Source organism: Pseudoalteromonas sp. SR44-5, from assembly GCF_014163675.1.
Lineage (GTDB): Bacteria > Pseudomonadota > Gammaproteobacteria > Enterobacterales > Alteromonadaceae > Pseudoalteromonas > Pseudoalteromonas rhizosphaerae.
Genome location: NZ_JACJDT010000020.1, coordinates 1 through 57,671 on the forward strand (window position 1 = coordinate 1; position 57,671 = coordinate 57,671).

General features: G+C 41.0%; 48 protein-coding genes (1 of these 48 running past the window's edge). 23 read left to right on the top strand and 25 right to left on the bottom strand.

The genetic code is table 11. The annotated features are described in order from the left end of the window. Positions 1–157: 157 nt before the first annotated feature. The 10 genes from rraB to H5154_RS12260 form a co-directional block, all read right to left on the bottom strand. Positions 158–493: a ribonuclease E inhibitor RraB gene (gene rraB / locus H5154_RS12215; RefSeq protein WP_182718447.1), complete on the bottom strand. Its 336-nt coding sequence runs from the start codon at positions 491–493 to the stop codon at positions 158–160. Then, positions 493–1,206, bottom strand: coding sequence for a 1-acylglycerol-3-phosphate O-acyltransferase (locus H5154_RS12220; RefSeq protein WP_149981260.1), 714 nt, complete (start codon positions 1,204–1,206; stop codon positions 493–495). The genes rraB and H5154_RS12220 overlap by 1 nt, the downstream gene beginning before the upstream one ends. A gap of 158 nt (positions 1,207–1,364) precedes the next feature. Then, entirely contained in the window at positions 1,365–3,656 is a 2,292-nt protein-coding gene (gene parC / locus H5154_RS12225; protein WP_182718448.1) for a DNA topoisomerase IV subunit A, read from the bottom strand. A gap of 10 nt (positions 3,657–3,666) precedes the next feature. Then, positions 3,667–4,761, bottom strand: coding sequence for a sorbosone dehydrogenase family protein (locus H5154_RS12230; RefSeq protein ID WP_182718449.1), 1,095 nt, complete (start codon positions 4,759–4,761; stop codon positions 3,667–3,669). Next, positions 4,754–6,682: a GGDEF domain-containing protein gene (locus H5154_RS12235; protein WP_182718450.1), complete on the bottom strand. Its 1,929-nt coding sequence runs from the start codon at positions 6,680–6,682 to the stop codon at positions 4,754–4,756. The genes H5154_RS12230 and H5154_RS12235 overlap by 8 nt, the downstream gene beginning before the upstream one ends. A 20-nt stretch (positions 6,683–6,702) precedes the next feature. Then, a complete protein-coding gene (gene parE / locus H5154_RS12240; protein ID WP_182718451.1) occupies positions 6,703–8,592 on the bottom strand; it encodes a DNA topoisomerase IV subunit B in 1,890 nt (629 codons plus the stop codon). A gap of 31 nt (positions 8,593–8,623) precedes the next feature. After that, positions 8,624–9,184, bottom strand: a complete 561-nt coding sequence (locus tag H5154_RS12245; protein ID WP_182718452.1) for a YqiA/YcfP family alpha/beta fold hydrolase — start codon at positions 9,182–9,184, stop codon at positions 8,624–8,626. After that, positions 9,169–9,960, bottom strand: coding sequence for a metallophosphoesterase (locus H5154_RS12250; RefSeq protein ID WP_182718489.1), 792 nt, complete (start codon positions 9,958–9,960; stop codon positions 9,169–9,171). Before H5154_RS12250 ends, H5154_RS12245 begins: the two co-directional genes overlap by 16 nt. After that, positions 9,947–10,405 carry a DUF1249 domain-containing protein gene (locus H5154_RS12255; protein ID WP_182718453.1) on the bottom strand — a complete coding sequence of 153 codons (459 nt, stop codon included), beginning with the start codon at positions 10,403–10,405 and terminating at the stop codon, positions 9,947–9,949. The genes H5154_RS12250 and H5154_RS12255 overlap by 14 nt, the downstream gene beginning before the upstream one ends. 44 nt (positions 10,406–10,449) lie before the next feature. Next, entirely contained in the window at positions 10,450–11,076 is a 627-nt protein-coding gene (locus tag H5154_RS12260) for an NUDIX domain-containing protein (RefSeq protein ID WP_149981265.1), read from the bottom strand. Between the two features lie 440 nt (positions 11,077–11,516). On the opposite strand from H5154_RS12260, the gene tolC reads away from it, so the two are divergent. The 3 genes from tolC (at position 11,517) to H5154_RS12275 (ending at position 14,519) form a co-directional block, all read left to right on the top strand. Then, the gene (tolC, locus tag H5154_RS12265; RefSeq protein ID WP_149981266.1) at positions 11,517–12,860 is read left to right on the top strand and encodes an outer membrane channel protein TolC; all 1,344 of its coding nucleotides are present in this window, start codon (positions 11,517–11,519) and stop codon (positions 12,858–12,860) included. A gap of 105 nt (positions 12,861–12,965) precedes the next feature. After that, positions 12,966–13,892: an LpxL/LpxP family Kdo(2)-lipid IV(A) lauroyl/palmitoleoyl acyltransferase gene (lpxL, locus tag H5154_RS12270; RefSeq protein ID WP_182718454.1), complete on the top strand. Its 927-nt coding sequence runs from the start codon at positions 12,966–12,968 to the stop codon at positions 13,890–13,892. 54 nt (positions 13,893–13,946) lie between these two features. Further along, entirely contained in the window at positions 13,947–14,519 is a 573-nt protein-coding gene (locus H5154_RS12275) for a TcpQ domain-containing protein (RefSeq protein WP_182718455.1), read from the top strand. Here the strand turns inward: H5154_RS12275 and glnE are convergent. After that, entirely contained in the window at positions 14,516–17,314 is a 2,799-nt protein-coding gene (gene glnE, locus H5154_RS12280; protein WP_182718456.1) for a bifunctional [glutamate--ammonia ligase]-adenylyl-L-tyrosine phosphorylase/[glutamate--ammonia-ligase] adenylyltransferase, read from the bottom strand. The two genes, H5154_RS12275 and glnE, sit on opposite strands and share 4 nt — an antisense overlap. Positions 17,315–17,387: 73 nt before the next feature. Between glnE and H5154_RS12285 the strand changes: the two genes are divergently transcribed. The 6 genes from H5154_RS12285 (at position 17,388) to ruvX (ending at position 21,701) form a co-directional block, all read left to right on the top strand. Continuing rightward, complete coding sequence (locus tag H5154_RS12285) at positions 17,388–18,281, top strand: hypothetical protein (protein ID WP_145234948.1); 894 nt, start codon at positions 17,388–17,390, stop codon at positions 18,279–18,281. Between the two features lie 30 nt (positions 18,282–18,311). Continuing rightward, a complete protein-coding gene (locus H5154_RS12290; protein WP_145234946.1) occupies positions 18,312–18,785 on the top strand; it encodes a hypothetical protein in 474 nt (157 codons plus the stop codon). Positions 18,786–18,890: 105 nt separating this feature from the next. Next, positions 18,891–19,625 (top strand): 16S rRNA (uracil(1498)-N(3))-methyltransferase, encoded by a 735-nt coding sequence (gene rsmE, locus H5154_RS12295; RefSeq protein ID WP_182718457.1) that lies wholly within the window; start codon positions 18,891–18,893, stop codon positions 19,623–19,625. 54 nt (positions 19,626–19,679) lie between these two features. Then, positions 19,680–20,633: a glutathione synthase gene (gene gshB, locus H5154_RS12300; RefSeq protein WP_145234942.1), complete on the top strand. Its 954-nt coding sequence runs from the start codon at positions 19,680–19,682 to the stop codon at positions 20,631–20,633. Positions 20,634–20,660: 27 nt separating this feature from the next. Then, positions 20,661–21,218 (top strand): YqgE/AlgH family protein, encoded by a 558-nt coding sequence (locus H5154_RS12305; RefSeq protein ID WP_145234940.1) that lies wholly within the window; start codon positions 20,661–20,663, stop codon positions 21,216–21,218. 36 nt (positions 21,219–21,254) lie between these two features. Then, positions 21,255–21,701 carry a Holliday junction resolvase RuvX gene (ruvX, locus tag H5154_RS12310; RefSeq protein WP_145234938.1) on the top strand — a complete coding sequence of 149 codons (447 nt, stop codon included), beginning with the start codon at positions 21,255–21,257 and terminating at the stop codon, positions 21,699–21,701. 128 nt (positions 21,702–21,829) lie between these two features. On the opposite strand, the gene H5154_RS12315 is transcribed toward ruvX, so the two are convergent. Together H5154_RS12315 and H5154_RS12320 are read right to left on the bottom strand one after the other, a co-directional pair. Then, positions 21,830–22,960 (bottom strand): PilT/PilU family type 4a pilus ATPase, encoded by a 1,131-nt coding sequence (locus H5154_RS12315; protein ID WP_182718458.1) that lies wholly within the window; start codon positions 22,958–22,960, stop codon positions 21,830–21,832. A gap of 19 nt (positions 22,961–22,979) precedes the next feature. Beyond that, complete coding sequence (locus H5154_RS12320; protein WP_145234931.1) at positions 22,980–24,020, bottom strand: type IV pilus twitching motility protein PilT; 1,041 nt, start codon at positions 24,018–24,020, stop codon at positions 22,980–22,982. 2 nt (positions 24,021–24,022) lie between these two features. On the opposite strand from H5154_RS12320, the gene H5154_RS12325 reads away from it, so the two are divergent. The 8 genes from H5154_RS12325 to H5154_RS12360 all read left to right on the top strand — a co-directional run bounded on the left by H5154_RS12325 (position 24,023) and on the right by H5154_RS12360 (position 31,146). After that, positions 24,023–24,736, top strand: coding sequence for a YggS family pyridoxal phosphate-dependent enzyme (locus H5154_RS12325; protein WP_310736240.1), 714 nt, complete (start codon positions 24,023–24,025; stop codon positions 24,734–24,736). A gap of 15 nt (positions 24,737–24,751) precedes the next feature. Beyond that, positions 24,752–25,573 carry a pyrroline-5-carboxylate reductase gene (gene proC, locus H5154_RS12330; RefSeq protein ID WP_182718460.1) on the top strand — a complete coding sequence of 274 codons (822 nt, stop codon included), beginning with the start codon at positions 24,752–24,754 and terminating at the stop codon, positions 25,571–25,573. A 57-nt stretch (positions 25,574–25,630) separates the two neighbouring features. After that, entirely contained in the window at positions 25,631–26,164 is a 534-nt protein-coding gene (locus H5154_RS12335) for a YggT family protein (RefSeq protein ID WP_182718461.1), read from the top strand. 51 nt (positions 26,165–26,215) lie between these two features. Then, positions 26,216–26,659, top strand: coding sequence for a DUF4426 domain-containing protein (locus tag H5154_RS12340; RefSeq protein ID WP_145234922.1), 444 nt, complete (start codon positions 26,216–26,218; stop codon positions 26,657–26,659). A 3-nt stretch (positions 26,660–26,662) separates the two neighbouring features. Continuing rightward, positions 26,663–27,262 carry an XTP/dITP diphosphatase gene (locus H5154_RS12345; RefSeq protein ID WP_182718462.1) on the top strand — a complete coding sequence of 200 codons (600 nt, stop codon included), beginning with the start codon at positions 26,663–26,665 and terminating at the stop codon, positions 27,260–27,262. Continuing rightward, on the top strand, positions 27,259–28,395 hold the full coding sequence (gene hemW / locus H5154_RS12350) for a radical SAM family heme chaperone HemW (RefSeq protein ID WP_182718463.1): 1,137 nt from the start codon (positions 27,259–27,261) through the stop codon (positions 28,393–28,395). Before H5154_RS12345 ends, hemW begins: the two co-directional genes overlap by 4 nt. 81 nt (positions 28,396–28,476) lie before the next feature. Continuing rightward, positions 28,477–30,309, top strand: a complete 1,833-nt coding sequence (locus tag H5154_RS12355) for a DUF885 family protein (protein ID WP_182718464.1) — start codon at positions 28,477–28,479, stop codon at positions 30,307–30,309. 138 nt (positions 30,310–30,447) lie between these two features. Beyond that, positions 30,448–31,146, top strand: a complete 699-nt coding sequence (locus H5154_RS12360) for a hypothetical protein (RefSeq protein WP_182718465.1) — start codon at positions 30,448–30,450, stop codon at positions 31,144–31,146. 2 nt (positions 31,147–31,148) lie between these two features. On the opposite strand, the gene H5154_RS12365 is transcribed toward H5154_RS12360, so the two are convergent. After that, a complete protein-coding gene (locus H5154_RS12365; RefSeq protein ID WP_182718466.1) occupies positions 31,149–31,865 on the bottom strand; it encodes an SIMPL domain-containing protein in 717 nt (238 codons plus the stop codon). Between the two features lie 170 nt (positions 31,866–32,035). On the opposite strand from H5154_RS12365, the gene H5154_RS12370 reads away from it, so the two are divergent. After that, positions 32,036–34,711 carry a bifunctional acetate--CoA ligase family protein/GNAT family N-acetyltransferase gene (locus tag H5154_RS12370; RefSeq protein ID WP_182718467.1) on the top strand — a complete coding sequence of 892 codons (2,676 nt, stop codon included), beginning with the start codon at positions 32,036–32,038 and terminating at the stop codon, positions 34,709–34,711. 4 nt (positions 34,712–34,715) lie between these two features. Further along, on the top strand, positions 34,716–35,675 hold the full coding sequence (locus H5154_RS12375) for an ion transporter (protein ID WP_182718468.1): 960 nt from the start codon (positions 34,716–34,718) through the stop codon (positions 35,673–35,675). A gap of 451 nt (positions 35,676–36,126) precedes the next feature. Here the strand turns inward: H5154_RS12375 and H5154_RS12380 are convergent, their stop codons facing one another. The 3 genes from H5154_RS12380 to H5154_RS12390 are packed head-to-tail and all read right to left on the bottom strand — an operon-like array spanning position 36,127 to position 41,281. Then, positions 36,127–40,635, bottom strand: a complete 4,509-nt coding sequence (locus tag H5154_RS12380) for an EAL domain-containing protein (RefSeq protein ID WP_182718469.1) — start codon at positions 40,633–40,635, stop codon at positions 36,127–36,129. Positions 40,636–40,673: 38 nt separating this feature from the next. Continuing rightward, positions 40,674–41,078 carry a GNAT family N-acetyltransferase gene (locus H5154_RS12385; protein WP_182718470.1) on the bottom strand — a complete coding sequence of 135 codons (405 nt, stop codon included), beginning with the start codon at positions 41,076–41,078 and terminating at the stop codon, positions 40,674–40,676. Further along, a complete protein-coding gene (locus H5154_RS12390; RefSeq protein WP_064667173.1) occupies positions 41,078–41,281 on the bottom strand; it encodes a DUF3283 family protein in 204 nt (67 codons plus the stop codon). Before H5154_RS12390 ends, H5154_RS12385 begins: the two co-directional genes overlap by 1 nt. A gap of 214 nt (positions 41,282–41,495) precedes the next feature. Between H5154_RS12390 and H5154_RS12395 the strand changes: the two genes are divergently transcribed. Continuing rightward, on the top strand, positions 41,496–42,113 hold the full coding sequence (locus tag H5154_RS12395) for a transporter substrate-binding domain-containing protein (RefSeq protein ID WP_149981285.1): 618 nt from the start codon (positions 41,496–41,498) through the stop codon (positions 42,111–42,113). Here H5154_RS12395 and H5154_RS12400 read toward each other — a convergent pair. The 4 genes from H5154_RS12400 to zntR form a co-directional block, all read right to left on the bottom strand. Then, positions 42,110–42,355 (bottom strand): DUF1289 domain-containing protein, encoded by a 246-nt coding sequence (locus H5154_RS12400; RefSeq protein ID WP_149981286.1) that lies wholly within the window; start codon positions 42,353–42,355, stop codon positions 42,110–42,112. The two genes, H5154_RS12395 and H5154_RS12400, sit on opposite strands and share 4 nt — an antisense overlap. A 100-nt stretch (positions 42,356–42,455) precedes the next feature. Continuing rightward, complete coding sequence (locus tag H5154_RS12405; RefSeq protein WP_182718471.1) at positions 42,456–43,589, bottom strand: 1-acyl-sn-glycerol-3-phosphate acyltransferase; 1,134 nt, start codon at positions 43,587–43,589, stop codon at positions 42,456–42,458. A 158-nt stretch (positions 43,590–43,747) separates the two neighbouring features. Beyond that, entirely contained in the window at positions 43,748–44,986 is a 1,239-nt protein-coding gene (locus H5154_RS12410) for an SO_0444 family Cu/Zn efflux transporter (protein ID WP_182718472.1), read from the bottom strand. Beyond that, positions 44,970–45,383, bottom strand: a complete 414-nt coding sequence (zntR, locus tag H5154_RS12415; RefSeq protein ID WP_149981289.1) for a Zn(2+)-responsive transcriptional regulator — start codon at positions 45,381–45,383, stop codon at positions 44,970–44,972. Before zntR ends, H5154_RS12410 begins: the two co-directional genes overlap by 17 nt. A gap of 102 nt (positions 45,384–45,485) precedes the next feature. Between zntR and H5154_RS12420 the strand changes: the two genes are divergently transcribed. Then, positions 45,486–46,430, top strand: a complete 945-nt coding sequence (locus H5154_RS12420; protein ID WP_182718473.1) for a D-2-hydroxyacid dehydrogenase — start codon at positions 45,486–45,488, stop codon at positions 46,428–46,430. A gap of 162 nt (positions 46,431–46,592) precedes the next feature. Continuing rightward, positions 46,593–46,973, top strand: coding sequence for a DUF3192 domain-containing protein (locus H5154_RS12425; protein WP_149981291.1), 381 nt, complete (start codon positions 46,593–46,595; stop codon positions 46,971–46,973). Positions 46,974–47,039: 66 nt separating this feature from the next. Here the strand turns inward: H5154_RS12425 and H5154_RS12430 are convergent, their stop codons facing one another. The 3 genes from H5154_RS12430 to H5154_RS12440 form a co-directional block, all read right to left on the bottom strand. After that, a complete protein-coding gene (locus tag H5154_RS12430; RefSeq protein ID WP_182718474.1) occupies positions 47,040–47,954 on the bottom strand; it encodes a diguanylate cyclase in 915 nt (304 codons plus the stop codon). Then, positions 47,923–51,708: a PAS domain-containing hybrid sensor histidine kinase/response regulator gene (locus H5154_RS12435; protein WP_182718475.1), complete on the bottom strand. Its 3,786-nt coding sequence runs from the start codon at positions 51,706–51,708 to the stop codon at positions 47,923–47,925. Before H5154_RS12435 ends, H5154_RS12430 begins: the two co-directional genes overlap by 32 nt. A 66-nt stretch (positions 51,709–51,774) precedes the next feature. Beyond that, on the bottom strand, positions 51,775–53,172 hold the full coding sequence (locus H5154_RS12440; RefSeq protein ID WP_182718476.1) for a PhoH family protein: 1,398 nt from the start codon (positions 53,170–53,172) through the stop codon (positions 51,775–51,777). 295 nt (positions 53,173–53,467) lie between these two features. Between H5154_RS12440 and rapA the strand changes: the two genes are divergently transcribed. Beyond that, a complete protein-coding gene (rapA, locus tag H5154_RS12445; RefSeq protein WP_182718477.1) occupies positions 53,468–56,362 on the top strand; it encodes an RNA polymerase-associated protein RapA in 2,895 nt (964 codons plus the stop codon). 960 nt (positions 56,363–57,322) lie between these two features. On the opposite strand, the gene H5154_RS12450 is transcribed toward rapA, so the two are convergent. Further along, positions 57,323–57,671, bottom strand: partial view of an REP-associated tyrosine transposase gene (locus tag H5154_RS12450; protein WP_182718478.1) — the 3' portion only. Its footprint extends 98 nt past the window's final position; only the last 349 of its 447 coding nucleotides appear in the window; its start codon lies off the right edge, out of view — the gene reads right to left on this strand; it ends in the stop codon at positions 57,323–57,325.

The window sequence follows — 57,671 nt, forward strand, 5'->3', positions numbered from 1 at the left end:
GAATGGCGCCGAAATAAAGAAGGCGCCAGTATAAATTGGATGTTTAATGTTGATTCAGCACGTGAAAAACTAGAGAGAGCTTACGGTGCTCTCAACTAGTCAAAATTTGTGTGACGAAGTACTAGGTCCTAGTGGTTAGGACCTAGTGGCTAACACATTACTCTTGGAAGTAAGTGCCCCAGCCGTCGTATTCTACGTCGGTGTCGATCGCAAGTTGTGCTAGTTTATCAACATCTTCCATTATTACCTCAACATCTAACTCAGCTTCAACAACGATGTCAAAGCCCCAAATCTTACTGCCGTCTTCAAGCTCAAGCTCTGCAGGCTCTTCAACGTCATAGCCTAGTTTAAACGCAGCGAGTGCAGCTTGCTCAAGCTTGACAAAGTCTTCGCAAACAAAGTGATGTTCTACTTCGTATAAGATCTCAGGATCAGAACCATCTTCTAATAACGAAGTTACAATGTCTTCACTAATTTCACGCCAATTTTCCATTACTTTTCTCTCACTTGAGCATCTAATTCAGTTATTCTAGCAGCCATTTTGCTATGAATACGCTTTGCGTGTTCACGTGCTCCAATCGTTTTATCAAGTGGTTCTGGCGCTAACATGTCTATGTAGATTATACCATTGTCCCAGCGATTTAGCTTAATGGTTTTATATGTTGTGCTCATACATACAGGTACTACAGGTACATCCGCATTTAAAGCCGTGTGAAATGCACCTGTTTTAAATGGTAATAAGCCACGTCCGTAACTGCGGGTTCCCTCTGGGAAAATCCACACTGACAGGCCTTTTTGTTTGATTTTATCGGCCGATTTAGTGATCGTGCCAGCCGCTTTAGAGCGATTACCCCGATCAATTAGAATATTGCCCGAAAGCCAATATAGCTGTCCAAAAAATGGGATCCACTTAAGACTTTTTTTACCTAAACTGACACAGTTTTTTGGTACCGCCGCCGGTAAAGTGAAAATATCGTAATTATTTTGATGGTTTGCAACATATACTGCAGGGCCACAACTTTGCGCGTCAGGATGGCGTGTAATAACCACGTTTACACCAAGCATTTTAGCCACTGTACCAAACCAACTTGAAATAATATGTACATTATTTATATGAAAAGGTTTTACTAAACAAAGGAGTAAACCAAATACACAGCTTAATAAAATAAACAATGCCATAATAACAATACGAATAATAGCTAACAAAGAAAACGCTCCAAAAATAATAACGTCGGCATTATAGCGTTATTTTTACCGCTAAACGAGTGTTTAGCGAACACATGTAAGCTTAAAATAATTTTCTGCTTTAAAAACAAACGACCTGCAATAGCAGGCCGTTTTATTCATAGATATAAAAAAAATACTTACTCAGTTTCTGTCGGCTCAATGTCATCATCAATCGCCGTCAACTCTACAACCGCTTCATCGACACGCTGTAAACCACGCGGTAATTTATTACCTCGACGACCACGCTCACCATGATAATGCTCTAAATCACTGGGTTTAAGAGTCAGCTTACGCTTACCTGCATGCAGGGTAACACTGGTACCTTCAGGCACCACTGCCAGCACTTTAACAAACTCTTCACGCGCTTGTACTTTGGCACTTGGGATAGAGATTATCTTGTTACCCTTACCTTTACCTAGTTTTGGTAAATCACGTAATGGGAATAACAACATCCGGCCTTCATTCGATATCGCCATACAGTAATCGTTAGCAACATCATTAACCCTAATTGGCGCTAATAATTGCCCACCTTTAGGCACACTAACCAAGGCTTTACCGTTTTTGTTTTTACTTACTAGATCTACAAAATCAGTAATAAAACCATAACCTGCATCTGATGCCATTAACAGTACTTGTTTGTCTTCGCCCATCACTACATGCTCAAAATTAGCACCTGCAGTGAGGTTAAACCGCCCTGTCATTGGTTCACCTTGGCTTCGTGCCGACGGTAACCCATGCGCATCAGTGGCAAATGCACGCCCAGCAGAATCTAAGAACACCGCAGGTTGATTACTCTTACCACGCGCAGAGGCTTTATATGCATCGCCAGCTCGATAACTGAGCCCTTCAACATCTAAATCATGGCCTTTACCAACACGCGCCCAACCTTTTTCAGACAACACAACGGTTACTGATTCTGATGGGATTAAATCTTTTTCGCTTAATGCTTTCGCTTCAAGACGTTCGACAATCGGTGAACGGCGATCGTCACCATACAGCTCTGCTGCTTCTTGAATCTCTTTTTTTAGTAACGTCGACATACGACGTTCAGAGCCTAAAGTCAGCTGTAATTTATCGCGCTCTTTGGCAAGCTCATCTTGCTCCCCACGAATTTTAAACTCTTCAAGTTTCGCTAAATGACGTAGTTTTAATTCAAGGATTGCTTCGGCTTGGATGTCTGTAATACCAAAGCGTTCCATTAACACAGGCTTTGGCTTGTCTTCGCTACGAATAATCTCAATAACTTCATCAATATTTAAAAAGGCTGCAAGTAAACCTTCTAAAATATGTAAACGAGCCAATACTTTATCTAAACGATATTGCAGGCGACGGCGCACTGTTTCACGACGGAACACCAGCCACTCAGTTAAAATGGTTCGTAAATCTTTTACCTGCGGACGGCCATCAAGACCAAGCATATTGATATTAACGCGGTAATTTTTTTCCAAGTCTGTAGTGGCAAATAAATGAGCCATTAACGGCTCCACTTTAATGCGATTAGAACGCGGAATGATGACAATCCGGGTTGGATTTTCGTGATCAGACTCATCACGTAAATCAGCCACCATAGGCAGCTTTTTGGCATTCATTTGCGCTGCGATTTGCTCAAGTACTTTACCACCAGAACATTGATGTGGCAGTGCAGTAATGACAATATCGCCGTGCTCCTCTGTATAAATAGCGCGCATTTTTATCGAACCACGGCCGGTTTGATAAATTTTACGAATATCCGCTTTTGAAGTAATTATTTCAGCTTCAGTTGGGTAATCGGGAGCTTGTACATGCTCAAGCAATTGATCTAGTTCAGCTTTAGGGTTATCCAATAGCAAACAACAGGCACTGGCTACTTCGCGTACGTTATGTGGCGGAATGTCAGTTGCCATACCCACTGCAATACCCGTAATACCATTGAGTAAAATATGTGGTAAGCGTGATGGTAATACTTGTGGCTCGTCCATTGTGCCATCAAAGTTTGGCGTCCAATCAACAGTCCCTTGGCCAAGTTCTTTTAACAGTACTTCTGAGAACTTAGATAAACGCGCTTCGGTATAACGCATTGCCGCAAATGACTTTGGATCATCTGCAGCACCCCAGTTCCCTTGCCCATCAACTAATGGGTAACGATAAGAAAACGGTTGTGCCATTAACACCATCGCTTCATAACAAGCGCTATCACCATGAGGATGGTACTTACCAAGTACATCACCAACGGTACGGGCTGACTTTTTATATTTAGCCGTTGCCGATAACCCCAGTTCGCTCATAGCGTAAATAATACGACGTTGTACTGGTTTTAGACCATCGCCAATATGTGGCAATGCCCTATCCATGATCACATACATGGAATAATTCAAATAGGCGTCTTCGGTAAAACGCCCCATTGTTTGTTGCTCAATTCCTTGCAATAGCAAGGTATCTGTATCACTCATCAAAGCCTACCTAATTTTTTTTATAGCTTACACGGTAGATCACATTGGCATAATCATCGGAGATCAATAAGCTGCCATCGGCAAGTTCTGCAAAAGCAACCGGACGACCCAATGTTTCTTCGTTTTTCATAAAGCCCGTAATAAACGGCGTGTATTTTATCACACGTCCTTGCTCAATAGTGGCAACTGCCACTTTATATCCAGATTTTTTACTGCGGTTCCAAGAGCCGTGTTCAGCAATAAATAATTGCTGCTTATAAGTAGCAGGAAATTGTTTACCTTGATAAAAATGAATCCCTAATGGAGCAACATGCGCACCCAAGGCTAAAGCTGGGGCACTGTAATCGGCAATATTTTTACCTTTACCAAATTCAGGATCTAAGATGGCACCTGCATGCACATACGGAAAACCAAAATGTTCACCTTCGGTTGTTAAGCGGTTTAGTTCATCCGGTGGAAGATCATCACCCATCATGTCTCTGCCATTATCACTAAACCACATAGCTTGGGTGCTAGGATGAAAGTCAAAGCCAACAGAGTTACGCACACCTTGTGCTAACGTGGTCATTTGTTTGGTGTTTACATCCAATGAAAATATTCGCCCATAGCGCTCATCTTCAGCGCAAATATTACAAGGTACGCCCACAGGAATGATCAGCTCGCCGGTTGGTGAGAAGCGTAAAAACTTCCAACCGTGATGACGTTCTGTCGGTAATGCGTCGTAAACCACTTCATATTTAGGTGCTTTCAATTGTGTATCAATATTTTTGAAGCGAATAATACGTTGCACTTCAGCAACATATAAGTCGCCATCTTTGATCGCTAAACCTGAAGGCATAGTTAAACCACTGGCCACCAAAATTTGTTTATCGGCAACCCCATCACTATTGTGATCAATCAGTGCATATACATTGCCCGCGTTTCGCGAGCCAACATACACAATACCTTTTTTAGATACTGCTAATTGCCGTGCATTTTCCACATCACTGGCAAATATGTTTACAGTAAAGCCATCAGGAACACTGAGTTCTTTAAGGATTTCTTTTGCTGCTAAGGGAGTACTTAGCAAGCCTAATGTTAATACAGAAACTAGTAATTTATTCATCGATTTCTACCCTATTACGGCCATGATCTTTTGCGGCATATAACGCTTTGTCTGCTTTTTTAAATAAATCTTTAAATGAGCCTAGTTGCGCTTGCTTTTGCGCCACACCAAAACTTGCAGTGACTTTGATCTCATTTCCATCACTGATTATACGTTCTTTTTCAATCTCAGTTTTAATTCGATAAGCAATTTCAGTGGCTTCAGCTAAAGTGGTATTGTTGAGTACCACTAAAAACTCTTCGCCACCAATGCGCCCTAGAATATCATTCTCTCTGATCGCTCGCAGAGATGTATTCGTGATCGCTTGTAACACTAAATCCCCTGCCGGGTGGCCAAAATCATCATTAATGTTTTTAAAGTGGTCTAAATCAAAAGCAATCAAACAAAAATTGTGATCATCTTTTTTTAACTGTTGCCACTGTAACTGAGCAAACTCTATTATTTTACGTCGATTAGCCACACCAGTTAAAACGTCCGTATTGGCTAGCACACTAAATTTGCGCTTTAAACGATATTGTCGCCATGAAAAGATTAACAGCAATAAAAATAATAATAGTACGCTTAGCATAATGGTTTTTTGTAATGCTTGCTGTTGCTTAATTTCTTGTAATGCAAATTCGCTAAGTTCTTTATCTTTTTCAAGCAGCTGTCGTTCAATTTCTACTTGTTTAGTATCAAACTGAACTTGATAGCGAGAACGGGATAACTCGCGCACTTTATTATAATGTTGAGCATTTAAAGCGATAAGATCTTGCTGATGTAAGTACGCCTGCTGATAATCTTGTTGCTGCACCGCAAGCTGAGTAAGCAAGCGGGTTAACTTCAATAGTGATGTGATACTGTTTTCTATCGGAATTTGCTTCGACAACTGCTGCGCTTTAGTTAAGGTTATCGTGGCTTGCTCAGGCAAATTCAGTGCTAACTCAATACCTGCTTGAGTATAGAAGTGGTTAGCAATGGTAACTACATCTTCAAGCCTGTCAAAATATTGATTACTCAATGACAAATAATGGCTAGCTTGAGCCATATCTTGTTCTAATAAATATGCTTCCGCTAAGATAATATAACCGTAGTACACTAATTTTTCATTGGCTAACTTTTTGCTCAACGTCAGTAATTTCTGACTACTTGCAATCGCCTCTTGGCTGCGCCCCATCTTTAAATAAACTTTAGCTAAATGAAAATACGACACTAAACTGTCAAACGCTAAGTCATGTTTTAAAAAATAATCTAATGCCTTAGTTTGCACTTCAATTGCTTTGTTGTAATCAAACAAATATTCGTACGATTTTGCCATTGTTGATTCTATGTAGGCTAAATCAAGTAAACTTCCACTACGCTTAATAATTACATAACTTTTATAGAAGTAATCTAATGCCCGAATATCATCATGGTTATACACATAAAAATTAGCTAAAGCGCCATATACATCACTTTTTAGCTTATCATTATCAAGTTGTTCAACTAGCTCTTTAGCTGTCATTAAAACTGCTAATGATTTTTCAGTTTGCCCAGTAAAATTGTAAATATCCGATTTTACTAAGTAGTAGCTTATCAGCGCATCACTACTTAGTGAGTTTAGCTGCTTCGCTATTTGCTGTTCCAATTCAATGGATTTAGTTATTTCACCATTTAATAAGTAATTTTCAGCTAAATTGAGTTGTAACCTTGTGCGTTGTAACACTGTTAAGCGACTCGTATGCTCTACTAATAATAGCGCTACAAACTCAATGGCTTGGCCTGGATCCTGAATGCTTTTTTCGTGGGCGGTATGCAGTTGTGTTGTTAACCATTGCTCATCAAAAGCGGTTTTTTGCTGTGCTTTTAAAGGTGCGCAGTACAAGTACAAACAAGTAACAAGAATCGTTAATAAAACTAAACTGTTTAAATGTTTAAAACAACTCCCTTGCTGTACTTGCATGGCATTACACCCTTGAAAAATCACACTTGAGCACGATTACCGTGGTCTTCTAACCATTGACGACGATCTGATGAGCGCTTTTTCGCCAGCAACATATCCATCATTTCCATGGTTTCAACTTCATCTTCTAAGGTTAGCTGAACTAAGCGACGAGTATTAGGATCCATGGTCGTTTCGCGTAGTTGCAGTGGGTTCATTTCCCCCAAGCCTTTGAAACGCTGAACATTTACTTTACCGCGTTTTTTCTCTGCTTCAATACGCGCTAGGATGCCGGATTTTTCATCTTCATCAAGGGCATAATAAACATCTTTACCAATGTCGATTCTAAACAACGGTGGCATAGCTACATATACGTGACCCGTTTTCACCAACGTTGGGAAATGACGAACAAATAGTGCACACAACAAAGTCGCAATATGCAGTCCATCGGAGTCAGCATCCGCTAAGATACAAATTTTATTATAGCGCAACGAAGAGATATCAGTTGAGTCAGGGTCGATACCCAGCGCCACAGAAATATCATGCACCTCTTGTGACGCTAAAATTTGCCCAGACTCAATTTCCCACGTATTCAAAATTTTACCACGTAGTGGCATTATTGCCTGAAACTCACGATCACGTGCTTGTTTAGCTGAGCCACCAGCTGAGTCACCTTCTACTAAAAATAGCTCTGTACGGTCGTTATCTGCAGCGCTACAGTCGGTTAATTTGCCCGGTAATGCGGGACCTGCGGTAACACGCTTACGCACCACTTTTTTGGCTGCGCGAAGACGTTTCTGTGCATTAGAAATACATAACTCTGACAGTAACTCAGCAGTATCGGTGTGCTCATTTAACCATAAACTGAATGCATCTTTTACCACCCCAGATACAAATGCCGAGCACGAACGAGAAGATAATTTCTCTTTGGTTTGACCGGCAAATTGTGGATCTTGCATTTTCACTGATAAAACGTAGCTACACCGTTCCCAAATGTCATCGGGGGTGAGCTTAACGCCACGCGGCAGTAAGTTTCTAAATTCACAAAACTCACGCATAGCCTCAAGTAAACCTTGTCGCAAACCATTTACGTGAGTACCGCCTTGCGCAGTTGGTATTAAGTTAACGTAACTTTCAGCTATCGATTCACCGCCTTCAGGTAACCAAACAACCGCCCAATCAGCACCTTCCGTTGAACTTGAAAACTCACCGGTAAATGGGTCTTTTGGCAGTACTTCGTAACCTTTAACAGCTTCGTTTAAGTAGTCTTTAAGGCCTGTTTCGTAATACCACTCTTGGGTTTCTTTGGTTTGTTTATTAACAAACTTAATACGTAAACCTGGGCAAAGTACGGCTTTAGCTTTTAATAAATGATGTAATTTAGTCAACGAGAAATTAGCTGAGTCAAAGTAGCTTACATCAGGCCAAAAACGTACAGTTGTACCTGTATTACGTTTACCTACGGTGCCTATAACATGAAGATCTTCAACTTTATCACCGCTTTCAAACGCCATCATGTATTGTTGTGCATCGCGGCGCACAACCACTTCAACGCGCGTTGATAATGCATTAACCACGGAGATCCCTACCCCGTGCAAACCACCTGAAAATTGGTAGTTTTTATTAGAGAACTTGCCACCAGCATGCAGCTTGGTAAAAATCAATTCGACCCCAGGAATACCTTCTTCTGGGTGAATATCGATAGGCATACCACGGCCATCATCGCTAACTTCTAGCGAATTATCTTCATGCAAAATGACATCAATTCTAGTGGCATGTCCGGCCATGGCTTCATCGACACTGTTATCAATAACCTCTTGTCCTAAGTGATTAGGACGGGTGGTGTCGGTGTACATACCAGGGCGGCGTTTAACAGGTTCTAACCCATTTAATACTTCAATGGCTTCGGCGTTATAATTTTGCTGACTCATAGTTTTTATCTTTTATGCGCTTAGCTATGTTTTACGTGATTTTAAGAAAATCTACAATACTAGCAATGGAGTCATCAAAGCCAACAAAGCTATGATCACCACCAAATTCTATCTGTTGCTTGCATTGTGAATAATATTTAACGGCCTGCTGATAATCCAGTACTTCATCACCCGTTTGCTGTAATAAGTACAGTAATGATGGGCGCTCTAAGCTAGGTATCGACAGTGATTTTAACGCGTTAATATGACTATTGTTGAGCTCGTAATGGCTATCCTGATAGGGATTATAGTTCGGCCCTAACAAAGAACTCAACAATAAATAAGGCTTAACCGCAGGGTTTATAACCACTGCTGGTAACTGATATTTTTGCGATAAATAAGTGGCGTAAAAACCACCTAAAGAACTGCCAAGTAATACAGTATTTGGCGTTAATAATTGTTCAATTTGAATTATCGCATGAAACGGTTCATGGCTTAGCCGTGGCACACAATAATCAACGTCATAGTGTGCCATATACTCAGCAAAGCGGACAGCTTTAAATGAATGTTCGCTGCTATTAAAACCATGAATATAAATTACTCGTTGGGCCACATCAGTTCCGAGTTAATTAATAGATTTGCACTGTTTGTTGGCTTTGATATTGTCAACAATCGATAACCAGGCCCCGCATTGTGTTGCTGCCAGTCATCGGTGTGTTTAGTAAACTGCACTGAGCTTGCTGGCGTGGCAAAAATCTCAATACTTCTGAATTTAAATTGATAGTCATTGTGAACATGACCATGAAATAACTGCCTTACTAGCGCGCTATTATGCAATACATTAAGTAGTTGCGGGCCATTTTCGAGCATATGCTTGTCTAGGTAACCATTAATAGGTAATGGATTATGGTGGCAAAAAGCCACGCTCGGCGACTGTGAAGTCGCTAATAAATCAGCGAGTTCATTTAAATCGGCTTCGCTTACCCAACCTGCTGGTGTTGGCCCTTTAGAGCTAATTAACAACACTTCAAAGCCATCGGCAATTAATCGTTTTGCGCTATTGATTTGACCACCAGAAATACGCTGCATCGCACTGATATCATCATGATTACCAGGCAGCCAAAAAACAGGGCAAGTAAGCGCAGAATCGGCAATCAACTGAGCAAACAACAAATATGATGCAAAACTGTGATCTTGGGTTAAATCGCCACCAAAGATCACAGCGTCTAATGACTGGTGTGCCATATCAGCAAGCGCGCGAGAAAAGTGCTCAGCGGTATTGACCGCAAAATACTCCCCTTGTGGGTCTGCAAATAAGTGACAATCGGTAATATGCGCTAAGCGCAGCTGAGTATTATTGAACTGCGCCGACTCATCAAACCAGGCCATCATTTATATCCCAGTTAAGTACCGCTCGACCACTTTCAACACACGCCACTAACCAATCATACAAAAACGCATTAAGTTGATATTTTTCATCTTTTTGATGCATTTGCGGATTAGGGTAACCATATGAAGGTTTGATCCTTTGATGGTAATCATGGTGAATTATTTCAGCAACTTTTGCATCGTGATATAAACGCACAGTTAAAAACAGCGGATTAACCCCTTTTAACATACCGGTTAATTGGGTTATTGAAATATCCATCGTGTATTTAGCACAGCCATCCACCTTAATTACAAACTGGTTATTACCCAATTGTACTTGACGTGTATTGCCTTCTTTGCGCTCATTGGGCAGCAATTTTAAAGCACGTAAGTAGTTATGCTCACATAACGTCAAGTATTTAGGAAGACTCTGAATATATCGTTGTTTCACTGCAAGTGCTGTCACATTACCGCCATAAAGTTAGAGGTTAAGGGTAGTCTATTACTATTTTAGCTGCGCTGATTAATTATACGTTCGCGATTAAGCGCTAACCACTGCAATGAAATTACCGAGGCAGCATTATCTATCTCACCGGTTGCTAAACGCGCCATTGCATCATCAAAACTGAGAATATGCGTTTTAATATCTTCACCTTCAGTTGCAAGTCCATACACGTCACTTTGTAGCTGACTTAAATCAGTTTTTGCAAGATAAAGATGTAACCGCTCAGTAGTCCCTCCTGGGCTTGACAGGTACGATAGCATAAATTCCAATTCGCTCAGTACTAAGCCCGCTTCTTCAAATGCTTCGCGCCTAGCGACATCTTCATAATTAGTACTGCCATCGGTCATGCCTGCTATACATTCTAATAACCAAGGTGACTGTTTAGTTCTTATCGCGCCAATACGTATTTGTTCTATCAATAAAATACTATCTGCTATGGGATCATACGGTAAAACTGCAACCGCGTCACCGCGTTCGAGTATCTCACGACGGATAGTCTCTGATTGACCCCCCGCAAATAATGCATGTTCAAACTGATATAAGTTAATATTAAAAAAGCCGCTATAAAGTACTTCTATAGGAGCAATTTTAACGTCTTGTTTGGTAAATTTTGTGAGCTTTTCATCAGCCATGAAGTTTCCTATTACACATGCTATTACTTGAATTTAAACCTAGATACTTACTATCATGTCCGGGGATTATACCCAAACCACCTCAAGATGCAGAATCCAGCGTTTCACAGGGGCTTAATATCAAGGCGTTACTTTGCAACAATGGCAGTCCCTTTTAAGAAGTAACAACGATGAGAGTAAGTTCCTGTGAAACGCCCAGGGGGTTGGTTTAAAAGCGATTTATACTGCGTTATTGATTTTAATAATAGAACCACTATAACTTACAATCAATGCCTTGCCTAAATCGCTTTTAATTCCAACTGAAACTGACATATTGAGGTGGTTTGGGTATATATTCTGTTACACTTGTTTACGCTGTTTTACGCAAATTTTTTTTTGTTCTTAAGTAAAACAGGTTACCATGCTTTTAGAACGTAAATTGTCTAAGGACTGAACGAATAATGAAAAAAAACATTCTTGCTGCGCTGATTGGTATATCTTGCGCATTAACTGCCACAGCGTCAAATGCTGAAGACTTATTACAAGTTTATGAAATCGCCACAGCTAACGATCCTACTGTTTTAAAAGCAAAAGCCCAAGCAAACGCACAAGCTTATAACAGTGACCGTGCAATGAGCGCATTATTGCCACAAATCGGTTTTTCTATGGGGTATGATAAAACCGATAGCACATCATTTAATGGTACTGATGCGGCAGGTTACACCAAGGTCGATAGCGATTCAGATACATTCAGCCGTGGTCTTAAACTAAGCCAGACACTGTTTGATTTAGGTGCATGGAATTCACTCGGTATTGCAGACAAACAAGCGTTGCAAGCAGCTGCTCAATATGACTTTGCCAAGCAAGATCTCATTGTTCGTGTTGCTGATGGCTATTTCAACGTATTAAGTTCGATTGATAACTTAGAATTTGTACAATCTGAAAAACGCGCTATTGAACGTCAACTTGAGCAAACCAAACAGCGTTATGCAGTAGGCTTAACGGCAATTACCGATGTGCATGAAGCGCAAGCACAATTCGATAACTCGGTTGCCCGCGAAATCGTTGCCAGAAACGGCGTTGAAACTGCCCGTGAGCAGCTTCGCGAAATCACCGGTAAATATCACGCTAAGCTGGATATGTTAAACACTGAGACTTTCTCTACAGTTCAACCAGCAAAAAAATCACCCGATTATATTAAGCTTGCAGAACAAAATAATTTAACTCTGCAGGTCTCTAAAGTAACGGTTGATATCGCTAAAGATCAAATTGATTTAGCACAAGCGGGTCATTACCCTAAGCTGACTTTAGATGCCAGCTACGGTGATACACTAACTGATAGCAATAGCAACACTGCCCGTCCACGTGGTGATAGTACAAATATTGGCATTAACTTTAGTGTGCCAATATATTCAGGCGGTGCTACTACTGCAGCGACTGAGCAGGCACGTGCTTTTTATGTTGCTGCAAGTGAAGATCTTGAAGCTAGTCTACGTGGCGTAACCCGCTCGGTGATCACCTCTTATAATCAAGTAGTATCAGATATTGCGACCTTTAAAGCCCTTGAACAAGCAGTAGTTTCTGCTGAAAGTGCATTAAAAGCCACTGAAGCTGGTTTTGAAGTGGGTACTCGTACTATTGTTGACGTACTGGTCAGTACACAAAACTTATTTAACGCCAAACGTAACCTCGCTGATGTACGCTATCGCTACGTTGTATCAACGCTACGCTTAAAACAAGCAGCGGGCACGTTAACAAGTAATGATTTACAAGCCATCAACCAAGGTTTAAAAGAAATCCAATAAAGATAAGCTTAACATTACTCATTTAAAAGCCAGCAACTTGCTGGCTTTTTTGTATTTTTTTATTCATCCAGTTAAACTAGCTTCTTTTGCATATGAGATACTTCTGTGGTCAACAACTCCCCATTTAAATGGTCTTTCTTGGGCCCTCGTTATTGGTTTACTTGGTTTGGCGTATTTATTTTGTATATAATTTCTTGGCTACCGCAGAAATTACAACTTGCATTGGGCCGACTGCTAGGTCGCTTAGTCCATCGTTTTATGAAAAGTCGTCGCCATATTGCTGAAGTCAATATTAAACGCTGCTTTCCAGATATGCCCGCAGCCGAACAACAAGCATTAGTACTTTCTAACTTAGAAAATACCGGTATAGGTATGATTGAAACAGCCATGTCATGGTGGTGGCCTGATTGGCGTGTAAAAAAAGTTTGCGGCTCGGTTAAAGGGCTTGAATACTTTGAGCAAATACAACAATCTGGTAAAGGGATTCTAATGATAGTCCCACACATACTGCATCTTGAAATGGCAAGCCGTGTCATGGGATTACACTATCAAGGTATTGGTTTTTACCGCCCCCATAATAATCCGCTAATGGAATATTTTATTACCAATGGTCGTTTACGCTCAAATGAATTTGTGGTTGGCAAACGCGATGTTAAAGGCCTACTCAAAGCCTTAAAAAATAAAAAATTATGTTATTACTTACCCGATCAAGATTATGGCCGCCAACGCTGTGAATTTGCACCTTTTTTTGCAGTTCAAGATACCGCAACTACCACTGGGACTTTGCTATTTGCAGCCAGTAAGCACTGTGAAACCGTCAGTCTTATAAGTCGACGTGACGAACAGGGAAAATATCATTTAGAAGTACGCCCTATGCTTGAAGACTTTCCATCTGGCGATAACCTCGCCGATGTGACTCGTGTAAATCAACGCATTGAAGAAGCTATTAATGCCGCACCAGAACAATATATGTGGGTTCATCGACGCTTTAAAACTAGGCCGGATGAGAACGCCCCCTCTTATTACAAGTGACAACGCCGCTGTAATATGCTTTTATTAGTAAATATAAATACAAGAGTATGAGCCATGTGGTTTTGGGTTAAGCATTTATCACTAGCTGCTATTTTAATTGCCGCAGCGATTTATTTTTTATTAGGTCATGGCCCAGTCATGGACATGAAAGATACTAAAAATGCGGCTGCGCAAGGTTTATCACGTTTTTATTCATCGTTACGCAACCAGGTAAATAAAAGCAATGAACGCGATAAATACGTACTTAAATTAGCTAATCCGAATATAAATATAGATGCGGCGCTGACCGAGCGCGCTAAAGTTGTTGAACCATCCTCACCAAATTGGACTGGTGAGTTAATGCCGAGACGCTTTGAAAATGGCTCGACTTTAAAAAAAGTATTAACTGATTACGCACGCGATGAAGATATCGTTCTGTATTGGTATTTAAGTAAAGACTATGTGATCAAAGAACACTTTCGAGTGGATAGCAATTTTAATTCAACGCTTTATCAAGTTGGCCGGGCGATCAATGATGACTTTGAAAACGAAGTTTATACCTTCTTTTGTTTTAAACAGCGAGCAGCCGTGATCACCGAGCTGCCCTCTGAATATGTGCGCGAAAACTGTAAGCGCCTAAGAAGTTAAGCGCTTAACTCAAATATCTGCTGCCATGCTTGTGTAACAAATGCGATGTCTTTCGCAAATTCAGCTTTTGTTACACAACGTCCCTGCTGATCTAGACTCAACACATGATAACGCGAGCGATAATCAATATAGGCTGTAATAAGCCCTTGCTTGATCTCATCACTAATACAACCAAGCCTTGCTGCATCGGTTAAAATCCTTACGTTGTCTGAGTAAGTAGTTAGTTGCTCCAAGCTATAAGCGTTATCAAGCACTAAATATTGAGTCAGAAACTCAATATCAGCAATGCCGCCAGTATCTTGTTTTAAATCAAACTCAATATCGTTGCCTTTCGCTAAATGTGTGCGCATTTTTTCACGCATGGTGATCACATCGTCTTTAAGCTTTTGCGGGTCGCGCTGCTGGCACAAAATGCCTAAGCGAATTTGTGCAAAGCGCTGCTGTAATTCGGGTTGCCCAAAAATCATCCGAGAACGCACTAGCGCTTGATGTTCCCATGTCCAAGCTTGCGTTTGCTGATAGTGGTTAAAGCTCTCAAGATTGATTGCCATTAACCCTGAGGCACCTTCTGGGCGTAACCGCGTATCTAGTTCATATAAAATGCCCGACGCCGTTCGAGTATTAAATAAATGCATTAGTCGCTGTGCTAATTTTAAATAAAACTGCCGTGAATCAATCGCTTTAGTGCCATTAGTTTGCTCTGAGCCATCACTATTATGTACAAAGACTAAATCGAGATCAGAATCATAACCCACTTCAAAACCACCGGTTTTACCATACGCTATTACGGCAAAGCCCTTGTGCTCTTCATCAGTATTAGGCGGAATACCAAAACGCTGCGCCATTTGTTGCCAAGCAAGGTTCACCGCTTGCTCAACTATCGCTTCGGCTAATGCTGTTAAATGATCGCTTACTTTCATTACATCTAACACACCGGTTGCATCAGCGGCAGCAATACGTAGTTGATGGGTTTGTTTAAACTGACGCAGTGCTTCCATTTGCTGTTCTAAGTCTGCGCTATCAATTCGTAAAAAATACTGTCGTATTTCGTCTTTATATGCAGTTAGTGGTGTAGGCTTATACAGCACCGCAGGATCGATAAGCTCATCAAGTAAAATCGGGTAACGCGAAATATGCTCACCAATCCATTTACTATGACAACACAACGAAACAAGCTGTTTTAACGCGCCTTGGTTTTCAAACAGCAACTCTAAATAGGCTGTTCGTGAAATAACCTTGCTTAATACTTGGCAGATCATACTAAATACGTCACCACTTGCTTGACTGTCTGATAGTTGCTTTAGCATTAATGGCATGAGTTTATCGAGAATATCACGGCCACGATGACCAATTTTAGTTTTCGTTAAGCGGGCTTTAAAATCTTCTAATGGTATTTGCCATGCATCATTTGGGTCGGTTAAAACACTAATATCGGTGTGTTCCCAAGCACTTATAAAAGCACTTTCGCAAGGATCGACTGGCTCACTTTCATAACCAATAACTTGTTCAAATTCACTGTGGATGCCAGCCATAATGTCATTTATTTGCGCTAAAGATGCGCTGAAGTCACTCTGCTCTAACAGGTAATTTAGCCGTTGTTGGTTCAGGCCATCATCTGGCAATGTTTGCGTTTGTTGATCTGCAAAAATCTGCAAATATTGCTCAACTCGCCTTAAAAACAAATAATTGTGGCGTAATAGTTTTGCTTCATCTGCGCCAATAACTTGAATATTTACTAATTCAGCTAACGCTTTTTGTAATGATTGTGTTTGTAAATTGGCTTCACGCCCACCTCGTACCATTTGCAATGCTTGCACCACAAACTCGACCTCACGAATCCCACCAGCGCCTAGTTTTATATTGTTGGTTAAGCGCTTACGGCGTACTTCTTGAGCTATCATTTGCTTCATTTTACGCAGCGATTCAATCACTGAAAAATCGATATAGCGACGATACACAAAAGGCTTTAATAACTGATAAAATTCATCACAGTAGTGCGTTTGAGGGCCAATTAAACGTCCTTTGAGCATCGCATAGCGTTCCCACTCACGGCCTTGATCTTGGTAGTAATCTTCCATGGCATTAAAACTCATCACCAAGGGGCCGCTTTCACCAAAAGGTCGCAGCCGCATATCGACCCTAAATACTTGTCCATCAACCGTTGTTTGATTAAGTGCGGCAATCAGCTTTTGTGCCACTTTAGTGTAAAACACTTGCGCTTCTAAAGAGCGCCGCCCACCTTGAGTTTTTACACTACGCGGATAAGAAAAAATTAAATCAATATCTGACGAATAGTTAAGTTCTTGGCCACCTAACTTACCCATTCCTAATACCAACATCGCCAGTGGCAGTTGTTGCTCATCGAATGGTTGCCCATTAATCTGAGCAACCTGGGCAAATGCCCAGTTATTGGCACTATCAATTAGCTGATCGGCTAAAGCCGAGATATAGCCAATACTATCGGCTATATCATTGCTGTAACATAAATCTAAACACGCTACTTTTAGCCAATAGCGTTCCCTGTAACGGCGTAAAATTTTATGGCACTGCGCTTCATCAACCTCGGTAAGATTTAAGTCTTGAAATGGGTTAGGACTATCTCGCAAACTCATTTGAGTATCACTGAGCAACATCTCAATTAACTGCGGCTGAGATTGCAGGCAACGCCAGGCAAAGTCACTCAAACCTAACAAATTAATAATTAATTCATTAGCAGGAAGCTCTGGATATAGCTGAAAAAAACGTTCGCTGCCTAAGCCATGCAGTGCTGTTGGGAGTTGTTCGCCTGGTGTCATCAAATACTCTCTTTTATATCAGTCGTAACCGTACTAGAATAGTTAACATAATAATAACCACCCTAGGTTCTCAATGTCATATTTATCTTTATCTAACACTAGTTTACTCGCGATTGCTATCTGTTTTATGGTTATTTGTTTAGCTGTTATTTGTTTGCGGGTAGTAAGTCAACTCAAGGCTAAACAAGCATTAAAAGAAGAACTTGCTCAACATGACAATTTTGCTCTAGGAATTAGTTTTGCGTCAGAAATTAGTGTAGTGATCGCGACTGTAGCATTTTTATTTGATGAAATTAGTATCAGTGCAGCCCAATCAAACCCGCTTAAGATGATTGTACTGATAGTACTGTTGTTTACTTTTATTAAAGTAGGCCACTTGATCCACCGCAAGTGGATTTTGCACCGCTTTAATGAAGAAGCCGCCATACTAAAACAAAATGTCTGTGCCGCGTTGGTAGATTCAGGCATGTTGATCGCTAACTGTATTATTACATTAGGGCTATACAGCTGGTCTCATACCCAAGGGTTTAGCAGCTTACTAATTGCTTTTGTCAGCTTCTTTTTACTGCAAACTATTTTTGCCTTAGACAGTAAATTCCGTGAATATCGCTTTGCTCGCGCCAATCAAGGGGCGTCATTACAAAGTAACTTTAATTTAGAAAACACCTCTATTGGCATTCGTTATGCCGGTAAATCCATTGGCCTTGCATTAGCTATCTATGCGGGTCTTGCCAGTGCCACTTTTCACAGTGGTAAAATGGTTGAGAATTTATTCACATTAGCTTTACATTGCGGCACTATGTGGTTATTACTGTATCTATTAACGACTATAATCAAGTTCATCTCTTTGCCAAACATTGATACTGAGCTTGAAATTGATCATCAGGATAATATTGGAATAGCTTGCATTGAATTTGCTGTTTTCAGCGCTATAGGCTATTTACTAATAAGTATGTTTTCAATTTAATATTGAAAATGACGTAATACGTGGGGCCTTATGCCGTTTGAAGTAAATAACTATCTACTGATCGATAACGACAGTGAATTCAGCCGGCAATTCACTGAACATTATTTTGCTCAGCCACACGGCACCAGTCCAAGTACCCTTGTTGTTGCTGGTGCAAATACCCGTCACTTGGTTAAATTAATGTTTGACCAGTTGATCAAAGATTATTGCTACTGCGACTTTAGTAATGAAATTAGCGTGTCAGAACTGGCGAGTTATTTACATGAACACCATGATATTGCCGGTGTACTATACAATCAAACGGATTATTTATTAGCTGATGATAAACAACGATTTATATTCAATTCATTACATTCTGTACGGTTTTTAATTAAAGAGATTGATGATGGATACCTGTTTGAACCAGTCACAGACTTAGCACAAAATAATCACTTATCATGTCAAACCGAAATAGCCGAAACACCGCAAAATTTAGACGCATTATGTGAAAAGCTTAATAATTAGTTAAAATAAAACTTAACTAATTATCACTGACTCACAATAAGTATTTGCACCAAAGAGATGACTTACATACCATAACGATATTAGCTATTTTTGTTGAAGGTCATCATGAGAGTTCCTCATATTTATCAAGCAAGTCCTATTGTAATTGCCACTGCACTTCAGTTAGAAGATGATGCAGCAGGCCACATAGGTCGCGTATTACGGATGAAAGTCGGTGAGCATATTTCGTTGTTTAATGGCCAAGGTGGCGAATATCTTTGCGAACTCATTGAAGTAGGAAAAAAATCAGTCGTTGCAATGCCGCTTGAATTTAATGAAAAAGATGTTGAATCACCGCTGAGCATTCACCTAGGCCAAGGGATTTCTCGTGGTGACAAAATGGACTTTACCATTCAAAAGTCTGTTGAATTAGGGATCACTGAAATCACCCCTATTTTCAGTCAACGTTGTGGCGTTAAATTAAGCGCCGAGCGACTTGCAAAAAAACACCAGCAATGGCAAAAAATAGCGATTGCTGCAGCAGAGCAATCTGGTCGTAACCGGATCACCACGATTCATCCACCGATAGACATCAGCCAATGGCTTGCACAAAGCAGTGATGAAATTAAGCTTACCCTACATCCTCGTGCAGATCACAGTATTAAAACAATCAAAGTACCTAGCGCTGGCGTGCGATTTTTAGTTGGTCCTGAAGGTGGCTTCACTGATGATGAAATTGCCCAGACCAAACAACAAAATTTTGTTGATATCCGTATCGGCCCACGCGTGCTGCGCACTGAAACTGCCGCTTTGACAGTCTTAAGTGCACTACAGCTACAATTTGGCGATTTAGCTAATTGAAATTAGCAAAACCACCCTCATATCAATAGCAACAGATTCAGTAAGGCAACGAACATGGCAATTAAGTTAGGTATAATTTCAGATCCGATCAGCGGATTCAATATCAAAAAAGACACCGGTTTTGCAATGATGATGCAAGCCCAAAGCCGTGGCTATGAAATTTACTACATGGAAATGAATGATCTTTCATTGCGTAAAGGCAAAGCGTATGCCACAGCCGCAAAAGCAACCGTGTTCGACGATACAAACCATTGGTATGAGCTGGAAGAAAAAGCCAGTATAGCACTTGCTGATTTAGATGTTATTTTAATGCGTAAAGATCCACCGTTTGATACTGAGTACATTTACGCAACCTATATTTTAGAACGCGCCGAACTTGAAGGCACGCTTATTATTAATAAGCCACAAAGCCTGCGTGATGCGAACGAAAAGTTATTCACCGCATGGTTTAGTGAGCATACACCTGACACTTTAGTAACCCGTTGTAAGCACCAGATCCGCGCATTTTTGGCTGAACATAAAGACATCATTCTAAAACCTTTAGATGGTATGGGTGGCGCCTCTATTTTCCGTGTGACTGAAAATGATGCCAACATTGGGGTTATTTGCGAAACACTCACCGAACACGGTAGCCGTTTTGCCATGGCACAAAACTATATCCCAGAGATCAAACAAGGTGATAAACGCGTATTGGTGGTCGATGGCGAAGTGATCCCATATTGCCTAGCCCGCATTCCACAAAATGGTGAAACACGTGGTAATTTAGCTGTTGGCGGTCGTGGTGAAGCACGCCCAATCAGTGATTCAGATCGTAGAATTGCCGAAGCCGTTGCACCAACATTAAAAGCGAAAGGGCTTATTTTTGTAGGTCTTGATATCATTGGTGATAAGCTAACAGAAATTAATGTTACAGCGCCTACCTGCGTAAAAGAAATCGAAGCTGCCTATGATATTTCAATTACTGGGCGCTTATTTGATGCCATAGAAAGAAAACTGAGCCATACTTAAATTTACTAACAATAAAGGGGTATCGTTATGCAATCATTAGAAAATCATTTTTTAATCGCAATGCCATCAATGCAAGACCCTTTTTTTAAACGTGCTGTCGCGTATATTTGTGAGCACAATGAAGACGGGGCTATGGGGCTGGTGATCAACCAGCCGATCAATATTACTGTCGGCGACTTGCTCGACAAAATAGAGATTGATAACGACAAATCCACCCACGCAGCAAGTGTTGCAGTATTTGCTGGAGGACCTGTAAAAACCGATCGTGGTTTTGTACTGCATTCTCCAAAAGCAGGTTATAGCGCAAGCCAAGAACTTAGCAGCGAAATCATGATAACCACATCCAAAGATGTGTTAGCAAGTTTAACCACAGCCCAAGCACCAGAACAGTTTATTATTACACTGGGCTATGCGGGTTGGGAGCAAGGCCAGCTCGAACAAGAGCTACTCGAAAATTCATGGCTAATTATAAAAGCCGATCCTGAGATTATTTTTAACACACCGATAGAGCAACGCTGGGAAAAAGCAGTCGCGACGCTCGGTTTTGATATTAGCCAATTAAGTTCGGAAGCTGGCCACGCATAAGCGTGGTCAACCACAATTTTAAAGCACAGAGATAGCATGACTAAAAAACAACTAAAGCCCAAAGGTGAACGCACCGTGATGGGCTTTGATTTTGGCACCACCAGCATTGGTGTTGCTATCGGCCAAGAACTAACAGGAACCGCATCGAGCCTAAGCGCTATCAAAGCCAAAGATGGTATTCCAAATTGGGATTTTATTAAAAAGCATGTCGATGAGTGGCAACCTGATTTACTGGTGGTTGGATTACCGCTTAATATGGATGGCACAAATCAAGAAGTCACCTTTAAAGCTAAAAAGTTTGCCAACCGCTTACATAATCACTATGGACTGCCTGTAGAGACCCAAGACGAACGTTTAACCACAGCAGATGCTAAAGCACGATTATTTGAGCAAGGTGGTTACCGTAGCTTAGGTAAAGGGAATGTGGATAATATGTCGGCTGTTATTATTTTGGAAAGCTTCTTTGAACAAGCTTACGGCTAACTAACGAGTTAACAATCCGTTTAACTAAAATCCTACACGCATTTACTTTTTATTATGCTACAAGGTGAATATTACTGACTAATACTCACCTTTTAGGTAATGCAATATCAATGAGTTAATTATTTACCCTACTGATTTTTAGGGTCCAACCCATCAATGGTTGCGCCTTGTAAAAAACCAGCCCCTTGCTGTTCATTATTTCGAAGCTTAATCATCAAACGTAAATCGTTAGGTGAGTCAGCGTGATGCAAAGCATCTGCATAGTTGATACGTTGCTGTTTATAGAGCTCAAATAACGCTTGATCAAAGGTTTGCATACCCATATCTTTCGCTTTAGCCATGGCTTCTTTAATGCCGCCAATGTCGCCTTTTTTGATAAGCTCGCCGATAATCGGGGTATTCAATAAAATTTCGATAGCAGCTACTCGACCATTGCCATCGGCTGTAGGCACTAGTTGTTGTGCTATGATAGCTCGTAAGTTTAAGGATAGATCATATTTTAGCTTATCGTGCTTTTCTTTAGGCACTAAATGCATAATACGGTCAATTGCTTGGTTAGCGTTATTGGCATGTAATGTAGCAACACATAAATGACCGGTTTCAGCAAAACTAAGTGCGTATTCCATGGTCTCTTGCGAGCGTATTTCACCAATTAAAATGACATCGGGGGCTTGGCGTAATGAGCTTTTTAACGCCGCCTCAAAACTTTCCGTATCTAAGCCAACTTCACGCTGAGTAATAATACTTTTGCGATGTTCATGGACAAACTCAATCGGGTCTTCAATGGTCAAGATATGCCCACGTTGATTACGATTACGGTAACCTAATAATGCAGCCAACGACGTTGATTTACCGGTGCCAGTACCACCGACAAACAGCACTAAACCACGTTTAGCCATGATCACATCAGTCAATGTCGACGGTAGACCAAGCTCAGCAACATCAGGAATTTGCGTAACAATACGGCGAATAACCATACCCGCGCAATCTCGTTGCCAAAATGCCGAGATCCTAAAGCGCCCTTCATCGGTAGCTATGGCAAAGTTGCACTCTTTAGTACTATGAAACTCTGCTTTTTGTTTTTCACTCATCGCTGATTCAACTAATTGCAGCGACTCTTCGTCTGATATTTTTTCGTCGCCAAGTGCAATTAGTTCGCCATTAATCTTTGCGCTGACTGGCAATTGGCTCGATACGAATAAATCCGAACCCTGCTTTTCAATCATCAAATGTAAAAAGTAATCAAGAGAATGTGTCATTACTGCTCCTTACTCGGGCCTAGCCGCCGAAATTATTTTTATCTTGTGCTTTAGCACGCGCTTCAGCATTGGTAACAACACCGTGATTCACTAAATTGATTAAACACTGATCCATGGTTTGCATACCATGCGATGCGCCAGTTTGAATCGACGAATACATTTGCGCAATTTTATCTTCGCGGATAAGGTTACGGATCGCAGGCACTGCAATCATGATTTCATGTGCTGCGACGCGCCCGCCACCAATTTTTTTCAACAGGGTTTGTGAAATAACTGCGCGTAATGACTCTGAAAGCATTGAGCGGATCATACTTTTTTCTTCACCAGGAAACACATCGATAATACGGTCAATGGTTTTCGGGGCTGACGTAGTATGCAATGTACCAAATACTAAATGGCCGGTTTCAGCAGCAGTCATGGCAAGGCGAATAGTTTCTAAATCACGTAGCTCACCAACCAAAATCACGTCTGGATCTTCACGTAAAGCACTGCGCAGTGCATTAGAAAAACTATGCGTATCGCGATGCACTTCACGTTGATTAATTAACGATAGTTTATTGTCGTGCACAAACTCGATGGGATCTTCGATGGTTAAAATATGATGATGCTTGTGTTGATTTATATGATCCACCATCGCAGCCAAGGTGGTCGACTTACCAGAGCCTGTGGGTCCTGTTACCAACACTAAACCACGCGGCGTATCTGAGATTGTTTTAAATATATCTGGCGCACCTAAATCATCAAGCGTCAGCACTTCACTGGGAATGGTACGAAATACAGCTGCGGGGCCTCGATTTGAGTTGAAGGCATTAACACGAAAACGTGCTAAGTTCGGCACTTCAAACGAAAAATCCACTTCAAGGTTTTGTTCATAGTCCTTGCGTTGATTATCGTTCATAATATCGTAAACTAGGCTGTTAACATCTTTGTTTTCCAGCGCTGGTATATTAATACGTCGCACATCACCATCAACACGGATCATTGGCGCAACCCCTGATGATAAGTGTAAATCTGATGCTTTGTGCTGCACACTAAAGGCCAATAATTCGGTAATATCCATTTATGACTCCACAACTAACTGATAATTATATGGTTACAATAGCAGAACGACTTAAGTCCGCCTATGCTAGAATTGCCCTAGCGGCAAAAAAACATCATCGTAATGAACACGATGTCTGCTTGTTGGCAGTATCAAAAACCAAACCTGCTGATTTCATTCTAGCGGCTTATCAACAAGGTCACCGAGAATTTGGTGAATCATACGTTCAAGAAGCTGTTGATAAAATAACCCAATTAGCAAATTATAGCGATATTGTTTGGCATTTCATTGGCCCAATTCAATCAAATAAAACCGCCCTTGTTGCCAGCCACTTTGATTGGGTGCAAAGTATTGAACGTGAAAAAATAGCGCAACGTTTAAACGATCAAAGGCCCGCAGATAAAGCCCCTTTAAAAGTACTGATCCAAGTAAATATCAGCTTAGAGGACTCAAAATCAGGCTGCCACCCCGATAAACTTGCAAGCCTCGCTGAATTTATTCACCATTGCCCGCATTTAGAATTGCGTGGTGTCATGGCAATCCCAGCAAAAACTGACGATCCACAGCAACAAATACAATATTTTGAGCAATTACGTGCTTGCTTTGATAGACTTAAAGCCCAATATCCTCAAATAGACACCCTGTCGATGGGGATGAGTGGTGATGTCGAAGCTGCGATTGCAGCAGGCTCAACCATGGTACGCATCGGCACGGATATTTTTGGCCAACGAAGCTAAGGTGATAACTAAGATATGTCAGATAAAACAATTGCATTCATAGGCACAGGTAATATGAGCTACGCCATTATTGGCGGCATGGTAAAAAAAGGATTTGCTGCATCGAGTATTATTGCAACAAATCGTAACCAAGAAAAACTCGCTAAGGTAGCAGCGGATTTCGGGGTTAAAACCACCGCAGATAACAACGAAGCACTGCGCGATGCCGATGTTATTGTGTTGTCTGTAAAGCCGCAAATGATGGGTGATTTATGTCAATCATTTCAAGATTCGGGTATCGACTTTAGCGATAAGCTATTTATTTCTGTCGCCGCAGGCTTAACGGTTAAGCGGTTACGTGAAATGCTCGGACAAGACGTTAAGATGGTACGTTGTATGCCAAATACCCCGTCTTTATTAGGGCGCGGTGTATCAGGTTTATTTGGTGCCGGCGAAACCGAGCAAGAACATACTTTTGTGCAACAAGTATTTGAATGTACAGGTATTGCGGTATGGGTTGAGCAAGAGTCACAAATTAACGATGTTATTGCTGTTACGGGGTCATCACCGGCTTACTTTTTCTTATTTATGGAAGCCATAGAAGAAAAAGCCAAAGCACTTGGCTTTAGCGATGAAGACGCGCGTCGCTTAGTACAGCAAACAGCATTAGGTGCAGCTGAAATGGCGGTATCACAACCTGATATTAGTATTTCACAATTGCGTGCTAATGTGACATCAAAAGGTGGCACCACGCATGCAGCTGTTGAACATTTAAAAGCACACGGTCTGACTAACACTGTCGCCGATGCAATGGATGCCTGTATTGCTCGCGCGGAACAAATGGAACAAGAACTTTAAAAGCACTTTGCTGCTTTTAGCCCTATTTATGTTTAAGGTTTTTAATTAAGGTACGTTATGAACGCCATGCAATTTTTAATAAGCACACTATTCGATCTATTTTTAATGGTCGTATTAATGCGCTTTTGGCTACAAGCCGCCAAGGCTGATTTTTACAATCCGTTGAGTCAGTTTGTGGTCAAAGCTACTTCATTTGCTGTTAATCCACTGCGTAAAATTATTCCAGGGTTAGGTGGCCTAGACTTAGCTTCGTTATTACTGGCGTTCATTGTCGCTGCTGCAAAAATTACTGCGCTGATATTTTTAGTAGGCGCGACATGGGAAGTTGGATTTGTACTTTTAAATGCGCTAGTAACGGTGATTAAAGAAGGCTTAAACTTACTGTTTTGGGTATTAATTATTCGCGCGTTATTAAGCTGGGTAAGCCAAGGCAACAATCCAGTAGAAGCGGTATTTCAGCAGCTAACTGAACCAATGTTAAGACCTATTCGTAAAGTGTTACCGCCACTGGGCGGCTTAGATCTATCAATTTTAGTGTTAATTATCGCGCTGCAATTTGCCCAGTTTTTGTTTATTGATTTAGTCGGCTAACCTTATCATTAACACAGAGGCCTACTAGGCCTCTTTTTTTAAGAGTCATTTATGAAAAAGCTCGCAAGTATTTTATTCTTTGCATTAGCAGGTATTACCTTTAGTGCCCACAGTGAACAAATGCAAGGCGCACAATACAAAGAACTCGGCCCATGGCAAGTACATTACATTGCATTTCCGTCAACCTTTATTCAACCACAAATAGCCAAAACCTATGGCCTAGAACGTAGTGGTTATAAGGGCATTGTCAATATTTCAATCCTTAAAAAAGATACCGATGCCACAGCGCAAACGGCCATTCTTAAAGGCACTGCTAAAAACCTACTTGGTAATAAGCAAACCTTGGACTTCAAAGAAGTCATCGAAGGCGATGCAATTTATTACCTCGCGCAAGTTGATTTTACTAACGAAGAAATTCTGCGCTTTGAAATTGAAATACAACAAGGTAATCAATTTCAAAAGCTGCAGTTCCAGCAAAAATTTTACGTAGATTAATTCATGAAAAAAACTTTAGTGTTAGCCACTGGCAATCCGGGTAAAGTCAACGAATTAGCGCAGATGCTAAACCCGCTTGAAATAAACGTTGTGCCACAAAGCGATTTTAATGTGCCAGAAGTAGCAGAAACAGGCACCACCTTTGTTGAAAACGCTATTATCAAAGCTCGCCATGCTGCAAAAATAACGGGGCTACCAGCTATTGCTGACGACTCAGGGTTAGAGGTTGATGGCCTTAACGGCGCCCCTGGCGTTTACTCAGCTCGCTATGCCAGAGAAGGCGCTAGCGATCAAGATAATATTGATAAATTATTAAGCGAACTTGCTAACAACCCTAACCGCAGTGCCCGTTTTTGGTGTGTGCTGGTATTAATGCGTCATGCTGATGACCCTACTCCACTGATTTGCAGTGCGAGCTGGGAAGGACAAATTACGCAAAGCCAAGATGGCCAAGGTGGTTTTGGTTACGACCCTATTTTTTATGTGCCAGAACTTGAATGCACCAGTGCGCAATTAACTAAGCAGCAAAAAAATGCAGTAAGCCATCGTGGTCAGGCATTACAACGTTTATTGTCTGAGCTTAAGCTCAAAGGCGGCCTGTGAATTTACCACCATTAAGTTTATATGTGCACGTCCCTTGGTGTGTGCAAAAATGCCCGTATTGTGATTTTAATAGTCACGGTCAAAAAGGTGAGATCCCTGAAAAGGAATATGTGCAGCATTTAATTGATGATTTAAAAACCGATCTGCACTTAGTGCAAGGACGTAAAATTCATTCAATCTTTATCGGTGGTGGCACGCCTAGCTTATTAACCGGTGAGGCCTACGTTAATTTATTAACGGCGGTGGATTCATTAATTGGCCTAAGTGAAAACTGCGAGATCACCTTAGAAGCTAACCCCGGTACGGTTGAAACAGGACGTTTTAAAGACTATGTGGCAGCTGGCATTAATCGTATTTCGATTGGCGTGCAAAGCATGCAAGACGACAAACTCAAAGCGTTGGGGCGTATTCACGGTGCCGATGAAGCCATATATGCCGCAGAGCAAGCTCATGAAGCAGGTTTAAATAGCTTTAATCTTGATTTAATGCACGGCTTACCGGGACAATCTGTTGCTGATGCGCTGAGCGACTTGAAAAAAGTCATCGCCCTTAATCCGCCACATATTTCGTGGTATCAGTTAACGATTGAGGCCAATACCCAATTTGCCTCTAAACCGCCAACGTTACCGGCCGATGACACCTTATGGGATATTCAAGAGCAAGGCCAAGCCTTACTTACTGAGGCAGGTTATCAGCAATATGAAATTTCCGGCTATGCAAAACCAGGTTTTCAATGCCAACATAACTTGAATTATTGGCGCTTTGGCGATTATTTAGGCATTGGTTGTGGTGCCCATGGTAAGGTAACCGATGCTAAAACAGGCATCATTACCCGCACTGAGAAAGTAAAACATCCTCGCGGTTATATGGATTTAGCTAAGCCGTATTTATTTAAACAGTGGCCAGTTGAACAACACGACTTACCGTTTGAATTCTTTATGAATCGCTTACGGTTATTTGAAGCCTGCCCAATTAGTGACTTTACAGCCTTAACTCAGTTACCGCTGCAAAGCCAAGCTGATGCGCTGCAACAAGCCATTGCCAAGGGTTTGCTTAAGCAAACGGATAGTCACTGGCAGGTAAGCCAAAAAGGTCATCGTTTTTTAAATGACCTGCTAGAATTGTTTGTGTAATAACAACCCAAACTTTACTAACAAATACACACTAATAATAATTAATAACCTTCAATGGTTTCTAACAACAAAAGGGAAAACATGCGTAAACTAACCTTTATCGCCGCCGCAGTGAGTATTGCACTGCTAGGTGGTTGCCAGCAAACACCAGAGCAACAAAGCACGCCAACTGTACAAGCACAACCGGTACAAAGCGAAATAGACAAAGCGAATGCGTTCTTCGAAGATACTTTTAACCGTGATGTGATGAGCAGCCCTGTTTATCAAACATACATGGGTATCAAACAAGACTACGACAAATGGGATGACGGTAGCGAAGCGCGCGTACTGAAAGATCATCAACAAACAAAAGATGATTTAGTGGCATTAAACGCTATTAACCGCGAACTCCTAGATGACACCACAAAAGTTAGTTATGACCTTAAAAAGCAAGACCTTGAAAACAGCATTGCTGATTTTAAATGGCGCTATCATAACTACCCAGTGAACCAAATGTTTGGTACTCACTCGATGATCCCGGCCTTTTTAATCAACCAACACCAGATTTCTGATGTTGCCGATGCCAAAGCCTACATCTCGCGTTTGAATGGCGTAACCACGGTTATTGATCAACTGATCACTGATTTAGAAGTACGTGCTGATAAAGGCATTATCGCTCCTAAATTTGTATTCCCACATGTGATTGATTCAAGCAAAAATATCATTCACGGTGCGCCATTTGAACAAGGTGATGATTCCACCTTACTTGCCGACTTTAAACGTAAAGTTGCGAAGCTTGAAATTGCTCAAGCTGATAAAGACGCGTTAATCAGCGATGCTGAGAAAGCCCTTAAAGCGGCTGTAAAACCTTCTTACTCTAAGTTGATTAATTATTTGGCACAGCTTGAAAAACGTGCTGATGATCGTGATGGTGCTTGGAAGTTTCCTGATGGCGAAGCGTTTTACAACAACGCATTAGCGCGCACGACTACCACTGATTTAACGGCTAAAGAGATCCACACCATCGGTTTAGCTGAAGTATCTCGTATTCATGACGAAATGCGCCAAATCAAAGAAAAAGTTGGTTTTAAAGGCGATTTAAAAGCCTTTATGCAGTTTATGAAAACCGATAAGCAATTTTACTTACCTAATACTGAAGCAGGTAAGCAGCAATACCTTGACGAAGCCACGGCACTTATTAACACCATGAAATCACGCTTGGATGAGCTATTCATTGTTAAGCCTAAAGCCGACATGATTGTTAAGCGTGTTGAAGCCTTCCGTGAAAAAGCGGCTGGTAAAGCATTCTACCAACAGCCTGCACCAGATGGTTCACGCCCGGGTGTTTACTACGCTAACCTTTACGACATGGAAGCAATGCCAACGTATCAAATGGAAGCGCTGGCTTATCACGAGGGTATTCCAGGTCACCACATGCAAATTGCAATTTCGCAAGAGCTTGAAGGCGTGCCTAAGTTCCGTAAATTCGGTGGCTACACAGCCTATATCGAAGGTTGGGGCTTGTACTCAGAGTTATTACCAAAAGAAATGGGCATGTATGCAGACCCTTATTCTGACTTTGGCCGTCTATCGATGGAACTATGGCGTGCATGTCGCTTAGTGGTTGATACTGGTATCCACGAAATGAAGTGGACTCGCCAACAGGGTATTGATTACTACGTAAATAACACGCCAAACGCGACGTCTGACGGCGTTAAAATGGTTGAACGCCACATTGTAATGCCTTCGCAAGCAACGGCTTACAAAGTAGGTATGCTGAAGATTCTAGAACTTCGTGAAGCTGCCAAGGTTAAACTAGGTGATAAGTTTGATATCCGTGAATTCCATGATGTGGTACTTAAAAATGGCGCAGTGCCACTAAACGTACTAGAGAACTTTGTTGATGAGTGGGTTGCAAGCAAACTAGCAGCTTAAGCATCCTTACTTTATAACATATACAAAGGCCGTATCTACGGCCTTTTTTATTGCCTGAAAGATAGATAAACACTTGACCAACAAGTGCTTTACGCTAGGATAAAGCACTTGATATACACGTAACGTATAGGATTAACAATGGATACATGTATCAGTCAACTAAACCAACAGATGCAGCAGCATCAGTTGCAAGCCATTGTTGATAGCTTTGCCAGTTTATCTGCAATACAACAAGCCATGCAGTTACAGCACTTATATAGCAGTGCGCAACGCATGAGTGTAAAATATACTTATCTGCAAAATATCGCCACACGCATATTAACTCAACACTCGCTACCAACAGCCATCATCAGTCAGCTAAATAATACCGACCAATTAAGTTTTTTTACCCCTGGTCTAAAGTTCAATCATGGTTTTACACAACAAAACCAACAGCAGCAAAATGTATTGCACCGCTTATTTAGCGAGTGTAGTGAGGCTAAATTACCGTTTAATTATGTACGTTCACTGATGCTATTTGAAAGTAACGAAAACTTGTTGCAAGCTTTAGCGCAAGTTAATGATATCGGGCTGACCCCAGTTGCAAGTTACATTGCAAACAATCCAGCCCAACACAGCTTACCAAAGCATGAATTTTCGGCCTTGCTGGCATTAATGGAAGTTGAGTTTAAACAAAATCAGGGCAATATAAACACTGCCGCATTCTTAAAAGCCTTACTCACGTTATCTCAAACAAGCCCAGACAAGCCACTCAGTGACTATAAAATACTGCTCAGTGGCGCTTACTTACGCTGTAAAACAGAACAAGTTGAGCGCTACCTTGTACAACATAAATAATATTAATCAGATAAATAATATTCAACGCTGGTTACAACTCGCACTTTTTTGATCTGCGGAGTGTTTGAATCGCGGTCGATTATACTAAACTGCCCTTGTCTTGCGGTGCGAATTTTACCTAGTTTTGACTGTGAGTCCTTGGCAAATTTTAATGCCACTTCGCGAGCTTTTTCGGTGGCTTCTTGCACCATTGCTGGTTTTATATCGTTTAGCCCAGAGAACAAATATTCAATGCGGGTTTCATAGTTATCTTGCACAATCGCAATACCTTGTTTGGCTAGCTGGCCCACCTTAGTTAAGGCGTTTTGCACTTTATCAGGCTGCTGCGAATACACGGTAATATTTGCGCGGGCAATATAGCGAAACTGTTGATTATCAGCGCCGTATTCGCGCGCTTGTTTATCAACAATTGATTGCCTACCTTGGCTGATCTCTTGTTCATCAAAGCCATGCAGTTTTAAAAAAGCGATCACTGCGGCATTTTTCTGCTCAACCCGTTCAACTAACTTTTCGAGGTCATTATCTGCATCACTAAATTGTACCGGCCAGATCACTGTATCAGCAGTTACTTCACGCTCTGCTAATCCTTTAACCTCAACCGTGCGTTCCATATTTTTTACATCAAGCGCTGCTGATTTTAAAATCCATCCGCAGCCAAGTATAGCGACACTCAATACAGCTGCGCCAAGCAACTGATAATATCCATTTGGTTTATTCATTTAATGATCCTTTGATAATAATCAATTATATGTGGTTATGATGCTCGAAAAATCAACCTAAACAGGTTACATTGAGCATATACTCAAACCACCTCAAGATGCGAGCGTCGTTAGCAAAAAGATTATATGCATCACCTCGCTAGAAAACAAATAACCCGCAAGGAAAGACCATGAGTGTAAAACGCATTAGTCAGTTTTTCAACCCGACTTCGGTTGCCGTGATTGGTGCATCGAATAACGTTTCCCGAGCAGGATTTGTAGTAATGCGCAACTTATTACAAGGCGGATTTAACGGCCCTATCATGCCAGTAAGCCCGACTAATAGCGCCGTACATGGCGTGTTGGCCTACCCGTCAATTGCGGCGCTACCGAAAATACCGGACCTTGCGGTTATTTGTACGAACAAACACACCCTACTTAATATCATTGCAGAGCTTGGAGAGTTTGGCTGTAAAAATGCGATTGTGATCGCAGCCGGACTCAATCATGAACAAAAAACAGCACTGCAAGAAGCCGCTAAACAAGCCAAAGTATCGTTACTTGGCCCTAATTGTTTGGGTTTGTTGATCCCTCATATTGGCCTCAATGCGAGTTTTTCTCACACTATCGCAAGCCCTGGTAAATTAGCGTTTATTTCACAGTCCGCAGCTGTGTGCTCCACTATTTTAGATTGGGCAAAACACAAAGAAATTGGCTTTTCATACTTTGTCTCTGTGGGTGATTGTTTAGATATCGACTTTGCTGAACTACTCGACTTTTTAGGTCGCGATGCAAAAACGAAGGCTATTTTGCTGTACATCGATAACATTGAGAATATCCGCAGCTTTATTTCAGCTGCTCGTGCCGCTGCGTTTAGTAAACCGGTGATCGCCATTAAAACCGGTAAAACAGCGGCTGGAGCGCTTGCTGCCGAAATTCACACTGGCGGCAAGCAAAGTTCAGATGCGGTGTATGACGCCCTCTTCCAACGCGCAGGTATGTTACGGGTAAATGATTTAACTGAACTGTTTGCTGCTACACAAACACTGGCCATGCATCCTAAATTATTAAAGGTGGAACAACTCACCATTTTAACCAATGGCGGCGGCCCCGGCGTAATGGCCGTTGATAGCTTATTACAAAGTTCTGGTAAGCTGACACAATTGAGTGAAGAAACCCGTGCGGCGCTCAATAAAGTGATCCCACAGTCGGATATGACCTCTAATCCGGTGGACATTTTTGGTGACTCAGTTCCGGCACGCTACCAACAAGCACTGGAAATTTTATTGCATGCTAAGGAAGTAAAAAATCTACTGATCATTCATACGCCATCAGCCCTTGCGCCAAGTGAAGACTATGCATTAATTATCGCTGAAACGTTGAATAAACTACCGAAAATGGCGCGTCCTTATGTGATCACAAATTTTATGGGCGAAGATGCCGCCTATGCCGCCCGTCGCGTATGTAGCAACTACGGCATTCCTACTTATCGCACCCCTGAGGGCGCAGTACGCGCCTTTATGCACTTAGTAAGTTATCGCCGTAATCAAAAACATTTAACCCAAACTCCAGAGTCAAACACAGATGACGCTAAAATCAATAAACACGCAGCAAAAGCGCTCGTGAATGAATTTTTAGCAGAGCAGCAAAGCTATCTATCCACCCATCAAGCCAGCCAAATACTCGCTCACTATGGCGTTGAATGTATTCAAACCGAGGTCGCATACACACCAACAGAAGCAAAAGAACAAGCCATAGAGCTAGGCTTCCCGGTTGCACTGAAACTGATCAGCCCTAGCATTCCATCTAAATCAGAAGTCGGTGGCGTAGTACTTAACTTAAACGATGCACAAGAGGTTGAACAAACCGCCTTTGCCATGCTATTGAGAATAAAAAACACCTACCCTGATGCGATTATTGAAGGCTTTTCACTGCAAAAAATGGCACCTAGAGCTGGCGCCAATGAACTACGTATTGCGATAAAAACAGAACCGAATTTTGGTCCTGTAATACTTCTAGGAGAAGCCGGCACGGGTCTAGAGTTTGCTCAAGCAGCGGTTGCTTTACCACCTTTGAATATGAACTTAGCAAAGTATTTAATTGCTGCGGCGCATGACAAAGGCGTGCTTAAAGAGCGTATTTTGCCTGAGAAAGTTGATAAGTATCGCCTCTGTGCACTACTGACCCGTATTTCTCAGTTAGTTATTGATCAACCCGATATAACTTCGCTTGAGTTAAATCCTATTTTAGCCAGTAATGGCCTGTTTTTGGTGCTTGATGCCACCATGACCCTGAGTCACTACCAAGTACAATCACATCGTAAACGCTTATCTATTCGCCCTTACCCAATTGAGCTGGTTAAACAAGTGACGCTGAAAAATAATACCCTTGCGACACTCAGACCAATAAAGCCAGAAGATGAGCAAGCGCACCAAGAGTTTGATCTATCTCTCAGCAAAGAAGATCGCTACAAACGCTTTTTTGGCGAGCTGCCGCAGTTTAACCACGATCAACTCGCTAAAATGACACAAATTGACTACGATCGTGAAATGGCGTTTATTATCACTCAAGACAACGCCACGCTTGGCGTCTCTCGGGTGTTAATGGACCCTGATAAAGTGCATGCCGAGTTTGCTATAGTAGTACGCTCAAACTGCCAAGGCCTTGGCTTAGGTGGCTTATTAATGCGCGCCGCTATTGAGTATTGTCAAAGCCAAGGCGTACAATTCATTGAGGGTATCACCCTGCCGGAAAATACCGGAATGATTGAATTAGCCCGAAAACTAGGCTTTAAGATCAGCCGCGACTTTGAAGAAGGCAGCATTAATATGGTACTTGCTTTAACTCCCAATAACACACACGGATAATAGCTTGAATAATTTACGTAAACGCACAGCGCTATTTTTTGAAGGTAATGGGGAGTACCGTAAGACGGGTCATTACATCGATATATTTCTAATATCGCTGATAATGATTAATGTCGTTGCGATTGTGCTTGAATCAATTGCGAGTTTAGCTCATCAATATAAGCATGAATTTTTAATGTTAGAGTTAGGCTCAGTAATTATATTTGCGATCGAGTATTTGCTTCGCCTTTGGTCATGCGTAGAACGTGCCGAGTACAAAAGTCTAAACTGTGGTAATTTTCAACGTCGTTTAAAATATTTACTCTCCCCTTTAGCCTTAATTGATCTAGTGGCAATCCTGCCCACGATCTTAATGATGTTTATCACCTTTGATTTACGTTTTTTAAGAGTGCTCAGACTCCTACGTGTTTTTAAGCTCACTCGTTACTCACGAGCAATGCAGCTACTTTTACAATCATTTCGTGATGAAAGCAGTTCGCTTTTGGCCGCATTCTTTATAATGGCAGTGGTGCTAATTTTAGCTTCCTGCGGAATTTATTTAATTGAACACGATATACAACCGGATAAATTTGGCTCCATTCCTGCGGCAATGTGGTGGGCAATGGCAACGCTGACCACTGTAGGTTATGGTGACGTTGTGCCAGTAACACCGCTAGGGCGTTTTTTTGGCGGCGTGATCACGTTACTGAGTATGGGAATGGTAGCAATACCCACCGGCTTATTAGCTTCGAGTTTCTCTGAACAGCTACGTAAGCGTAGGATCATGTTTAGTGATGCGGTGCATGAATGTCTGCATGATGGCGAGCTAGATGGCAAACTAGATGATGCGCAACTGGAGCATCTAGAGAATTTGCGCTGTAAGCTTGGTTTAAGTAAGCAAGAAGCAAACAAAGCAATTAAGTCTCAACTTAGTGCACGCACTAAAAACCTTTATTGTCGTCACTGCGGTGAACGCCAAGACTAGATATAGCTTCTAGTTAAAATTTCAACTGTTTAGGGCATCAACACCGCGATTGGTTTAATTGTAGTGTTGAGTCTCAAAAACGTTATGACTCAGCAAATAAAACCCAAGCTATAAAAAAGAAGAAAGCAAAGAAGACCATACCTTTTATATAGCCAGTATTTCGAACTTTAAGCCAAAATTCTCTTTGAGTTTTTTGCTCCGTATGACTGAGCAAATAATCACAATGCGGGCACCTGTTTCCTAAGTACATAATCAAATTACAATTAGGACATCTCGCTGATGGCTTAAATTCGGACATATCCATAATAGTAGGCTTCTCAGGCTTCATAACTTCCTTGATTCATAATAGTTATTTTTTTGCTAAAACAAGTTAAGCTTAAAAATTCAAAAAAGTAACCATTTATAAACTCGGCACTGATATTTTCACCATTTAATAAAACTCTAGCTAGCATTAGTCTTCATTCAACAACGACTGCCAGTCTTTATTTAATAATGCGCTTACATCATCACCTGGGATTGGTTTACTGAATAAATAGCCCTGAAATAAATTACAGCCTAAGTTGCGCAAAAAGGTAAGCTGCTGCTTAGTTTCAACGCCTTCTGCGACGCATTCTTTACCTAAGCTTTTCGCCAATGCAAGCGTTGACTGAATAATCGCTTCATCGTCACTATCTATACCAATATCAGTTACAAAACTGCGATCAATTTTCAGTACATCGATCGGAAAGCGCTTTAAATAAGTGAGTGAAGCATAACCTGTACCAAAGTCATCCATATATAAGCGACAACCTAGTTGCTTCAACTTTGACATGCTATTTAACGCTTGCGGTGAATCATGCATCAGCACTGATTCTGTAATTTCAAACACCACAGAGCTGGCTGATACATCAGCATTAATTAGCGCACTGCGAATTTCATCAACTAAATTTTTATACTCAAAATCCAGTGCAGACAGGTTAATAGACACATACAAGTCAGGCTTTTGTAACTGCCACTGTTTAAGTTCAATCAACGCTCTAGCTAAGGTTTGCAACATAATTTTTGTGATCAAACCAATACTCTCAGCAGCAAGCGCAAACTCTTGCGTTTCATAGCTGTTATTTTCTGGCCAACGCAGCAATACTTCCAGCCCTTCGGCCTGATGAGTTTTAGCATTAACAATCACTTGGTAATGATTACAAAACGCATGATTTTGGTAGGCTTGAGTTAATTGTGATTCTAAATGCAGAGAGCGTTGTACATGCTGATTCATTTCTTGTTTATAAAATTGATAACAACCTTCCAAGCTCTTTTTCGAATGATACAGTGCAATATCAGCCGCTTTAATTAAACTTTTAGCACTGAGTGCATCATCAGGCGAAATCGCCACGCCAATACTTAAACTGACACTAATCGCTTGGTTGTTAATAATGATGTTGTCATTCAAGCTGGCCATCAACTTAACGCACAGTAAAACAACCTCTTCGATTTGTTGAATGCCCTCGACTAACAACATAAATTCATCACCGCTAAAACGGGCTACACTATCTTTGGCCTGTACACGCGATTTGATCCGCAGTGCCACCGCCTTTATTATCTCATCGGCAGCTTCATGCCCTAGCGAGTCATTAAAATACTTAAAACGTTTGATATTAATATTGAGTAACGCTACTTTTGAATTTTGGCCTTTTGCCTGTTCAAGTGCGTGTTCAACTCGGTCATTAAATAAAGTACGATTTGGTAACCCCGTTAAACTGTCGTAATTTGCTAATAAAAACAATTCATTTTCAGCTAACTTTTGCGCATTAATATCAGTGAGGATGACCACATAGCTTTCTAAGCGTTGTTCAGTATCTGCCACAGCACTGACTTTAATTAATACATGGCGAGATTCACCATTAGCTAAGTAAACGGTATCTTCTGCAGAAAAATGTTCACCAGCTTGCAATTCCTTCATTACACGTAAATAGTTAACCCTTACAACACGACTTAACCCTAAGTGTAATGAGCAGCTAGAACTATAATCAACAGGAAAGTTAAATGCGCTCTGCAGTGCTTTGTTGGTAGCTAAAATACGTAAACTTTTATCCAGAATAAAGACCCAATCGCGGGTTTGCTCAAATGCTGCGCCAAATAAACGGGCATGTTCTTCAAACACTAATTCACGAGTCATATTAGTATAAGTGCCGGCCACTTTCTCGGGTGTGCTTCCTTGCCATGCAACCACTTTGCCAAAGTCTTTATACCAGCGCCAATAGCCTAATTTATGGCGTAAACGATAGGTGCAGTTAAAATAGCCTTTTTCGGTGGATAAAAATTCTAACCACTCAATGCGAAAATTTTGTTTATCTTTAGGATGAATTTTTGCTAAATAATCATCTAAATTAACCGATTCAACATCATAACCTAACTCATTTTTAAGCCGTGGTTGATAAATTATTGGACTTGCAGATTGCCAATCCCACACCCCTGAACGGCTCCCTTCCAATGCTAACTTTAAGCGCGCTTCACTTTCTTGGCTTTCTCTGTGGGCTGCTAATAATAATTGCTGAATTCGATTACGACGCATTATCCAAGCTGCTACTAATCCAAAAAATACCAGTGCGTAAAGCACTATAAACTGAGGTGCGCGCCATAGCGGGTATTTAACCACAATATCCAGCACTGCCGGTTGTGTGTAGTCGCCAGTAAGCGGATCTTTAGCCCAAATTTTTAGTTGGTATTTGCCGGGATTAAGTTTTGGAAATAGCACTCGGTTATTATTACGGGTATACGATTTTTGCCCATCAGAGAGCTGATACTCATAAATAATACGTTCCTGATAATTAAATGCCATTGCCGAAAAAGCCACTTCGAGACCGATATCGTCGTGCTCTAAGGTGATTGTTTTTATAGGTTGCTTAAGATCCGTAGATAATTCACGAGACATCAAATCAATGCTGGTTATATTTACGTGATCAATTAAACCATGCCTAGGGTGATTATCATTTGGGTAAAAATAACTAAACCCTTTTAACGTACCATAGACTATTTGGCCAGTTTTTAAACGCGTAAATGCACCACTATTAAACTCGGTAGAGACCAGTCCTTCTGAAGTTGTAAATTGCTGAAAGTGTTTATTTTCTGGATTTAATCGCCATATTCCTTTATGACTACTCATCCAGATCATTCCAGCATCATCTAACACCATATCGTACAATAAGGTGCCGAGCTTATTTTTATCTAAATCTATGGTATACAACAGCTTGTAATTCGATGCATCAAGACCAATTAAGCCAAAATTCGATAACGTGATCCACAGCACATTATTATTATCAACAATATAAGACATTACATTAACGGCTACATTTTCATGTTGCTGTGGCACTGTATAGATTTTTGTTAAAGCAAATGAGTTTGGATCAACCTGATAAAGCACCCCTGCATTATAAAATAACGGGGAGTCAGATTTGGTAGATAAAGGCGGTAAGAAACCATAAGCTAAAAACGGTTCAAATTTTTCAAATTCACCACCTAAAGGAGTGATCTTTTGGCTGTCGATATTATAAACAAACATGCCATGATCAGAATGAACATAAAATAATTCACCATTTGGCATCAATACCGAGCCATGTACCCACCCTGTGATCAGGTGTTGCTGGCTTGGGTCGGCTGTTGTCGCTGGAAAAATTTCATAGCTATGCGGATCAAAACTAAAAATCCCGCGATTAGTACGCAGCCACAATTTATCTTTATAAGGAGAAATAGCGTAGATATTAAATTCAGTGGTAAATAAATCAGCTTGATAATCTTTTAAAAACACTTGTCCTTGATTAGTTTTTAAATCAACCGCAGTTAAACCATTATGAGTTGCTAGCCAGAGTTTATCTTCATACTCGGTTATGCCCCAAATAGAAGGGTGCGATAAACCATCACCGGAGAGCATGCTGGCATTAACATTTTCAAAATGATAATTATCATAAGGTAAATAAAATGCCCCATCACTTTTAGTCGCTGTCCACATAGCGCCGTTATTATCTTTGACAATATCGATAACACTTGGATCTGCCAGTGAGTATTTACTTTCTTTTACTCTATTATTTTTAGTCAGCTCACCGGTATTCAAATCGAGACTAAATAAACCTTTATCGGTGCCTAAATCAAGCACCCCATGGTCATTTATTATTTTCCAAATATTAAGATCATTCAATATGGTTTTATTTTTAAAAGGCACATCTGGGCGCTCAAACATACTCGGTAAATCACTAATATCAACTTGATATAAACCACGTACGGCCCCCACTAACAGTTGCTCATTTTCGCCTATTGCAAACGACTTTATATAATTTTGATATACATGGTCTGGCTCAGTGCTTAAATGCTCTAATTTTCGGTATTGCCCAGTTGCTATATGATAGACATATGCGCCAGTACTGGCGGCAATAAAGATATAACCTTTGTAATGTAATAAATCGCGGATCACGGTATTACGAGTGCGCTCTGGTAATTCAAAAATAGTCTCAATTTGGCCCGTCGCTAAATCAAGGCGAGCAAAATCCCAACCGCGACCAATCCATAATGACTTATTATCGGTGGCAACCATACTAAATACGGACTGACTTAAAACTTGCTCTTCAGTGGTAGGTTTTGATAAAAATTGTTGGTAACTATCGGTACTTGGATCATAGCGAAATAGCCCTGCAACTAACGACGCAATCCAAATATAACCATCAGGGTCTTGATATATAAGGTCAATAATTGCTTCATCTAGTTCACCATTAGGCCCTGCAATATGTACAACCTGATAGCCATCGTAACGATTTAAGCCCCCTTCCGTCGCTAACCAAAGATAGCCGCTTTTATCTATCAACATGGTACTGACATAGCTTTGTGATAAACCTTCACTTGGCGATAAACGTTTTACCTGCGCCATAGCAACTTGGCTAGCAACAACTGAGGCGGCTAACAAAAAGAATATACTAGCCTTAAACCATTGACCCATTTAAATTTCCACGTAGTTGTTTTAACTAATTATTTTAACTAGCACTGCATAGCTACGATATTTCGTTGCTGATAGACAGTAAAGAGTGTATCCAAAGGTGACGGCAATGTTAACACAAAGTTAAACCCAATTGATTGATAAAAATAAGCTAAATGCGTATAAGCAAATGTATAAACGAGTGAGTTTTGGTTAGATAAGGTATGTATTAGTAGCTGTTTGGCAAGTCCTTGACCACGCCAAGCAGGTGCAACCAGCAAGGTAGACAAAAACAAATAATCACTGCGATTTTGAATTCTGCATGCCGCGACAATAACTAAGTCATGATAAACAACCCACACTTGATCTTGTCTGGTTGCCCGACCTCGGGCTTTATATTGGCTGTAAAACTTATTCACTAAGGGGGTTTTAATTGGCTCTAGGCATTCAAAACGCAATGCCGTCATTAACTTTGCATCGTCGCTAAATATTGTTCAAATTGCTGCTTCAAAAACATCTGCTCTGCCACTGGGCGACTATGAATTGTATTGTATATTTGCTCACGAGTACTCTTACCACGCTTTATTTGATAAGCCCAAAACGATGCCTCGTAATCCAATTGAATTTGATATTTTTGTTCACGAGGTAGTAAGCATAAGTTAAACGACATAAATTACCAGTTATTACTAATCATATTAATGCCCAGAGTATAACAAACATTTGCCTAAAAGAGTCACGGCTAAACTTGCGCTTTTTAGCTTTTAAACGTAGATTGGTGGCGTTTTTAGTCCTAATATGGAAACGCTGTGATTAAGTGCTTTTTTTCTCTCATAGTGCTCTGTTATTTACTAACGCCACTGAGCACTATAGCAAACACACAACATATGCTATTTAATCGCCCAGCCGATACCCCACAGGCTCGCTATGTTATTGAGCTGATGACCCTTGCATATAAAGAACTTGGCTATGATGTACATATTATTGACTTTAATCACCAAAGCGCTTTATCTGCAGCGAACAATGGCACGCTTGATGGCCAATTAGGGCGAGTGGCCAGTATCAGTCAACAATATCAAAACTTGCATCCGGTTAACTTTGCGCTATTTGAGTTTAACCTTGTGCTATTAAAAAACTGCCAGCAATGTACATTTGAGCAGCTAGACAATATCGCCATTCAAGTTGGTTATCCTGCAGCGCAGAGTTACCTTAACGAACACCCTTTTATTGGTGACATTATTAAGGTGAAAAGCGTCACTGCTCAACTTAATTTACTCACTCAAGGTAAAGTACAAGGTGTAATTTTACTCGACTTTTTATTATCGACTAAACACCCTCAGTTTAATATTAAGCAATTTCAAACTGAAGTACTGGCACCGATCAAAAGCTTTCACTTTTTGCATTCACGCCATAGCGCGTTAATACCTAAGCTTGAAGAGCAACTGCATAAACTCAATGAAAATGGCACAATTCGTTTACTCAGGGCTAAACATCATCTTGATTAAAAACCAAAATCCCCCTGCTCAGGTACTGCTGGCTTAGCGCCAAGTGCTTGGCGTTTTTGCAAGTAACGCTTATAACGTTGTTGACACAAACTGATGACTTGCTTTTTTTCTACGTTTGAAAATGAATTCCAACCAAAGCGCTCCTCCCGACTTCGGTAGCAGCCTTTACAATAGCCTCGGTTATTTACCTCGCAAATGTCTTTGCAAGGACTTGGAATTTCAAAAATTTCAATTTGTTGCATAGCAAACATCAGTCAATATACACAACTTTAGTATAGCCCGTTTTTTAAACGAAAAAAAACCGTAACTTAATTACGGTTTTTTGAAGACGTTTTACATTGGTTACTGGCCGCTTTCGCTACTTTTAAACTCAACTTTACGATGAAATGGCTTAGCGTACATTGCTAACACCAGTGGTTTTAGCTCATCTGGCACACGCGCCAGACGCATCTCAAATGCCTGAGCGTCGGCTTTATCAATCACCGCTTGTTTACAACCACCCGCAATGTAGTTCCCAGGATGTAAAAAAAACGAATCAATAATTTGCTGATCAATGGTTTTTGCCAGCTGCTCTGGTGATTCACACCCTTCTTCAATTGGTTGCCCAAATGCTAAATGAACATGCCCTTTGGCGGTACTAAAACCTTCAACAATACTGGCAATATCTTCACCCGCTGACTTAACATATTTACCATGATGTTGCTTATGATAAAGCTCTTTGGCTTTGGCTGTTGCGCAAGGTTCATATTGATATGAAATTGATACTGGTACAATTTTTAGCTCGCGTACATATTCAGCAAACTCTTTCTTTTGCTTACGACCATTAAGCTGCAACATTTTAAGTAACGCAGGATCTGTTTGATCAAAGCCATCTTTAGCGCGGCCTTCTTTTTGTGCAATCCAAATTGAATCACCACCAGCAAGCGAATCGTAAATATAAGCTGAAAGCTGCGATAGTGCTCTAAGCATTTCTTTTGGCGCTTTAACAGAGCGCTTAACAATAAAGCTTTTATTTAAACGCATCAGTTCGGTGATATAAGGGATTTGCAGTAAGTTATCACCGATGGCGATACGGACTGTCTTCATTTTATAGCTGAATAAGCCCCAATTAATTAACGCAGGATCAAGTACGATATCGCGATGATTTGAGATAAACAAATACGCTTGCTTTGGATCAAGTTGATCCAAACCAGAAAAAGTCACCTCAGTTGTGGTGCGTTTTACCAGCTGTGCTAAATACTTAGCAACGATTTGTTGAACTTGCTCAACACTGTTGATAGCGCCCCACTTTTTACGTAACTGATACTTTACCAATGCTCTAGACAGCAAAGGTACAGCTGATAAAAAACGCGGTAAGTTATATTTTGCAACTACATCAATAAACGCATTATCATCAATCAAACGTGCAACCGAAGCGGCTACTTCATCATCATTGTAAGGTCTTATATCTGCGTACTTGTCCACTGGCTCACTCATTACTGCATCTTTAAAGTTAAAAAAACGGTGCGCTCATGCGCACCGTTTATATTCTATAGGCGATTATAACTCAGACAACCTAAAATGCGAACTAAGTCATTAATTTGGTCCATTGTTTATATTTTATAACCGCTAAAAATCTATTTAATAACATTCAATTATGCAATGCTCTTACCAGTACTACGGTATTTACTAAGCGCTCCTTTAAGAACTAAACGCACCATTAACAGCGCTAAAATAGTACCACAGAGAAGGGTTAGCCAATGTGGTAGCACTTGATGTTCTTCACCTAATAATGGTGTAACAACAAAGCCAAATTCAGCCACTAAATAATCAGTTAAAAAGCCAAATATTAAAGCAACCCCTATTACACCAACTAAATAAGCAACTACTGCACGTTTACCAAGCTCATTAGCAACCACGCCAAGCGTTGCGACATTCGTGGCAGGACCCGCAAGCATAAACACCAACACCGCCCCCGGCGATACACCGCTCAATAACAAACCAGCTGCAATCGGCGTTGATGCGGTCGCGCAGATATACATGGGAATACTAATCACGATCACCACCAGCATAGCCAAAATACCACTGCCCCATTGGCTTAAAAATGACTCTGGCACATAAGTTTGCACTAAAGCTGCAAAGAACAAACCAATCATTAACCACTTCATAGTGTCTGATAGCAATTTGTTACAGCTAAAACTCACTGCCTGTTTCATCTTTTGCCATTGACTAGCTGGTGCTGCACTTGTTGTATCGCAACAGTTAGTCTTCTCTTCGACCACTGCTGATTTTGTTGAGCAGCAACTTGCCTTCTCTTCGACCACTGCTAATTTCGTTGAGCAGCAACTTGCCTTCTCTTCGACCACTGCTGATTTTGTTGAGCAGCAACTTGCCTTCTCTTCAGCCACTGCTGATTTTGTTGAACAACAACTTGTTGTAGCTGCTCGCTTTTGCTCATTATTAACTTCACTAGAGTGATCTGTAGTTTGCGTTTTTTCAGCATCACGCCCCACTAAGACACCTGCGACAATAGCACTACAAATCGCCGCTATTGGACGAATTATTGCCATAAAAGGACCGAGTAGCACATACGATACCGACACCGAATCAACCCCAGTTTCAGGAGTCGATACTAAAAACGCAGTGGTAGCACTTTTTGAAGCGCCTGCACGTCTTAAACCAATTGCAGCGGGTATTACACCGCACGAACACAACGGCATTGGCGCACCAATTAAAGCAGCTTTAACAGTGGTCCAAAAACCTTCTTTACCTAAATGTTTATTTAAAAAATTTGCCGGTAAATACACATTTAATAACCCGGCAATGAGTAAACCAAGCATTAACCAAGGGGCAGATAATAAAAATAACTGCCAAAAATTATTGAGTAAGTCCATCGATGTCCTCCAAAGTGGTTAATATTGAACAGTTATCTGCGGGCTCTTGTCCGCCACAGCACTTATCAGCTAACACGGATAATGATTGATGAAAACGTGTTAATTCAGCAATGCGCTCTGCGACTAAGTCACGCTTTTGTATTGTTAGGTTTTTAACTTCATGGCAAGAATGCTGATGTTTTTTAAATTTAATTTGCAGCAACTCCTTGATCTCTGCCAAGCTAAAGCCAACATTTTTAGCACGTAAAATAAACTTCATTTGCTTTAATGCAGCTTCACCATAATCGCGATAACCGGCCCCGGTTCGACTTGATGGCGTTAACAAATTATGTTTTTCATAGTATCTTAGGGTATCTGTAGAGACACCTAACTGATTAGCAAATTCACCTATTTTCATCTGTGTCTCCAATGAGTGTATTATCAACTGATGCCAAGTATAAACCTTAGAGTACACACCAAGGTCAAGCATTAAAATTATTTTATTTAATAAGGAAAGCGCATGAATATTACCCTTCTCGATACTGCCACATTAGCAGGCACATCACTTGAGCCTTTTCAAACACTTGGCAATTTCACTAGTTATTCACTAACCAGTCCAGCACAAGTATTAGCGCACAGTGCAGGCGCTGATGTATTGATCACCAATAAAGTGGTACTTAATCGCGAAACACTGGCAAAACTTCCTGAATTAAAGCTCATATGTGTAGCCGCAACTGGCACTAACAATGTTGATTTAGTCGCCGCTAAAGAGTTTGGCATTGCCGTTACCAATGTGGCCGGGTATTCAACACCTTCGGTTGTACAACATACCTTTGCACTGATCACAAATTTACTGGGTAATACTCACCGCTACATTGCTGATTGCCAACAAGGGTTATGGCAACAAAGTGAGATGTTCTGCCGCCTTGATTACCGTTTTAATGATATTGGAGGTAAAACTCTGGCAATTATCGGTTATGGTTCGCTTGGTAAAGCTGTTGCGGATGTTGCACGTGCTTTTGGTGCCAATGTAGTTATCAGTGAGCGTAAAAACCAAGTAACTAGAGAGGGCCGAACAGAATTTTACCAAGCAATAAAAACAGCTGATATTATTAGTGTACACTGCCCTTTAACCGATGAAAGTCGTGATCTGATTGGTGCTGCTGAACTTGCTATGATGAAACCCAATGCCATTTTAATTAACACCGCGCGCGGTGGTATCGTTAATGAAGCTGATTTAGCCAACGCACTGAGCAATAACCAAATTGCAGGAGCGGGATTTGACGTATTAAGTAAAGAACCAGCTGCGAAGGATAATCCATTGGCCGCTTATCGTGGTGATAATTTAATACTGACTCCACATATTGCATGGGCCAGTGAAGAGTCAATCATTCGCTTAGTAAAGCAAGTCAGCTTAAATATTAGCGCATTTAGCCAAGGTCAAAGCTTAAATAGACTGGTCTAATCAACTAACTTTTAGTTAGTTACGCTATACAAGGTGGTTAAATGTAATTTACCGCCTTACAAAAAAACCTAATCTATTGATTTTAAATAATATAAAATATTGGCCAGTTCTTTGCTAACTAATAGACAAATTAAAATCAATATTTAGTATCAGGATAAAATAATGAAAAAAGTACTTTTAATTGCCGCGCTTACAGCCCCTCTTCTTACTGGTTGTGTAATTGCAGTATCCGATGGTGAAGCAGAAACGCATTGGGCTGGTAATAGTTCAAGCTGGGAAGAACATCATCAATTTAATCGTGAAAGCATCTCGGGGCTCACTTTAGATACCAGCTATCAAAATGTATTAAATAAATTAAAAACTCCCGACTTTACAGAATTATTAAAAAAAGACGGTGATGTATACCAAGTACTATTTTATGCCACCCATAGTATTCACTCTGACGGAAAAATGACAAAAGATGAATGTACTCCACTGGTCTTTAAAAACGAGAAACTGATTGGTGTGGGTGATAGTATTTATAATTCACTTAGCGCCATTTAGACACAAAACTAAAGCAGTAAAGAGTGGAGCATATTCACTCTTTATTTGCTGTAATAACTGACTTTACTAACTTGCGTCAATAACTCGAGCGATAATTTTATCGCGGCCACTATCTTTAGCTTGATATAAACCTAAATCGGCTTCTTCAAGTAATATATGCTCAGCATAAACTTGACCAAACTCAGTTGTAGCAACCCCAATACTTATCGTAATGTGAGCGGCATTGAGTGATGCTTTATGCGGGATAGCAAGCGCATTAACAGCATCTCTGAGTTTATTAGCAAATTCCAATGCCTCGTACTGGTTGGTGTCGGGTAATACTGCAGCAAATTCTTCACCGCCGTAGCGCGCAACAAAGTCAGTACCTCGCTCACACGCTGCAACTAATGCATGTGCCACACGTTTAAGGCAGTCATCCCCGGCACGGTGGCCATAACAATCGTTATAACGCTTAAAGTGGTCTATATCTATTAATAGCACCGATAACGGTGTACCAGCTCGACGGCTGCGACGCCATTCTCGCGATAAGCTTTCATCTAAATAACGCCGATTAGGTATTTCTGTCAGCCCATCAATTGAGGCGAGCATTTCTAACAAATCATTTTTTTGCTTGATCAATAATTGATTACGCACTCGTGCACGTACTATTGCGGGACTAAATGGCTTAGCAATATAGTCCATTGCGCCTAATTCAAACCCTTTCGCTTCATCATCATGGCTTGTATTAGCTGAAATAAAGATGACTGGAATAGCGTGCGTAGTTGAATTTTCTTTTAACTGAATTAACACCTCATAGCCATTAATGCCGGGCATTACTATATCGAGGATAATTAAGTCAACCGCCGTTGATTTAACAAATGTAAGGGCTTTTTCACCACTTTCAACTAAAAATATTTCGTGATCATTCGCTAATGTTTTTTCCAACACTAATCGATTTAATGGGTCGTCATCAACGATCAGTATTTTGGCTTTCTTCAACATTTACTGAGCCTTGTATTTGAATGTATCTATTTACTTGTACTAATTCGAACTCTAACTGACTCAGGGATATTTGCCCTACGTCTGGTGTCTTACGTAGTCTACTTTCTAATTGCTGAGCGGTAGCACTTAGGCGATTAAAGCCAAGGTTTCCTGACACACCTTTAATACTATGCACTAATCGTTCCAACGCTTTTGTTTGCATCGGCACTTTTAATTGCTGCAGATGGCTTACACACAACTTAGCAAGTTTACCCAACATTACCTGTAGTAAATCATTATGGCCCGAGAATTGTTCTAATGCAAAAGAATGATTATAAAAAACAGCGCCGGTAATTCTCAGCTCATTTATCGCCGCTAATAACGTCGCTGCAACTACTGGTTTTGTTAAATGTTTATTCATACCCACTGCAAGTGAGCGTTGCTCGTCAGCTGCTTCACAATGCGCAGTTAGCGCAAAAATAGGTAATTGCTGTTGATCATAACGTTGTCGCAATAAAGCGGTTGCTTGCAACCCATCGACTTCTGGCATTTGAATATCCATTAAGATCAGATCAGGCATGACTTGTGCAACCAAATCTATCCCTGCCATCGCCGAATTTGCCGTCATTACATTAATATGTGCTTTGCTTAAGATATTACTAACAATATCTAAATTAAGCTGATTATCATCAATAACTAACACTAGTAAGCCCGCAACGTTGAGTTTACTCTCTGCCGCTGTCAGATTTACATCAGGGCGTTTAGATACCGGCTCAACTTGCTGTATTCGTTGCACTAATGCAGAATTTTTCACACTGCACATTTGCATACCTTTAAGAGTTGGCAGCGGAGTATTTGGATCATTTTTAACAACATAAAGCTGCGTGTTATTACTCATCAATGCTGTTTTTATATTGTCTCGCGTTATAACTCTCGGTAGATCAACGTCATTAATGATGATCCGCTGATAATCTGCTAATACAGCGTGGTCTGTTAATTCAGCTAACTCAGAAAATTCTAGCGATTTTAATGGCGCTAATGCGGCAGGTAAATTAATTCCCCGCTCAGAATGAATCACTAAAGTATTGTGCCAGTCGATAGGGTCGATTTGAGCGGCAACATTAAAGGTTATAGTAAAGAAAAACTGACTACCTTGGCCTTTATTACTGACAACTTTAATTTCAGCTCCCATTAATGCCAATTCGTGTTTGACTATAGCGAGCCCTAGACCAACACCTTGATGGGTGCGAGTGAGTGATTCGTCGCCTTGCGTAAATGCGTCAAATAATCGACTCTGATCAGCTTTATCAATACCGATCCCGGTGTCAATCACTTTAAAACACAGGGTTTGTTTTGTTGGCGTCAATTCAACGGCTGTTATTTTCAAAGTGATACTGCCATGTTCAGTAAATTTCACGGCATTGGTGAGTAAATTACCGAGCACTTGCTGTAAGCGAATGTAATCGCCGACTAACTGCGGAGCAATTAGCGGATCAATATCGATATTAAAAGCCAAATCTTTTTGCTGGCAGAGCCCTATTAATACACTCTTGCAGCTGTCAACAAGTGCAACTACAGCAAAATCAACTAAGTCTAATTGCACTTGGTTATTTTCGATTCGCGCAAAATCAAGCATTCGATTAAGCATGGTTAATAAACTTTGCGCAGCATTTTTTGCTTGAACTGCATGCTGTTGCTGCTGCGCTGTTAAGCCTTGCTGAGTTACCATATCAATAAGGCCTGTCACAGCATGCAGTGGCGTGCGTATTTCATGGCTTAAGTTAGCAATAAACCGACTTTTGGCCTCGGTTGCCCGCTCGGCATCTTGTTTGGCCTGAGTCAATGCACTGACATCTTGAATATGAATAACATAATAGTAAGGTGCTTGTTGCTCATCCCATACTAAAGAGACGCTCAGCTGCCACCAGCAATTTAGCTCTTCTTGTCCTAAAGTAAGGTGGTAAACTTTCTTTTTCTCACTCAGCAATAAAGCTAAAAGCGTTGCTATTTCTTGCCACTGTTGCTGTGGAAATAAATCCACTAATAATAAATCCTGCTCAGTTTTATCAATCTTAAAAATCTTTCGCGCAGTTCGATTAAGTTGTAATACGGTCTGTTCAAGTGAAAGTAAAATCACTCCATTAGCAGCATACTCTATGGCGCTGCGAAACTTAGACTCTGACGCTTTTAATGCCAAAAGAGCTTGTTGTTGAGCAGTTATATCCCGGCCAATCCCCATTGAACCTAGTAACTGATTTTGATCGTTATAAAATGGCGCGATGGTTAATTGAAATGTTTGCTGCTGGGTTTCAAGACGTTGCTCAGCTTTAGCTTTGGTTGTTAAAACTTGTTGCTCTAATTCGCTGATCTGACCATTATCATCACTAATATCACATAACTGTAAGCCAACTAACTGCTCTTGCTCAAGACCTATGTATTGTTCATAAGCACGATTGCATCCTAAGAATGAGCCATCAATGTTTTTAAAATAAATAAGATCTGGCACACTATTGAGCATAGTATTCAATAATGCTAAATGGCGTTCTTTAGCCTCATAACTGCGCGCGAGTTCACGGGTCTTTATTTTTACTTGGTCATCAAGTTCACTATTTGCCTGCTGCAATGAGTTTACCAACTGCTGATTTTTGTTAAGCACCCACTTGATTCGGCTAAACCACGGCTGCCAGTTTGCTGGTATATGGTAATTTGAATAATCTTTATAGTGCACCTCATTTTGTTCAAGATACGCCATTAAATATGTCATGGGTTTCACAAAAATACGCTGGCTTAACCATAACAAGGTACTGAACATAATCACTAAAAACATACTCAAAAAAGTAAGTTCAATTAATACATCAGTTACAATCGGTGAGGCTAATTCATCATGCGATGCAAAATAACCCGCATAAATTGGTAGCTGCTTTTGCGCTTGTAAAAGAGTGAGATTACCCTGATTATCTAATTCTGCTAATGGCGCTTTAGCTGAAGGCCAATACTCCGCTAATGGTGTGTCTTCTTCAATATCATAAAGTGAGCTGATAATGACGTGCTGTGCACTATTTAAAAATATATATTCGCCACTGCGTGGTGATATTTTTTTTAGCCATTGCGATACTGCCGATAAGTCATAAATCAAAATAATATAATCTTCACTGCCCTGCTCACGCGCACGCCCTATTGATAAGTAGTTTTCACCAGCCACCTCTACTATCGCACTTGATGTCAGTGAATTGTCAGCCAGTGCTGGGCGCAACTGGCCATCCAATACTTGAGTTAACATTAGGCTATCTTCGTCACGACGACGTTTTATATAAACAAAGCCTTGCTCATTAACATAAGCAACTGCCGATAAGGATTGAATTAACGATAATGCGGTATTAAAAGCAGGTCCCAAGGCGATCACTTGCTGCCATTGAGCTATCGCATTAGGAGTGGTTGAAAACTTACCTTGCCCGACAATTTCACCGCCTCCATCAGGGATTTTTCGGTAATAATAATTCTCTTGCTGATTAATATCTTCAAGCCATTGCGGCTCAAATTGATACGACAAAGGTTGCTCGTATAAAGAGAACAGTGTGTTGATCAAGCCATCAGCACCATTCATAGCATGCTCAACTTGCGCCGCTACATTAGCAAAATCAGCTTCGCGTTTAGCTACGGCGCGATCTAATTTAATATTATATAAGTGTAAACATAATAGAAAAGCCACCAGCAGCGGCACAATAAGTGCCACAGCCAGTGAACGATAGTAATGTTTTAAAGGTAGAAAATTCAATCTACAATCCGATGCTTGGCGCTAAATTTGTCAACAAGGTTAGCGAGCCAAGTGGGACTGCGCAAGTTATAAATTTTCTTCCGCAAACGATGCTAAACGGCTTCTCACCACACCATTTAAGTTAACCGTGGCGCTGCCTTCAAAATCTTTGAAGCGCTCCACAATATAAGTTAAACCAGAAGTAACTGGAGTTAAGTAGTTACTATCTATTTGCGCAAGGTTACCAGAGCAAATTAACTTAGTACCTTCACCACAACGGGTAATAATAGTTTTCAGCTGTGAGGCAGTAAGGTTTTGGCTTTCATCTAAAATGACCACGGCATTTTGAATGCTGCGACCACGCATAAAGTTAACTGATTTAAACTGTATGTTTGCCTTTTCCATAATATAGTTACGGCTTGAAATAGGGTTTTCGTCACCTTTGTGTAATACCTCTAAGGTATCGGTGATCGCAGCTAACCATGGTGCCATTTTTTCCTCTTCGGTACCTGGTAAAAAACCGATCGACTCAGCAATTTCAGGAGTATTTCGGGTGACAATTACCTTATCGTAAATACCTTTTTCAACCACCATTTCCAAAGCACAGGCAAGCGCTAGTAATGTTTTTCCGCATCCTGCAGGACCTGTTAAAATAACTAATTCAATACCGGTATCGAGTAACGCATCCATTGCCATGCCTTGATAAATATTTTTTGGCTTTACTCCCCATGCCGATTGATGCATTAATCGCTCAACACCGATATCTTTGAGCATAATATGCTGCTCATCATAAGATTTGACTCGTGCGGCAAACTGACCGCTGTCATCAAGTAAATATTCATTGCAAAATACATCGGGGATCAAACTTTTTGCCACTTTATGAAACGCATCACGACCATGTTGCTCGGTTTCACATTCGCCCACATGCTGCCAAAAATCGCCAGCAATTTTTTTATAACCACTGGAGAGCAAAGCAATATCATCAATCAGCTGATCAGTACGATAATCTTCAACAAATTTAAGCCCTGCGCCTTTGGCCTTTAAACGCATATTAATATCTTTGGTAACTAACACCACTTTGCTATTAGGATGTTGTTTTTGTAGGTGCACGGCACAATTGATAATACGGTGGTCATTTTCGTTGCCAGGTAAACCTGAGATAGAATCGACAAATAAATGATCATTAACAATAATAAGTGTGCCAGCCGAAGACGCTTTGGCCTTTTTATTACTAGGTAGAGCGACGCCTTTGAGCATTTGTTCTGGTGTGGCATCTTTGAGCACTTCATCCAAACCACGAATGGCCACACGGGCATCACGGCTGACATCATGCTTACGATCTTTTATATGATCCAGTTCCTCTAAAACTGTCATGGGAATTACAACATCATGTTCTTGGAATGATAAATACGCGAGGGGTTCGTGAAGCAATACATTGGTATCTAGCACATACATTTTACTATCAAGGTTCGAAGCTTTTTCCATAGCACTTTCCTTACGTTTTATGATTTTTATGCTATACCCAACTAATCAAGTAAAACGGGTTGAATGTTCACCCTGAAAAACTTAATTGCTTGGTATATTCTAAGTTTAGCTTAGATGTCATAAAAGTCTGTTTTATGACAAACCTTTTTTTGTTTTGAATTAATCCTTATTGCAGCAACTTTAATAGGAATAATTCACAGTTATTAAATTAATTAAAAGTCAGCTGGTTCGCACCTTGCAGTGGTGTTAGCTAACAGGTAACATAGCCGCCTTTTTCTTCATAGACGAGACATACATGAATTTTTCCTTAGGTCAGCGTTGGATCAGTGATACAGAGTCAGATTTAGGATTAGGCACAGTGGTTGCCCTTGAGGGCCGTCAGGTCAGCATTTTATTTCCCGCCAGTGGCGAAAACCGTGTTTACTCAATGTTAGAAGCACCGGTTACCCGCGTGGCATTTAATCCTGGTGATGTGATCAAAAGCGTTGAAGAATGGGAACTTGAAGTCGAGTCAATTGAACCTATCGGTGATTTACTTTGTTATCACGGCACTCGTATTGATAACGGTGAAAAAGCACAATTAAAAGAAACGTTTTTAGATCACTTCATCAAATTTAATAAACCACAAGATCGCTTATTTGCCGGCCAAGTTGACCGCTTTGATCGCTATACATTGCGCTATCAAACATGGCAACACCAGTTTGAACGCCAACAATCACCTATTAAGGGTTTGATTGGCCAGCGCGCAAGCTTAATTCCGCATCAGCTTTATATTGCACAAGAGGTCGGTAAACGATTTGCTCCTCGAGTGTTATTGTCTGATGAAGTAGGCCTTGGTAAAACCATTGAAGCGGGGATGATTTTACATCAACAAATTATCAGTGGTCGCGCAAGCCGAGTGCTCATCGTAGTGCCGGAGAACTTACAGCATCAGTGGTTAGTTGAAATGCTGCGCCGCTTTAATTTACACTTTTCAATTTTTGATGAAGAGCGTTGCGATGAAGCCTTTGCCGACTCACCAAATGTATTCGACACTGAACAGTTAGTACTAACTAGCCTTGAGTTTTTAACCAAGAAAAAACGCTGGTTTGAACAAGCAACAATGGCTGATTGGGATTTACTGATTGTTGATGAAGCGCATCATTTAAGTATTACCAACGGTAAACCAAGCACTGAATATCAACGTATGGCTGAGCTTAGCCAAGATATTCCAGGGCTAATACTATTAACGGCAACACCGGATCAACTTGGTCACCGCAGCCACTTTGCGCGCCTACAGTTACTCGATCCTGATCGCTTTTATGACTACGATGCCTTTGTTGCTGAAGAAAGTAACTATAAGCATGTGGCAGAGGCTGCAAATCAGTTACTGCAACAGCAAGCGCTAGACGACAGCGCCAAAGCCACGCTAATTGAGCTATTAAAAGAAACCGATATCACAACGGTGCTTGAACAAGCACAAAATGGCGACGCAGCTGCCCGTAAAGAAATTTTGGCGATGTTATTAGATCGCCATGGCACAGGCCGTATTTTATTTAGAAATAGCCGTAGCGGCATTGACGGCTACCCTAGTCGCAAACTACACGCCTACCCGATGGCGATGCCGAAACAATATAAAACGGCAATTTCAGTATTGGGCAATATGAGCGGCATTAAAAATGCTGAGCTGAGCGCGCAACGCGCCCTATTTCCTGAAAAAATATTCCAAGAGTTTGAAGGCGAAAGCGCTAGCTGGGGACAATTTGATCCTCGAGTAGAATGGTTGATCGACATCCTAAAAACCCTTAAACGCGAAAAAGTCCTGCTTATTTGTGCTAAAGCCGAAACCGCTATCAGCCTTGAGCAAATCCTGCGTGAACGCGAAGCGATTAAAGCCTCAGTGTTCCATGAAGGCATGACAATTATTGAGCGAGATCGCGCCGCTGCATTCTTTGCTGATGAATACGACAATGCACAAATATTATTGTGCTCTGAAATTGGTTCAGAAGGTCGTAACTTCCAATTTGCTCATCACTTAGTGTTATTTGATTTACCACTGAACCCAGATTTACTTGAGCAACGTATTGGTCGCCTTGACCGTATTGGCCAAACTCAAGACATCAACATCCATGTACCGTACTTTGAAAACAGCGCACAAGAAGTATTACTGCGTTGGTATAACGAAGGCTTAGATGCCTTTGAAACCACCTCAAGCACCGGGCAACTTTTGTATAAAGAGTTTAAAGATGAGCTACTTGAGTTTATTGCCGCCCATAACTGTGATGAAGACGAGCTAGAGCCATTACTAGAGCAAGTAGCCGGTCAAAACGCAGTACTGCGTAAACAAATGGAAAGCGGCCGTGACCGTTTGCTTGAGTTACACTCATCAGGCCAAGGTGCCGCAGACTCGCTGGTTGTTGATATTGAAAAACTAGACAACCAGTTTGAACTACCAAGTTATATGATCAACGTGTTTGATACCTTTGGCGTTAGCCAAGAAGACAAAGGTGAAAACACTATTATCTTAAAGCCAACTGAGCATATGCTAAATCCGTCATTCCCAAGTTTAAAAGACGACGGCATGACAGTCACATTTGACCGTGACACTGCACTTGCACAAGAAGATGTGCATTTCATCAGCTGGGATCACCCTATGGTGCAAGGCACCTTAGACATGATCTGTGATGATGACTTTGGTACTGCGTCAGTCGCATTACTTAAAAACAAAAAATTACCACCAGGTACCTTTTTTGTTGAGCTAATTTACGTAGCAGCAGCCATGGCACCAAAAGCGCTGCAAGTTGGCCGCTTTTTACCGCCGACGCCGATTCGTATTTTGCTAGATAAAGCCAGCAACAACTTAGCTGATAACGTCGGCTTTGATGGCTTTAATCAGCAGCTTTCTGCGGTAGGCCGTCAAACAGCCAGTAAACTAGCTGGCGCATTACAAAGTGCGATTCACCCAATGCTTAAAACCGCCCAAGAAATGGCGCAAACTAAGTTAGAAGTCATTCGCACTGCGGCGCTTGAGCAAATGCAACAATCGCTCAGTGAAGAGCAGGCGCGTTTAGCGGCGCTGAAACAGATCAACCCTAATATCCGTGAAGAAGAACTGACCTTCTACGATAAGCAACGCACAGAGCTGACAAGTTATATCGGCAAAGCACAGTTGCAGTTAGATGCCATTCGCTTAATTGTGGTATCACATTGATTTGGGAGCTGAGCTTTAAGTTATAAGCGGTAAGTTTTAAGTTTAAAAAAGCGCGGTGTATTAAGTTACAGCGCGCTTTTTTATTACATGTTACGCTGAAAACCCACGCCAACAAGATATTGCCTATTCGTTGCAGCGATTTTACATCGCGACAGAGGTTGTTTCGAGGCTGAATTTTATCCCGTATTTACACTTTACATTTGCGCGGGGTAAACCCGCGCCTACAAGATATTACAAATTTGTAGCAGCGATTTTATATCGCGACAGGAGTTGTTTCGCGGCTGAATTTTATCCCGTATTTACATTTTGCATTTACGCGGGGTAAACCACCCACGCCTACGTATTGGTAGCTGCGAGTTTACCTCGCGATAAAGCCCATTATTTACCACTGAGGGCACAGAGGCGCTTCGCGCTACACAGAGAAACCAAAGTAAAAAATCACTTATTTCTTCTCTGTGTTCTCGGTGGTGAATTAATCACTGAACGAACTTTAATCTAATTGCGCGGGGTAAACCCGCGCCTACGAGATATTGCCCATTCGTAGCAGCGATTTCATATCGCGACATGGGTTGTTCCGCAGCTGAGCTTTATAACGTTCTTACATTTTTCATTTGCGCGGGGTAAACCCGCGCCTACGAGATATTGCACATTCGTAGCAGCGATTTTACATCGCGACATGGGTTGTTCCACGGCTGAATTTTATCCCGTATTTACATTTTGCATTTGCGCGGGGTAAACCCGCGCCTACGAGATATTGCCCATTCGTAGCAGCGAGTTTACCTCGCGATAAAGCCCATTATTTACCACTGAGGGCACAAAGGCGCTTCGCGCTACACAGAGAAACCAAAGTAAAAAATCACTTATTTCTTCTCTGTGTTCTCGGTGGTGAATTAATCACTGAACGAACTTTAATCTAATTGCGCGGGGTAAACCCGCGCCTACATCACCAAAATGCTAGACTCATACATAAACACAATCCCAGTATGGATAATCAGCAACATTTTTAACCAAACCAGCTCTTAGTGGATTCGCGATTATATAACGCGCATTTTTAACTAAATCATCTTCATCTCGAATTAAATGATCGTAATACCCTTTTTGCCATAATTTATAAATACCGAATTCACGGCAAGCGGCTGCAGTTCGTCCTTTAAAGCAACGGATTATTTGTGGTAAGGGGCTGTTAATGAGCAACTGAAATTGCCAATGGATATGATTTGGCATAATAATAAACGCATTAGATTTGAGGTATTCTTGTACTTCTAATAATTGCATTTGTTTTATAATGTGACGATTAAAATCCAAGTTT

Coding starts and splice junctions, on each gene's coding strand:
- parE (WP_182718451.1), bottom strand. CDS start 8,592: ATGAGTCAGCAAAATTATAACGCCGAAGCCATTGAAGTATTAAATGGG.
- H5154_RS12235 (WP_182718450.1), bottom strand. CDS start 6,682: ATGCAAGTACAGCAAGGGAGTTGTTTTAAACATTTAAACAGTTTAGTT.
- H5154_RS12440 (WP_182718476.1), bottom strand. CDS start 53,172: ATGGAAAAAGCTTCGAACCTTGATAGTAAAATGTATGTGCTAGATACC.
- parC (WP_182718448.1), bottom strand. CDS start 3,656: ATGAGTGATACAGATACCTTGCTATTGCAAGGAATTGAGCAACAAACA.
- H5154_RS12430 (WP_182718474.1), bottom strand. CDS start 47,954: ATGTTGAAGAAAGCCAAAATACTGATCGTTGATGACGACCCATTAAAT.
- tolC (WP_149981266.1), top strand. CDS start 11,517: ATGAAAAAAAACATTCTTGCTGCGCTGATTGGTATATCTTGCGCATTA.
- gshB (WP_145234942.1), top strand. CDS start 19,680: ATGGCAATTAAGTTAGGTATAATTTCAGATCCGATCAGCGGATTCAAT.
- zntR (WP_149981289.1), bottom strand. CDS start 45,383: ATGAAAATAGGTGAATTTGCTAATCAGTTAGGTGTCTCTACAGATACC.
- H5154_RS12365 (WP_182718466.1), bottom strand. CDS start 31,865: ATGAATAAACCAAATGGATATTATCAGTTGCTTGGCGCAGCTGTATTG.
- glnE (WP_182718456.1), bottom strand. CDS start 17,314: ATGACACCAGGCGAACAACTCCCAACAGCACTGCATGGCTTAGGCAGC.
- H5154_RS12355 (WP_182718464.1), top strand. CDS start 28,477: ATGCGTAAACTAACCTTTATCGCCGCCGCAGTGAGTATTGCACTGCTA.
- H5154_RS12400 (WP_149981286.1), bottom strand. CDS start 42,355: ATGCAACAAATTGAAATTTTTGAAATTCCAAGTCCTTGCAAAGACATT.
- H5154_RS12370 (WP_182718467.1), top strand. CDS start 32,036: ATGAGTGTAAAACGCATTAGTCAGTTTTTCAACCCGACTTCGGTTGCC.
- H5154_RS12425 (WP_149981291.1), top strand. CDS start 46,593: ATGAAAAAAGTACTTTTAATTGCCGCGCTTACAGCCCCTCTTCTTACT.
- H5154_RS12315 (WP_182718458.1), bottom strand. CDS start 22,960: ATGACACATTCTCTTGATTACTTTTTACATTTGATGATTGAAAAGCAG.
- H5154_RS12345 (WP_182718462.1), top strand. CDS start 26,663: ATGAAAAAAACTTTAGTGTTAGCCACTGGCAATCCGGGTAAAGTCAAC.
- H5154_RS12380 (WP_182718469.1), bottom strand. CDS start 40,635: ATGGGTCAATGGTTTAAGGCTAGTATATTCTTTTTGTTAGCCGCCTCA.
- H5154_RS12320 (WP_145234931.1), bottom strand. CDS start 24,020: ATGGATATTACCGAATTATTGGCCTTTAGTGTGCAGCACAAAGCATCA.
- H5154_RS12405 (WP_182718471.1), bottom strand. CDS start 43,589: ATGAGTGAGCCAGTGGACAAGTACGCAGATATAAGACCTTACAATGAT.
- H5154_RS12285 (WP_145234948.1), top strand. CDS start 17,388: ATGTCATATTTATCTTTATCTAACACTAGTTTACTCGCGATTGCTATC.
- H5154_RS12385 (WP_182718470.1), bottom strand. CDS start 41,078: ATGACGGCATTGCGTTTTGAATGCCTAGAGCCAATTAAAACCCCCTTA.
- H5154_RS12325 (WP_310736240.1), top strand. CDS start 24,023: ATGACTCCACAACTAACTGATAATTATATGGTTACAATAGCAGAACGA.
- H5154_RS12260 (WP_149981265.1), bottom strand. CDS start 11,076: ATGGCTGATGAAAAGCTCACAAAATTTACCAAACAAGACGTTAAAATT.
- H5154_RS12395 (WP_149981285.1), top strand. CDS start 41,496: ATGCTATTTAATCGCCCAGCCGATACCCCACAGGCTCGCTATGTTATT.
- H5154_RS12360 (WP_182718465.1), top strand. CDS start 30,448: ATGGATACATGTATCAGTCAACTAAACCAACAGATGCAGCAGCATCAG.
- rsmE (WP_182718457.1), top strand. CDS start 18,891: ATGAGAGTTCCTCATATTTATCAAGCAAGTCCTATTGTAATTGCCACT.
- rapA (WP_182718477.1), top strand. CDS start 53,468: ATGAATTTTTCCTTAGGTCAGCGTTGGATCAGTGATACAGAGTCAGAT.
- rraB (WP_182718447.1), bottom strand. CDS start 493: ATGGAAAATTGGCGTGAAATTAGTGAAGACATTGTAACTTCGTTATTA.
- H5154_RS12335 (WP_182718461.1), top strand. CDS start 25,631: ATGAACGCCATGCAATTTTTAATAAGCACACTATTCGATCTATTTTTA.
- H5154_RS12420 (WP_182718473.1), top strand. CDS start 45,486: ATGAATATTACCCTTCTCGATACTGCCACATTAGCAGGCACATCACTT.
- ruvX (WP_145234938.1), top strand. CDS start 21,255: ATGACTAAAAAACAACTAAAGCCCAAAGGTGAACGCACCGTGATGGGC.
- H5154_RS12390 (WP_064667173.1), bottom strand. CDS start 41,281: ATGTCGTTTAACTTATGCTTACTACCTCGTGAACAAAAATATCAAATT.
- H5154_RS12410 (WP_182718472.1), bottom strand. CDS start 44,986: ATGGACTTACTCAATAATTTTTGGCAGTTATTTTTATTATCTGCCCCT.
- H5154_RS12305 (WP_145234940.1), top strand. CDS start 20,661: ATGCAATCATTAGAAAATCATTTTTTAATCGCAATGCCATCAATGCAA.
- proC (WP_182718460.1), top strand. CDS start 24,752: ATGTCAGATAAAACAATTGCATTCATAGGCACAGGTAATATGAGCTAC.
- H5154_RS12290 (WP_145234946.1), top strand. CDS start 18,312: ATGCCGTTTGAAGTAAATAACTATCTACTGATCGATAACGACAGTGAA.
- H5154_RS12230 (WP_182718449.1), bottom strand. CDS start 4,761: ATGAATAAATTACTAGTTTCTGTATTAACATTAGGCTTGCTAAGTACT.
- H5154_RS12250 (WP_182718489.1), bottom strand. CDS start 9,960: ATGGCCTGGTTTGATGAGTCGGCGCAGTTCAATAATACTCAGCTGCGC.
- H5154_RS12275 (WP_182718455.1), top strand. CDS start 13,947: ATGTGGTTTTGGGTTAAGCATTTATCACTAGCTGCTATTTTAATTGCC.
- H5154_RS12340 (WP_145234922.1), top strand. CDS start 26,216: ATGAAAAAGCTCGCAAGTATTTTATTCTTTGCATTAGCAGGTATTACC.